The organism is Caballeronia sordidicola, from assembly GCF_001544455.2.
Classification (GTDB): domain Bacteria; phylum Pseudomonadota; class Gammaproteobacteria; order Burkholderiales; family Burkholderiaceae; genus Caballeronia; species Caballeronia sordidicola.
This window is the reverse complement of record NZ_FCOC02000014.1, coordinates 1-57,671: the sequence shown is the minus strand read 5'-3', so window position 1 is coordinate 57,671 and position 57,671 is coordinate 1. Positions and strand designations below refer to the sequence as shown.

At 58.9% G+C, this 57,671-nt stretch carries 52 protein-coding genes and 1 pseudogene (1 of these 53 running past the window's edge); 37 read left to right on the top strand and 16 right to left on the bottom strand.

Features of this window, described 5'->3' with window-relative positions:
- Both aspT and gad read left to right on the top strand, forming a co-directional pair.
- Positions 1-1,656 carry the 3' portion of an aspartate-alanine antiporter gene (gene aspT / locus AWB64_RS20720; RefSeq protein WP_060857305.1) on the top strand. It extends 90 nt beyond the left edge of the window, so only the last 1,656 of its 1,746 coding nucleotides appear in the window; the start codon falls outside the window, past its left edge; the stop codon is at positions 1,654-1,656.
- A gap of 199 nt (positions 1,657-1,855) precedes the next feature.
- Positions 1,856-3,235, top strand: a complete 1,380-nt coding sequence (gad, locus tag AWB64_RS20715) for a glutamate decarboxylase (protein WP_060857304.1) — start codon at positions 1,856-1,858, stop codon at positions 3,233-3,235.
- A 39-nt stretch (positions 3,236-3,274) separates the two neighbouring features.
- On the opposite strand, the gene AWB64_RS20710 is transcribed toward gad, so the two are convergent.
- The gene (locus AWB64_RS20710) at positions 3,275-4,117 is read right to left on the bottom strand and encodes an EamA family transporter (RefSeq protein WP_060857303.1); all 843 of its coding nucleotides are present in this window, start codon (positions 4,115-4,117) and stop codon (positions 3,275-3,277) included.
- A 101-nt stretch (positions 4,118-4,218) separates the two neighbouring features.
- Between AWB64_RS20710 and gcvA the strand changes: the two genes are divergently transcribed.
- Positions 4,219-5,127 (top strand): transcriptional regulator GcvA, encoded by a 909-nt coding sequence (gcvA, locus tag AWB64_RS20705; protein ID WP_060857302.1) that lies wholly within the window; start codon positions 4,219-4,221, stop codon positions 5,125-5,127.
- 79 nt (positions 5,128-5,206) lie between these two features.
- Positions 5,207-6,079: a glutathione-dependent disulfide-bond oxidoreductase gene (gene yghU / locus AWB64_RS20700; protein ID WP_060857301.1), complete on the top strand. Its 873-nt coding sequence runs from the start codon at positions 5,207-5,209 to the stop codon at positions 6,077-6,079.
- A 10-nt stretch (positions 6,080-6,089) separates the two neighbouring features.
- Here yghU and AWB64_RS20695 read toward each other — a convergent pair whose 3' ends face one another.
- Together AWB64_RS20695 and AWB64_RS20690 are read right to left on the bottom strand one after the other, a co-directional pair.
- On the bottom strand, positions 6,090-6,845 hold the full coding sequence (locus AWB64_RS20695; protein WP_060857300.1) for a hypothetical protein: 756 nt from the start codon (positions 6,843-6,845) through the stop codon (positions 6,090-6,092).
- Between the two features lie 917 nt (positions 6,846-7,762).
- Complete coding sequence (locus AWB64_RS20690) at positions 7,763-8,677, bottom strand: LysR substrate-binding domain-containing protein (RefSeq protein ID WP_060857299.1); 915 nt, start codon at positions 8,675-8,677, stop codon at positions 7,763-7,765.
- A 148-nt stretch (positions 8,678-8,825) separates the two neighbouring features.
- Here AWB64_RS20690 and AWB64_RS20685 point away from each other — a divergent pair, with 148 nt between their 5' ends.
- Both AWB64_RS20685 and AWB64_RS20680 read left to right on the top strand, forming a co-directional pair.
- The gene (locus AWB64_RS20685; protein WP_060857298.1) at positions 8,826-9,677 is read left to right on the top strand and encodes a class II aldolase/adducin family protein; all 852 of its coding nucleotides are present in this window, start codon (positions 8,826-8,828) and stop codon (positions 9,675-9,677) included.
- Positions 9,678-9,780: 103 nt separating this feature from the next.
- Positions 9,781-11,142, top strand: coding sequence for an MFS transporter (locus AWB64_RS20680; protein ID WP_060857297.1), 1,362 nt, complete (start codon positions 9,781-9,783; stop codon positions 11,140-11,142).
- A 20-nt stretch (positions 11,143-11,162) separates the two neighbouring features.
- Here the strand turns inward: AWB64_RS20680 and AWB64_RS20675 are convergent, their stop codons facing one another.
- Entirely contained in the window at positions 11,163-11,864 is a 702-nt protein-coding gene (locus AWB64_RS20675) for a GntR family transcriptional regulator (RefSeq protein WP_060857296.1), read from the bottom strand.
- 227 nt (positions 11,865-12,091) lie between these two features.
- Between AWB64_RS20675 and AWB64_RS20670 the strand changes: the two genes are divergently transcribed.
- Both AWB64_RS20670 and AWB64_RS20665 read left to right on the top strand, forming a co-directional pair.
- Complete coding sequence (locus AWB64_RS20670; protein ID WP_060857295.1) at positions 12,092-13,633, top strand: Rieske 2Fe-2S domain-containing protein; 1,542 nt, start codon at positions 12,092-12,094, stop codon at positions 13,631-13,633.
- A gap of 78 nt (positions 13,634-13,711) precedes the next feature.
- Entirely contained in the window at positions 13,712-14,701 is a 990-nt protein-coding gene (locus AWB64_RS20665; protein WP_060857294.1) for a PDR/VanB family oxidoreductase, read from the top strand.
- 141 nt (positions 14,702-14,842) lie between these two features.
- Here AWB64_RS20665 and ampC read toward each other — a convergent pair whose 3' ends face one another.
- Both ampC and AWB64_RS20655 read right to left on the bottom strand, forming a co-directional pair.
- Complete coding sequence (gene ampC, locus AWB64_RS20660; RefSeq protein WP_060857293.1) at positions 14,843-16,033, bottom strand: class C beta-lactamase; 1,191 nt, start codon at positions 16,031-16,033, stop codon at positions 14,843-14,845.
- 168 nt (positions 16,034-16,201) lie between these two features.
- Positions 16,202-17,083, bottom strand: a complete 882-nt coding sequence (locus tag AWB64_RS20655) for an aldo/keto reductase family oxidoreductase (protein WP_060857292.1) — start codon at positions 17,081-17,083, stop codon at positions 16,202-16,204.
- A gap of 101 nt (positions 17,084-17,184) precedes the next feature.
- Here AWB64_RS20655 and AWB64_RS20650 point away from each other — a divergent pair, with 101 nt between their 5' ends.
- The 7 genes from AWB64_RS20650 (at position 17,185) to AWB64_RS20620 (ending at position 23,060) form a co-directional block, all read left to right on the top strand.
- Positions 17,185-18,096: a LysR family transcriptional regulator gene (locus AWB64_RS20650; protein WP_060857291.1), complete on the top strand. Its 912-nt coding sequence runs from the start codon at positions 17,185-17,187 to the stop codon at positions 18,094-18,096.
- 119 nt (positions 18,097-18,215) lie between these two features.
- On the top strand, positions 18,216-18,626 hold the full coding sequence (locus AWB64_RS31400) for a helix-turn-helix transcriptional regulator (RefSeq protein ID WP_060857290.1): 411 nt from the start codon (positions 18,216-18,218) through the stop codon (positions 18,624-18,626).
- A 2-nt stretch (positions 18,627-18,628) separates the two neighbouring features.
- A complete protein-coding gene (locus AWB64_RS20640) occupies positions 18,629-19,963 on the top strand; it encodes a type II toxin-antitoxin system HipA family toxin (protein WP_060857289.1) in 1,335 nt (444 codons plus the stop codon).
- 271 nt (positions 19,964-20,234) lie between these two features.
- Positions 20,235-20,678 (top strand): DUF2231 domain-containing protein, encoded by a 444-nt coding sequence (locus tag AWB64_RS20635; protein WP_060857288.1) that lies wholly within the window; start codon positions 20,235-20,237, stop codon positions 20,676-20,678.
- Positions 20,671-21,990, top strand: coding sequence for a PQQ-dependent sugar dehydrogenase (locus AWB64_RS20630; protein ID WP_060857287.1), 1,320 nt, complete (start codon positions 20,671-20,673; stop codon positions 21,988-21,990). The genes AWB64_RS20635 and AWB64_RS20630 overlap by 8 nt, the downstream gene beginning before the upstream one ends.
- A 144-nt stretch (positions 21,991-22,134) precedes the next feature.
- Positions 22,135-22,620, top strand: coding sequence for a DUF421 domain-containing protein (locus tag AWB64_RS20625; RefSeq protein ID WP_060857286.1), 486 nt, complete (start codon positions 22,135-22,137; stop codon positions 22,618-22,620).
- Positions 22,621-22,667: 47 nt separating this feature from the next.
- The gene (locus AWB64_RS20620; RefSeq protein WP_060857285.1) at positions 22,668-23,060 is read left to right on the top strand and encodes a tautomerase family protein; all 393 of its coding nucleotides are present in this window, start codon (positions 22,668-22,670) and stop codon (positions 23,058-23,060) included.
- On the opposite strand, the gene AWB64_RS20615 is transcribed toward AWB64_RS20620, so the two are convergent.
- Positions 23,057-23,668 carry a ProQ/FinO family protein gene (locus tag AWB64_RS20615; RefSeq protein ID WP_060857284.1) on the bottom strand — a complete coding sequence of 204 codons (612 nt, stop codon included), beginning with the start codon at positions 23,666-23,668 and terminating at the stop codon, positions 23,057-23,059. The two genes, AWB64_RS20620 and AWB64_RS20615, sit on opposite strands and share 4 nt — an antisense overlap.
- A gap of 137 nt (positions 23,669-23,805) precedes the next feature.
- Here AWB64_RS20615 and AWB64_RS20610 point away from each other — a divergent pair, with 137 nt between their 5' ends.
- Complete coding sequence (locus AWB64_RS20610; protein ID WP_060857283.1) at positions 23,806-24,498, top strand: HAD family hydrolase; 693 nt, start codon at positions 23,806-23,808, stop codon at positions 24,496-24,498.
- A gap of 30 nt (positions 24,499-24,528) precedes the next feature.
- Here AWB64_RS20610 and AWB64_RS20605 read toward each other — a convergent pair whose 3' ends face one another.
- The 5 genes from AWB64_RS20605 to AWB64_RS20585 all read right to left on the bottom strand — a co-directional run bounded on the left by AWB64_RS20605 (position 24,529) and on the right by AWB64_RS20585 (position 28,184).
- Positions 24,529-25,476: a Dyp-type peroxidase gene (locus AWB64_RS20605; RefSeq protein WP_060857282.1), complete on the bottom strand. Its 948-nt coding sequence runs from the start codon at positions 25,474-25,476 to the stop codon at positions 24,529-24,531.
- Positions 25,477-25,638: 162 nt separating this feature from the next.
- Positions 25,639-26,124 carry a DoxX family protein gene (locus AWB64_RS20600; protein ID WP_244164131.1) on the bottom strand — a complete coding sequence of 162 codons (486 nt, stop codon included), beginning with the start codon at positions 26,122-26,124 and terminating at the stop codon, positions 25,639-25,641.
- 23 nt (positions 26,125-26,147) lie between these two features.
- Positions 26,148-26,927 (bottom strand): HvfC/BufC N-terminal domain-containing protein, encoded by a 780-nt coding sequence (locus tag AWB64_RS20595; protein ID WP_060857281.1) that lies wholly within the window; start codon positions 26,925-26,927, stop codon positions 26,148-26,150.
- Positions 26,917-27,771, bottom strand: coding sequence for an MNIO family bufferin maturase (gene bufB / locus AWB64_RS20590; RefSeq protein ID WP_060857401.1), 855 nt, complete (start codon positions 27,769-27,771; stop codon positions 26,917-26,919). The genes AWB64_RS20595 and bufB overlap by 11 nt, the downstream gene beginning before the upstream one ends.
- Before the next feature lie 101 nt (positions 27,772-27,872).
- On the bottom strand, positions 27,873-28,184 hold the full coding sequence (locus AWB64_RS20585; protein ID WP_060857280.1) for a BufA1 family periplasmic bufferin-type metallophore: 312 nt from the start codon (positions 28,182-28,184) through the stop codon (positions 27,873-27,875).
- 286 nt (positions 28,185-28,470) lie between these two features.
- On the opposite strand from AWB64_RS20585, the pseudogene proX reads away from it, so the two are divergent.
- Both proX and AWB64_RS20575 read left to right on the top strand, forming a co-directional pair.
- Positions 28,471-29,504, top strand: a pseudogene (proX, locus tag AWB64_RS20580) (glycine betaine/L-proline ABC transporter substrate-binding protein ProX).
- Between the two features lie 25 nt (positions 29,505-29,529).
- A complete protein-coding gene (locus AWB64_RS20575; protein WP_060857279.1) occupies positions 29,530-30,714 on the top strand; it encodes a M20 aminoacylase family protein in 1,185 nt (394 codons plus the stop codon).
- Between the two features lie 112 nt (positions 30,715-30,826).
- Here AWB64_RS20575 and katG read toward each other — a convergent pair whose 3' ends face one another.
- On the bottom strand, positions 30,827-33,088 hold the full coding sequence (gene katG / locus AWB64_RS20570) for a catalase/peroxidase HPI (protein ID WP_060857278.1): 2,262 nt from the start codon (positions 33,086-33,088) through the stop codon (positions 30,827-30,829).
- A 1,136-nt stretch (positions 33,089-34,224) separates the two neighbouring features.
- On the opposite strand from katG, the gene AWB64_RS20565 reads away from it, so the two are divergent.
- From AWB64_RS20565 to AWB64_RS20555, 4 genes are read left to right on the top strand one after another with little or no spacing between them, the layout of a single operon-like run.
- Positions 34,225-34,596 (top strand): GFA family protein, encoded by a 372-nt coding sequence (locus AWB64_RS20565; protein ID WP_060857277.1) that lies wholly within the window; start codon positions 34,225-34,227, stop codon positions 34,594-34,596.
- The gene (locus tag AWB64_RS32560) at positions 34,593-34,715 is read left to right on the top strand and encodes a hypothetical protein (RefSeq protein WP_279616269.1); all 123 of its coding nucleotides are present in this window, start codon (positions 34,593-34,595) and stop codon (positions 34,713-34,715) included. The genes AWB64_RS20565 and AWB64_RS32560 overlap by 4 nt, the downstream gene beginning before the upstream one ends.
- Before the next feature lie 7 nt (positions 34,716-34,722).
- Complete coding sequence (locus tag AWB64_RS20560) at positions 34,723-35,463, top strand: response regulator (RefSeq protein ID WP_060857276.1); 741 nt, start codon at positions 34,723-34,725, stop codon at positions 35,461-35,463.
- Positions 35,460-36,779, top strand: a complete 1,320-nt coding sequence (locus AWB64_RS20555; protein ID WP_060857275.1) for an ATP-binding protein — start codon at positions 35,460-35,462, stop codon at positions 36,777-36,779. Before AWB64_RS20560 ends, AWB64_RS20555 begins: the two co-directional genes overlap by 4 nt.
- A gap of 46 nt (positions 36,780-36,825) precedes the next feature.
- Here AWB64_RS20555 and AWB64_RS20550 read toward each other — a convergent pair whose 3' ends face one another.
- Complete coding sequence (locus AWB64_RS20550) at positions 36,826-37,995, bottom strand: branched-chain amino acid ABC transporter substrate-binding protein (RefSeq protein ID WP_060857274.1); 1,170 nt, start codon at positions 37,993-37,995, stop codon at positions 36,826-36,828.
- 91 nt (positions 37,996-38,086) lie between these two features.
- On the opposite strand from AWB64_RS20550, the gene AWB64_RS20545 reads away from it, so the two are divergent.
- The 6 genes from AWB64_RS20545 (at position 38,087) to AWB64_RS20520 (ending at position 45,491) form a co-directional block, all read left to right on the top strand.
- Complete coding sequence (locus AWB64_RS20545; RefSeq protein WP_060857273.1) at positions 38,087-40,159, top strand: GAF domain-containing sensor histidine kinase; 2,073 nt, start codon at positions 38,087-38,089, stop codon at positions 40,157-40,159.
- A gap of 257 nt (positions 40,160-40,416) precedes the next feature.
- Entirely contained in the window at positions 40,417-40,791 is a 375-nt protein-coding gene (locus AWB64_RS20540; protein ID WP_244164130.1) for a response regulator transcription factor, read from the top strand.
- A gap of 66 nt (positions 40,792-40,857) precedes the next feature.
- The gene (locus AWB64_RS20535; protein WP_060857399.1) at positions 40,858-41,487 is read left to right on the top strand and encodes a response regulator transcription factor; all 630 of its coding nucleotides are present in this window, start codon (positions 40,858-40,860) and stop codon (positions 41,485-41,487) included.
- 192 nt (positions 41,488-41,679) lie between these two features.
- Positions 41,680-42,789, top strand: coding sequence for a sensor histidine kinase (locus AWB64_RS20530; RefSeq protein ID WP_060857272.1), 1,110 nt, complete (start codon positions 41,680-41,682; stop codon positions 42,787-42,789).
- A 217-nt stretch (positions 42,790-43,006) separates the two neighbouring features.
- Positions 43,007-43,393 (top strand): BON domain-containing protein, encoded by a 387-nt coding sequence (locus AWB64_RS20525; RefSeq protein WP_060857271.1) that lies wholly within the window; start codon positions 43,007-43,009, stop codon positions 43,391-43,393.
- A 340-nt stretch (positions 43,394-43,733) separates the two neighbouring features.
- Positions 43,734-45,491 (top strand): cytochrome c biogenesis protein DipZ, encoded by a 1,758-nt coding sequence (locus tag AWB64_RS20520; protein WP_060857270.1) that lies wholly within the window; start codon positions 43,734-43,736, stop codon positions 45,489-45,491.
- Between the two features lie 203 nt (positions 45,492-45,694).
- Here the strand turns inward: AWB64_RS20520 and AWB64_RS20515 are convergent, their stop codons facing one another.
- Positions 45,695-46,966 (bottom strand): epoxide hydrolase family protein, encoded by a 1,272-nt coding sequence (locus AWB64_RS20515; protein ID WP_060857269.1) that lies wholly within the window; start codon positions 46,964-46,966, stop codon positions 45,695-45,697.
- Here AWB64_RS20515 and AWB64_RS31645 point away from each other — a divergent pair.
- The 8 genes from AWB64_RS31645 (at position 46,965) to AWB64_RS20475 (ending at position 55,378) form a co-directional block, all read left to right on the top strand.
- On the top strand, positions 46,965-47,309 hold the full coding sequence (locus tag AWB64_RS31645) for a hypothetical protein (RefSeq protein WP_060857268.1): 345 nt from the start codon (positions 46,965-46,967) through the stop codon (positions 47,307-47,309). The genes AWB64_RS20515 and AWB64_RS31645 overlap by 2 nt on opposite strands.
- Positions 47,310-47,681: 372 nt before the next feature.
- A complete protein-coding gene (locus tag AWB64_RS20505) occupies positions 47,682-48,950 on the top strand; it encodes a condensation domain-containing protein (RefSeq protein WP_060857267.1) in 1,269 nt (422 codons plus the stop codon).
- A gap of 245 nt (positions 48,951-49,195) precedes the next feature.
- Entirely contained in the window at positions 49,196-49,510 is a 315-nt protein-coding gene (locus tag AWB64_RS20500; RefSeq protein ID WP_060857266.1) for a DUF4148 domain-containing protein, read from the top strand.
- A 164-nt stretch (positions 49,511-49,674) separates the two neighbouring features.
- Entirely contained in the window at positions 49,675-50,715 is a 1,041-nt protein-coding gene (locus AWB64_RS20495; protein ID WP_060857265.1) for an alpha/beta fold hydrolase, read from the top strand.
- A 17-nt stretch (positions 50,716-50,732) separates the two neighbouring features.
- Positions 50,733-51,242, top strand: a complete 510-nt coding sequence (locus tag AWB64_RS20490) for a cytochrome P460 family protein (protein WP_060857264.1) — start codon at positions 50,733-50,735, stop codon at positions 51,240-51,242.
- 173 nt (positions 51,243-51,415) lie between these two features.
- On the top strand, positions 51,416-52,129 hold the full coding sequence (locus AWB64_RS20485; protein ID WP_060857263.1) for a (2Fe-2S)-binding protein: 714 nt from the start codon (positions 51,416-51,418) through the stop codon (positions 52,127-52,129).
- Positions 52,129-53,145, top strand: coding sequence for an FAD binding domain-containing protein (locus tag AWB64_RS20480; protein WP_060857262.1), 1,017 nt, complete (start codon positions 52,129-52,131; stop codon positions 53,143-53,145). The genes AWB64_RS20485 and AWB64_RS20480 overlap by 1 nt, the downstream gene beginning before the upstream one ends.
- 1 nt (position 53,146) lies before the next feature.
- Complete coding sequence (locus AWB64_RS20475; RefSeq protein WP_060857261.1) at positions 53,147-55,378, top strand: xanthine dehydrogenase family protein molybdopterin-binding subunit; 2,232 nt, start codon at positions 53,147-53,149, stop codon at positions 55,376-55,378.
- Between the two features lie 98 nt (positions 55,379-55,476).
- Here the strand turns inward: AWB64_RS20475 and AWB64_RS20470 are convergent, their stop codons facing one another.
- Complete coding sequence (locus AWB64_RS20470) at positions 55,477-56,439, bottom strand: LysR family transcriptional regulator (RefSeq protein WP_082850570.1); 963 nt, start codon at positions 56,437-56,439, stop codon at positions 55,477-55,479.
- A 143-nt stretch (positions 56,440-56,582) separates the two neighbouring features.
- On the opposite strand from AWB64_RS20470, the gene AWB64_RS20465 reads away from it, so the two are divergent.
- Positions 56,583-57,530 (top strand): LysR family transcriptional regulator, encoded by a 948-nt coding sequence (locus AWB64_RS20465; protein ID WP_060857398.1) that lies wholly within the window; start codon positions 56,583-56,585, stop codon positions 57,528-57,530.
- Positions 57,531-57,671: the final 141 nt, after the last annotated feature.

The window sequence follows — 57,671 nt, the reverse complement described above, 5'->3', positions numbered from 1 at the left end:
GTGAAGGGCTTTAGTCTCGGCGCAGTGACGGCGACCTTGCTCGCGGCCATCGCAATCGGGCAGCTTCATATTTCTATTTCACCGAACGTCAAGTCAGTGTTCTTCCTGATGTTCCTGTTTGCCGTGGGCTACGGAGTCGGGCCGCAGTTCGTACGCGGAATCGCGAAGGATGGTTTGCCGCAAGCTCTGTTTGCTGTCGTTCAATGCGTGCTGTGTCTCGCCGCGCCGGTCATCGCCGCGAAACTGGCGGGCTACAGCGTGGGGTCGGCGGCCGGGCTGTTTGCCGGCTCGCAAACCATATCGGCGTCGATGGGACTCGCCACGGACGCCATCAACCGGCTCGGTCTTCCGGCCAGCCAGGCAAAGGCGCTACTGGATGAGATGCCGACCGCCTATGCCGTGTCGTATATCTTCGGGACTGTCGGCTCCGCATTGATCCTTGCAACGTTGGGCCCGAAGCTGTTGCGCATTGATCTGGTTGCCGCCTGCAAGGAGTACGAGGTGAACCTGGGCGGCGCGCAGGAACTTGGGGTTGCGGGCCAGGCATGGCACCGGCACGAACTGCGCGCCTACAGGATCGCTCCGGACAGCCCGATCGCAGGCAAGACGGTGAGCCAGGTGGAAGCGCTCGAACCGGAAGGGACGCGGCTTTTCATCGAGCGGGTCAGACGCGCTGGCGTGATCGAAGAGGCGACGCTCAGTTTTGTCCTGCAATCCGGCGACGTGGTGGCAGTGGCGGGTCCTCGCGATCAACTCATTGCGTTACTGGCTGCAAGAGACCGGGACGCAAGCCATGACGGGGACCATGCGGTTGCAGTGCGCGCAGCGCGGGGCATCGAGGTGGACGACCCTGAGTTGCTTGCCGTTCCGGCGGAGGGCGTGGATGTCTACGTGACCAGCAAGGCCGTGGACGGTAAAACATTGCAGGAACTCTCGAGACTACCCGCCGCGCGCGGCGTCTATCTGCGCAAGATCAAACGCGGCCCGACAGAAACGCAAATCCCGGTTTTGCCCAACACCGTGCTGCATCGGGGCGACGTGGTGACCATCGTCGGCCGAACGCAGGACACGACCGCCGCTGCGAAAGCGCTTGGTGTGCTGGACCGGCCGACCAATGTGACCGACGTGGCCTTCGTGACGCTGGCCATTACCCTTGGGGCGCTCCTGGGCGCGATTGTCATCAAGGTGGGATCGATTCCGATCACGCTTTCGACCGCAGGCGGCGCGTTGATAGCCGGCATCGTCTTCGGCTGGTTGCGCGCAATTCATCCAACCTTCGGCCGTATTCCCGAACCGACAGTGTGGTTCATGAACTCGGTCGGTCTGAATGTCTTTATCGCTGTTGTTGGCATCACGGCGGGTCCCGGTTTCGTTGCCGGTTTGCAGCACCTGGGGATCAGTCTCTTTCTCTGGGGCATCTTCGCCACGGCGCTGCCGCTGATTCTGGGAATGCTGATCGCCAAGTACGTGTTCCGTTTCCATCCCGCGATCCTGCTTGGTGTATGCGCCGGCGCCCGAACCACGACAGCCGCGCTGGGGATGGTCTGCGATGCGGCGAAGAGTCAGATTCCCGGTCTTGGTTACACCGTGACCTACGCGGTGGGCAATACGCTGCTGACCATCTGGGGCATGGTGATCGTGATGCTGATGACCTGAACGGGTTGACAGCAATGCGGTTGACGGGTTGGACGCAGGCATTTCAATGAGCCTTCTCACGGCGCTCAACCCGACGATGGATAAGAAGTTCGGCTACTGCAGTGCTTCGCCAAGTCCGGGCTGGTCCCATGGCAGGTCAATGGCTCGTGCCTTGACCTGTGCAGCCGGCTCTTCCTCTTCCTGACTGAAGGAGTTTCACATGAATACGCCGGTCGAAAAGATCACACCGTACGATGAGTTCAACTACCCGGTGCCAGAGGACGAGTTTCCGAAACAGGGGATGTCGGCGCGTGCGGCGGAGGCGCTGGTGATCAGCGACGAATGGACGGATACCAATCCGATGCTGAACATGTCGTCCTTCGTCACCACTTATGGCGAGCCGGAAGCGGTCGAGACGGCAAAGCGCAACATGTACAAGAACTACATCGACCACGACATGTATCCGCAACTCTTCGCAATGGAAACGCGGATGGTCAGGTGGCTGCATCAGCTATGGAACGGTCCGAAGGGCGTCGAACCGTACGGCACCGCCACGGTAGGATCGTCCGAAGCATGCATGCTGGCGGGACTCGCGCACAAGTGGAACTGGCGGCAGGCTCGCGAGAAAGCGGGCAAGGACGCGACCCGGCCCAACATGGTCACGGGCGGCAATGTCCAGATCGTGTGGAAGAAATTCCTGCGCTACTTCGACGTGGAGCCGCGAATCGTGCCGCTCAAGCCTGGCAATTATCGGCTTACTGCCGAACACCTCGAGCAGTACGTCGACGAAAACACTATTGCAGTTGTGGCAATTGCCGGACAAACGTTCACCGGTGAGGACGACGACATTCAAGGGATACACGACTGGCTGGACACTTACGAAAAAAGAACCGGCATTTCGATTCCAATGCACATCGATGGCGCGTCGGGCGGTTTCGTCAATCCGTTTCTCTATCCGGAATACGAATGGGATTTCCGCTTTCCGCGCGTGCTGTCCATCAACGCGTCCGGACATAAATATGGGCTCACGCCACCGGGACTCGGCTGGGTCATTTTCCGCGAGCGCAAGGTATTCAACGAGGACCTCGTGTTCTATGTGAACTACCTGGGCGGCGAAATGCCGACCGCCACGCTGAACTTCAGCCGCAATGGTTTTCAGATTGCTGTGCAGTACTACCAGTTCCTGCGTCTTGGATTCGACGGTTACAAGCGCATCATGCAGCACACGCTCGATAACGCGATTGCGCTGCGCGAGACGCTTTTGAAGAGCGGCTATTTCACGGTGATGAACGAAACGCAGCGCATTCCCGTCGTGGCCGTGACGCTTGCCAAGCGGATCAAGAATTTCAATGAGTTCGACGTCTCGAACAAGGTGCGGGAGAAAGGCTGGGTATTGTCCGCGTATTCCATGCCGCCCGACGCGGAAGAAGTGATGAGCCTGCGCGTGGTCATCAGGCCGCATATCAATCACAACGTCGCGCAACTGCTGGGGCGCGACATCATCAGCGCGTGCAAGTATCTCGAGGAACGGGGCGGCAATGCCACGCCTCCGAAGCTGCATGCACATGCGAAGGAAAAGTCTTCCCAGGCAAAGTGTTGAAACCGGGCAGTCCGGCGCACAACCCAGGTTGCGCCCGCGTCAAAGCCCCAGGCAAACCGCCCCGGCTGCCACGATCACGCATGCGAGCCAGCGCCTGGCTGTCACGGCCTCGCGCAGGAAGATCCGTCCAATCAGCACCGCGAAGACCACGCTGGTCTCGCGCAACGCCGATACCGCGCCCATCGCGCCGGTCTGCATCGCCCAGATCACGATGCCATACGCCGCGATCGACACCAGGCCGCCCGCAAGCGACGACCCGACCGCCAACGGCCCGTCCCGCAACGGCGCCCACAGTGCTGTGAGCCCGCGCATCGCGACGAAAAGTACCGGCATCAGCCAATAGAAGAGGAATATCCACGCGGTATAGGTGAGCGCCTGTCCATTGGACAAGCGCACGCCAATGCCATCGGTCACGGTATATAGCGCGATCGTCGCGCCGGTCGTGAGCGCGGCAAGCGCACTTGCACGCGACACGTTCCCACCCTGCAGCGCAAGCGCGATGATGCCGCCCGATATCATCACAATCCCCAGCACGTGCAACAGGCCGATCGCTTCATGGGCGAATAACGCCGCGCCGAGCGTGACGAGCAGCGGCGACGAGCCGCGCGCGATCGGATACGCCTGCGCCAGGTCGCTGCGCCGGTACGATCGAACAAGGCTCACGTTGTAGGCGATATGCAGGAGCCCCGACGCGACGATATACGGCCACGCTGCGTCTGCCGGCCACGGCATGAACAAAACAGCAAGCGTTGCCACCACCGCGATGGCGATGCTCATCCACGTCATGGACAGGAACCGGTCGCGATTGCCGTGCAGCATCGCGTTCCAGGTTGCGTGAAGCACGGCTGCAAGGAGGACGAGACCCCCTGTGTAACTGATCATGCAAGTTCCGGATCTGAAAGGCATGGCAAGCAGGATATCTATCTTGCCGCGGCCCAACAAACCAGATAAATTGGCCAGTCACATTAGATAAACTATCTTGAATGAAACGTATCTTGCCTCCGCTCAATGCGTTGCGCGCCTTCGAGGCTGCAGGCCGGCTCGGCAGTTTCAAGGAAGCTGCGGCGGAATTGCACGTGACCCACGGTGCGGTGAGCCAGCATGTGCGCCTGCTTGAAGACTGGCTTGGCGCACCGCTTTTCGAACGGCATAACCGGCGTGTCGTGCTTACTGTGACCGCGAAGGCTTACCTTAAGCAAATCGGTCCGTTATTCGAGCAGCTATCGCAAGCAACGGCGAGATATGGCATTCCCGAAACGGTTTCCCGGACACTGTCCGTAAGTGCGCCCGCGACATTCACGCTGCGCTGGCTGGTGCCGCGACTCGCGAAGTTCAACGCGGAACATCTCGACGTGGACGTCAAGGTGGAGACTTCGAACGAGTCGGTGGAGAGCCTGAAAGACATTCATGACGTGGTGATCCGGGGTGGACCGGACACGTTCTATGGCTACTCGATGCAACCGTTCTTGACCGAGGAGCGGCTTCCGGTGTGCAGTCCGGCACTGCTGCAACGGGTGCCGCTTCGGACGCCGCAGGACCTGCGGCAACACACATTGCTGCACACGGCAAGCCTCCCGCGTCTTTGGCCGGACTGGCTGGCAAAGGCTCAGGTCCCTGCGCTGCGGCCGGCCGCGGCCGTGAGCTTCGACCACTTCTATCTGACTTTGCAGGCTGCCATCGACGCAATGGGTATTGCGATGGGACCGACCGCGCTCGTGTCCGACGATCTTGCCACAGGCAGGCTCGTCGCGCCGTTTGCCGGTCTTCGTCTGCCGTCACGAAGCTATTGCACCTACATTCCGGATGCGAAATCAGGCGATGAACTGGTCCTGGCTTTTCGCGCGTGGCTCGAGCACGAAGGGATGGTTTCAAGTGGGCAGACGCCATCCTGAGCGGTCCCGGCAACATTTCCGCCAGTTTGTTATTCTCGCTTCGAGCCAAATATCCCAAAATCCGCATGGAGCCTTGAGCATGAGCGATTCTTCCGATTACGTGCCGCCGAAAGTCTGGACCTGGAACAAAGGCGATGGTGGCCGCTTCGCGAACATCAACCGTCCGGTCTCCGGGCCAACGCACGACAAGGATCTGCCCATCGGCAAGCATCCTCTGCAGCTTTACTCGCTGGGCACGCCGAATGGCGTGAAGGTCACTGTGATGCTGGAGGAACTGCTGGCGCTCGGTCACAGCGGCGCGGAATACGACGCGTGGCTGATCAGGATCGGCGACGGCGACCAGTTCGGCAGCGGCTTTGTCGCCGCCAATCCCAATTCCAAGATCCCCGCGCTGGTGGATCACAGCGGCGCCAAGCCGATCCGGGTCTTCGAGTCAGGCGCGATCCTTCTGTACCTCGCTGAAAAATTCGAGGCGTTCCTCCCGACAGAAGCCGCAGCGCGGGCCGAGTGCATGTCCTGGCTTTTCTGGCAGATGGGAAGCGCACCCTATCTGGGTGGCGGCTTTGGGCATTTCTATGCATACGCCCCGACGAAGATCGAGTATGCGATCAACCGTTTTGCGATGGAGACGAAACGTCTGCTCGACGTGCTCGACAAGCAGCTCGCGAATAACGAATACGTGGCAGGCAGCGAGTACACGATCGCCGACATGGCGATCTGGCCCTGGTACGGCGGCCTTGCCAAGGGCTGGCTGTATGAGTCGGCCGAGTTTTTATCGGTGCAGGACTACAAGCATGTTCAACGCTGGGCCGACATGATTGGCGAACGCCCGGCTGTGCGGCGCGGGCGAATGGTCAATCGCGTGTCTGGCGAGCCGGCAAGTCAATTGCACGAGCGTCATAGCGCCTCTGACTTCGAAACCAGCACACAGGACAAGCTCGCGGCAAAATAGCCGCGTGTGTCTATGCCGGCGCGCAAGAGGCGGGACACCATCGGCCGGAGTCGGGACATACAATGGCCCGCGCTCCGTTCAGCCAGACTTGCTCTTCTTCCAGTTGCAGCGAACTCGAAGGGGCGACGTCGAAGTCGACCTTGAGCGCGTGCGCAACACCTGCATCTTCGATGGGAAGCTCCCACGTCAGGAAGAGTTGAGTCAAGTCGCGGCCGTCGGGGAAGTCGGCTGCATCGAAACCACGGCTGCTGCGTTCAATGACACCGTGTGGCTGGCAGGTATCGAATATCACGGCCGTTCCCCGGGTCAGCGGGATTCGAAGATCCATCGACGGAAAATGCAGGTCCAGGCCCTTGTCTTCGCTCATGAAGAGATTACAGAAGGCTGCACTGCCGTATTGCTCTCCGTCGTGGTGGTATCGTGCGCCGCGGCAGACCATGAGCGCCACATCGCTTGACGCAAGCACGTCAGGCAGTCCTAGCGCGCGTGTCCAGCTGGACACTGCCTGCACGCATCGCTTGTAGTCAGGCCAACGCATCAGCGCTCTCGCCAGGGGCATCGCTTCCACGTCCCCGGGTTCCAGGACCAGGCGCGACGCTATTTCCCTGTCCCAATCTGCAAGCAGACGCGCGGGGGGAGCAGGCACATCGACCACGCCTGTCAGCACGATTTCGCTCACGCGCCGGCTGCGAATGGCTTCGCCGCTCCAGAAACAGGATGTGAGGAGTGCTCGTACCGAATTTTGTTGTTGGGAAAGCGGATTCATCCGGGCATTGTAAATCGATAGCTCGCCTTCGAGCGTTCCCGGGAATCGTTCAATACTCTGATAACGACGCCACTGTGATCTTGATCGACTTGGGACAGATGATCGGCGGCATTGCTTTCTTCCGAAAGGTGGATGCGCGGCCAGTCCTTGAATTTCTTCCAGGGCAATCTCCGGAAAAGATATCAGTAGGGGTTCGAACTATTAATTAAGCAGCTCTTGAGACATGAGGTATTTATACGCGTCGTCCACTTCGGGTCTTTCGCGTGACATTACAGAATCGCCTGTATTTTTTTTCATTCAGGTTCTATTCTTTTCACAACAAGAGCGATCCGTAACCGAAGACCCGGAAGAACATGCGCCTTCATTTGCGTGATCTTGTTCGGAGCATCGGACAGGACACCTGTCCGAATTGCCAGCCGAGTCCCGGATTAGCTTTAAAGACGCCGCAGCGCGAATTGCGGTGCGGATATTCACGTGTGTTCCGATTTCGAAAAGCATCGAACAACGCGCTCGCTGTGCGCTGTGCCATCACGCGGCTCACGTTTCACACCAGTCTGTCGTAACTTGCAGCAGCCTGCATCAGCTTGCTGGCGTGGCATGCCTTCATTCGCGAAAAGGTGGACACCATGGTCGGACTTGCTACGCGCATTGTGATTGCGCAACGTACCGCAGCCGAACTCAAGTTGTCGGGCGCACCGGAGTCGGCGATTATTGAAGCGAATGAGCGCTGGTATTACTTTGGTGCATTGGGACCGGCGATTGGCGATTATGTTCCTTTTTTGTGGCAAGAGCGGGACGTGACAACACGCCAAATGAAACGGGCGAGGGTGCTTTTGAGGCTGACAATAACGTCCTCCAAACACAATATCCGCAAGCGCGACCCGGGTCAGATCATCACGCGTTCGAATTGCGATTCTTCACGAAGCCTTTGCGTCCCATTTCCCATTCATCCCGGCTTTTTCCGCCAGCCACGCCCGGAACGCCTTGACCTTCTCGACGTTCCGGTCGCTGGTCCGAAACGATACGAAGTGCGTTTCGCGCATGAACGGCTTGAAGTATCCAGCGCCGAATTCCACCAGCTCGCCGCGCGCGAACTCGCGTTCCGCAAGACGCGTGGTTTCCAGCGCCATGCCCATGCCGTCGACTGCCGCCGAGATCGCCAGCGCACCACGATCGAACGACGGCCGCGGCTTGCCCGAAAATTCCACGCCATTGAGCACGAACCAGTCGCGCCATGTCACGCGGCTCAATTGCGAATCGATCAGCGTAAAGGCCTTTGCCTGTTCCTCGAGTGAAATATCCGCGCGCACCATTGCGGGCGGGCACATTGGAACAATCCGCTCTGTACCCAGCGCATCGACCTGCAGTCCCGGACGTTCGATAGCCGCGCCGTAGGAGATCGCGACATCGACTTCGTGCAGGCGCGTGAGATCCACGGGCTCCGCACCCGACGACAGCCGGATCGTAATGTCCGGGTGCGCTTGCATAAACATGGGCAGGCGCGGCCCCAGCCACTTCACGGCAAGGCTCGGTGCGCAATGCACGGCGAGCACTTGTGCCTGGGGCGCGAGCGCGACCTCGCTGCACGCGTTTTCGATTACATCGAATACGCGGCCGAGACTGTCGAACAGACGCCGTCCTTCCGCCGTGGTTTCCACGCGGCGATTGCGCCGGTGAAACAGCGGCACGCCGAAATACGCTTCCAGTTCCTTCACTTGATGACTGATGGCCGACTGCGTGAGATGCAGTTCTTCCGCCGCAAGCGTGAAGCTTTCAAGCCGCGCCGCCGCCTCGAAGGCGCGCAGCAACACGAAATTGGGGATGCGCCGCATGCGTTTTTTGTCTCCGGTTTTCTAATGGTTTTCATTGATGCATGAATACGGTTCATCTTTGTATGAACAGCCATCGTTTGTCAATAACCATTGCAAAGCCGACAGTAGGGACCTGCGGAACACACCAGCGTTTAAACAGGAGAAAGCAATGGCGGCAGTCATGGAAGCAGGGTCGGAGATTGTGGAAAAGATCGTCAGGGACGGGAAGGTGTCGATTTATCAGCCGGAGCAGGAAGGGCTGATCTTTCCGGAATTGCCGGTGTTTTCGGACCCGGCGGCGCATCGGCAGCATCTCAAGGAACGCCTCGTGGGCGCATGCCGGGCGTTCGCGCTGCAGGGTTTCGACTATGGATTCGCGGGTCATCTAACGGTGCGCGACCCGGAAAATCCCGGCTTGTACTGGACCAACCCGATGGCCGTCCACTTCTCGCAAGTGAAGGTCTCCAACCTGATTTGCGCCGATCACGAGGGCCGCGTGGTCGCGGGCAATCATGCGATCAATCGTGCGGGCTTCGTGCTGCACGCGGCGGTGCACGAGATGCATCAGGACATCGTGGCCATGTGCCACGCGCATACGGTCTACGGCACCGCTTACGCCGCGCTCGGCAAGAAGCTCGAGCCGATCACGCAGGACGCGGCCGCTTTCTTTGAAGACCACGTCGTGATTGGCGATGAAGCCGGACAGGTGGCCGTGGAAGTGAAGGCCGGCCACAAGGTGGCGAACGCGTTCAAGGGCGTGAAAGCGGCGATTCACCAGAATCACGGCTTGCTCACGGCGAGCCGGCACAGCATCGAGTCGGCGGCGTTCTGGTTTATCGCGCTGGAACGCTGCTGCCAGCAACAGCTTCTCATCGATGCAACCGGCGTCACGCCCAAGCTCGTCACGCCGGAGCGGGCGCGTTATAGCCGCGAGCACGTGGGCAGCGAGTACATCGGCTGGCTGCATTTCCAGACCATCTGGAACGACCTTGTCGCGACTCAGCCCGACATGTTCGACTGAAGTACGGCTAGCTTTCGACTGACCACAGCACAGCATGCGCAGGACGATACGGCCGCCCAGAACGGCTGGCGTCCCGCTCCAATCCGTCCCCAGGAGACACAGCATGAATCCCGCCAGTCCGGCAGCACTCAGCAAGCGCGACGAAGCCGCCACGTTCGCAAAGATCACGTGGCGACTATTGCCATTCCTCTTTCTTTGTTATCTCTGCGCGTATCTCGACCGCATCAACGTGGCGTTTGCCAAGCTGCAGATGCTCAAGGACCTGAATTTCAGCGACGCGGTCTATGGCGCCGGTGCCGGCGTTTTCTTCGTGGGCTACCTGCTGTTCGAGGTACCGAGCAACCTTCTCTTGCTGCGAGTTGGCGCGCGGCGATGGATCGCGCGCATCATGATCACGTGGGGCATCATTTCGGCGGGCATGATGTTCGTCACCACGCCCATGAGTTTCTACATCATGCGTTTTCTGCTCGGCGTGGCCGAAGCAGGCTTCATTCCGGCCATCCTGTTCTATCTGACCTACTGGTTTCCCGCATCGCGGCGCAGCAAGGTGACCGCGCTCTTCATGACGGGTATTCCGATGTCCGGTGTTGTAGGCGGTCCGCTCTCGGGCTGGATCATGAGTCACATGGGCGGCATGCACGGCCTTGCGGGTTGGCAATGGCTGTTTGTTCTCGAAGGCATTCCCACGGCGGTGCTGGGTCTTGTCGCGCTCTTTTATCTCAACGATAAAGTCAGCGACGCCCGCTGGCTGAGCGCACCGCAACGCGCTTTTCTCGAGCGCGCGCTCGACGAAGAACGCTCGCCGGATCTTCTGCATTCGGTCAAGGACGGCCTCATGCATCCTAAGGTGCTGCTGCTGAGCCTGATCTATTTCTTCTTCACGATGGGCCTCTATGGCGTGAGCTTCTGGCTGCCCACATTGATCAAGGCAAGCGGCGTGTCGGATACGCTGGATATCGGCTTGTTGAGCGCCATTCCCTATGCGGCGGCGGCCATTGCGATGGTGCTCGTCAGTCACTCGTCCGACCTGCGCGGCGAGCGGCGCTGGCACCTGGCGCTGCCGGGAATCATCGGTGCGGCGGGGCTTTACTTCAGCGTCTCCTATGCGCATTCAACGCCCATCGCAATGATCGCGCTGACTATTGGCACCATGGGCGTCATGACGACAATTTCGCAGTTCTGGGTCTTGCCGCCGGCCATCCTGGGCGGCGCGGCAGCGGCGGCGGGGCTTGCGCTTGCGAATTCGGTCGGCAGCATTTCGGGCATTGTCAGCCCATATGTGATCGGGCTGATCCAGACTGCAACCGGATCGACTGGCAACGGTGTGTTGGGACTCGCGGTTAGCCTCGTGATAGGCAGCGCGCTCGTGTTCACGGTGCCCGCGAGGCTTGTCAATATTCATCGGCGGGAAACGCCGGCAAGCGTTCGGCCCGTACTCGAGGCGGGTCCTCAAACCCGCGCTTGAGCGCGGGACGTCATCCGGTATCAGTTTGCGTGGGCGTTGCTGGCGTCGTCGGCCAGCACTTCGCCCAGGCGTTTCACGAGGTTTTCACGGGCGCGATGCGTGTGCAGATTGGTCAGCTCAACGGCAGCCGCGACGTCGCCTGAAATGATGGCGTCGAAGATCGCGGCGTGTTCGTCCCAAATGGATTTGCGTTGCGCCGACGACTGCAACACCGCGCCCATCACGCGGCGCAGATGCACCCAGTGAAGATGCGCGGTCTGTTCGATCAGCGGATTGCCCGAGGCGCGGTAGATCGCGGAATGAAAAGCCCAGTCGGCGTCGATCATGGCCTTGACGTCGTCACCCTTGGACGCACGCCGGCCTTTCGATATCAGCGATTTGTCGAGCGTGGCGCTCCCTTCCGCGTAAAGCCTGGCGGCCAGGCTTGCGGCGAGCGAATCGAGCGCGCCGCGGATCTCGTAGAGATGCGCGATCCAGGTCGGGTCGAGCGGCGCGACGAGCAGGCCGCGGCCGGGCGCATCCTGCACGAGGCCATCCTTTTTCAGCAGGCGCAGTGCCTGCAGGACCGGTGAACGCGACACCGCCAGTTGCTCGGCGATCTCTTCCTGCGTGATGCGTGCGCCGGGCGCGAGCGAGCCTTCGCTGATGGCGTCGAGCAGCACTTTATAGACTTCATCGACATAGTCGGTGCGTGCCTGAAGTTTGAGAAGTTTGGCGGCCATGAATCACTCTTGAAAGTCTGGATACTGAGTTCAAGAGCCTACAGGCAGTGCGCGGTGCGTGCAAACGAAACCAGAACGGCGCAACGGACACGGTACAAATTTGGCCCTTATCGCGTTTACCTGTAGAGACATGGCCGCATTGCAAACTTAATCTCTGTATACAGAGTTCGGAGTTCAGAAGACAAAAATTGCGGTCCCCCTTATCGATACATCCAGCAGAGGCTTACATGAACATCAAGTCAGAAAAGGCAGAAGGGCAGAAAAGCAGTGGCGGCGGCGTGGTCCAGAAAAAGCTCGTGCCCTTCGGCGGCTATTACACGAACAAGGTTCCGGGTCACGATCCCGAACTCACCGAAACCGGTCCGGGCACACCGATGGGCGAATACATGCGCGCGTTCTGGCATCCCGTGTGCATGGCGGTCGAGCTGACCGACACCCCGCGCTTTCTTAAGATCCTCGGCGAAGAACTGGTTGCGTTTCGCGATGGCAGCGGGGCTGTCGGCGTACTGCACGCGCATTGCGTGCATCGCGGCGCATCGCTTGAATACGGCGCGATCCAGGAGCATGGAATCAAGTGCTGCTACCACGGCATGGTGTTCGACGTCGACGGCACCTGCCTTCACGTGCCGTTTCCAAGCGGCGAAGAGAAGGAAGCCGAGAAGTACGCATGTTCGATCCAGCAGGGCGCGTACAAGGCCGTCGAGCGTCACGGGCTTGTATTCGCCTACATGGGGCCGCCCGACAAGGAGCCGCCATTTCCCGAATGGGAAGGCGATTTCACCGTAGCCCCGACCGACGAACTCGTGCCCTACAGCAACTTCCAGCATTGCAACTGGCTGCAGGTGCAGGACAACGCGGCCGACAACTATCATCCGACGGCACTTCACGCGGGCAAGAACGTGGTCAACGGCAAGTACCAAGGAACCACGTTCGACGAAGTCGGCGCGAAGTCCATGGAAGTAGCCCCCGACATGCATTTCGTGCCCGTGCAGCAGGGACGCAGCCTGGCATGCGCGGGGGCGCGCCGCGTCGACAAGGACCGGCTCTTCGTGCGTGTCCAGCATCAGGTATTGCCGAACTTGAGCCTGCACGCCTACACATCGGAAGACGGCGCGAAGAAAAAGCTCTTCAGCCGCTTCCACATCATTCGCTGGACCGTTCCCGTGGACGATGAAAACTCGAAGATGATCGGCTGGCGCGTAATGGGTCCGGGAATCGATACGCGCGGTATCGGCGATAAATCGCTGGTGGGTTACGAGTCCATCGACTTTCTGGAAGGGCAGGTTGCCATGCGGCGTCCCGAGCGCTTCGGCAAATACAAACTCGATGATCTGCCGCCGATCCCGGCGAATCATCGCGAGCGCGAGAACTACAAGGACGCGCAGTACGCGCCGGGCGACTACGAAGCCATCATCAGCCAGCGCCCGATCGCTGTGCATTCGCTTGAGAATCCGACCAAGTTCGACGCGGGTCTTTTCCTTTTCCGCAAGATGCTGCGCGACGCGGTGCGCGGCACGAACCCGGCGGCGTCGGCGGAAAACTTCGCGGAGTGGTTCCGGGCGAATGCCGGCGCGCCCAACAGCTACTGTTCAGGCAACGTGTTCGATCTTCCCGAAGCCGAAACTGTCGAGCAGGAAGTCGTCAATCGCCGTGCAATGACGAAGAAGCTGGTCGCGATCCTCACGGAAAGCGAGGCGCTCAAGGGCGAGGAGCGTGCGCAGTTCGTACGTGAAAAGTTCGAGTCGCTTGAGGCGTCGCTCAAAAGCTGAAGGACAGATGGCGAACGACGGCGCGTGCTGCGGCCACGCAGTACACGCCGCTGTTTCAAGGAACCAACAGGAAAGACCATGGCAAGCCCAGACAATACGGCGGACGGGCGCACGCTCGATTTGATGGTGCGCCAGATCCGCTTCGAAGGAAAAGGCATCAATTCGTATGAACTCGTCGATCCGCAGGGCGAGGCCTTGCCTCCGTTCACGGCGGGTGCGCATATCGATATCCATCTCAAAGGCGGTACGGTGCGCCAGTATTCGCTCAGCAATTCCCCGAGCGAGCGGCATCGCTATGTGATCGCCGTGTTGCGCGACGAGGCCGGGCGCGGCGGATCGAAAGCCGTGCATGACACGTTGCGCGTGCAGGATCGTGTGAAGGTGAGCGCGCCGCGCAACAACTTTGAACTCGCCGCCAACGCAAGGAAGGTCGTGCTGCTCGCCGGGGGAATTGGCGTGACGCCGCTGAAAGCAATGGCGCATCGGCTGGAGGAAGCGGGCATCGACTATGAAATGCATTACTGCGCCAGGGACGCGCGCTGCACGGCATTTGCCGACGAGCTTGCAAGCATCGAAACGTCGGGTCGCCTGCATTTTCATTTCGATGGCGGCGATCCATCGGCGGGATTGAATATTGGTGAACTGCTGCACGAGCCCGCCCACGATACCCACGTTTATTACTGCGGCCCGGCGGGTTTCATGAAGGCGTGCGCAGCCGCGGCTCAGCACTGGCCTTCAGGCACGGTTCACTTCGAGCACTTCAAGGCGCCGGAACGCGACTTGAGCCAGCAGGTTGCGGGCGCGGTCGGCGAGTTTATCGTCAAGATCGCGAGCACTGGGCAAATGATTCCGGTCACGCCGGATCAGAGCATCGCCGACGCGCTGGACGAAGCCGGCGTGCCGATAGAAACATCCTGTCGCGCTGGCCTCTGCGGGACGTGCAAGGTGCGTTATCTGTCGGGTGAAGTGGAGCACAACGACTGCATCCTGGGCGACGACGAAAAGCGCGAATACCTGACCGCGTGTGTATCGCGGGCGACGAGCCGCGAACTTGTGCTCGACCTGTAAAAACAGTTTCGCCGCGGCGGAGGCATCATGTTCGTACGCTGGATCCGCCGCGCGATAAAACGAATGTCCTGCACGTCAACTACGCTGATCGGTGATTCCGGCTGGTCGCTGATTAATCAGGATGACGACGTAAAAAGCCGGTCACGGTGAAGTCGCGCGTGTCTGCTTTTGGTTCGCCAATGACTCGATGATCTGGTACGCCGCGCTTACCCGTGCGTCGTTGGGAAAGTTCTTGTTTGCGAGGATCACAATGCCCAACTGCTTTTGCGGCACGAACGCCACATAAGCGCCGAAACCGTTGGTCGAGCCGGTCTTGTTGATCCAGACATCGTTGGAGGGCGGTTGCGCCGGCTTGATCTCGGTGACTGGCGTTGCGTTCAACACCATGTCCGGCGAATTGCCTTTCAACAGCGCGTCCAGAGGAACAGGATACGGATACTGTTCCCATATCAGATCCTGCGTCATCGGGCCAGCCTGGAAATAGCCCGTATGCGTGTCCACTATCGCGCGCTGCAGCTTCGGGTCCAGCGCGACCATCTTCATGTTGGCCTGGAGAAAACGCAGCATGTCGGCAGCCGTGGTCTTGATGCCGTAGGCCTCGGACGAAAGTACGCCCGGCTTCATCCTGATGGGCGTGTTGTCTTTGGTGTAGCCCTGCGCGTAGTCCTTCATTCTCGCGGGCGGCACGGTGAGGTAACTGTTGCGCATGCCGAGCGCCGGGAACAGATGCTGGGTCATCAGCGCATCGAAATCCTGATTCATGCTTTTTGCGGTAATCAGGCCAAGCATTCCGATGCCAGGATTGGCATACGTCCGGTACGTTCCCGCCGCATACGCGGGCCGCCATTGCCTGAAGTACTGCAGCAATTGATCGATGTTGTTGACGTTATCGGGCACTTGCAAGGGAAGGCCGCCGGGCGTGTGCGTTCCCAGGTTGAGAAGGCTCACATTGCCGAACGGCGTGTTTTGCAGGGACGGAAGATATTTGCTCGTGTGGTCGGATAACGAGAGGTCGCCGTCGATTTGCGCCTCGGCGGCAAGCGTCGCGGTGAATGTCTTGCTCACCGATCCAAGCTCGAACAACGTGTCGCGCGTGACCGGTTTTCCTGTTTGCACCGATGCCACACCATAGTTGAACACGTGGGTCTTACCGTCGGCAATGATCCCTACCGCCATGCCAGCGATTGCGTATTGTTTCATCAACGGCTGTATTGCGGCGTCCACTTCTTCCTGAATGCTGCCGCGCTGAGGCGTACCCGCCGCGTGGCTCATGGCTGCCGCCGCGCATGAAAAAACGAATGCCGCGATAAAACGTCCTGCTCTCAGTTTCATGTCTCTGGTCCTTGCGGGTTGGAGTTGAGTCAAGGCGAACTACTGAGGCAGGAGTATCCGTGGTTTCCAATGCATCGACTATCGACGATAAGTTATTCGAGGCAATAGAAAATCTATCGCGCCATGATGTCGCAAGGCATCTCAGCGCGTTGTTTTCCTATGCTGCGATCAATGCCCGGGCTGTGCTTCACCCAGCGTATCGAGTTCGGTGAGGACCGCGCCGCTCAACTGAAGTTGCGCCGCTTGCAGGTTCTCGCGCAGATGCGTGAGCGACGAGGTGCCGGGGATCAACAGAATGTTCGGCGAGCGATGCAAAAGCCACGCAAGCGCCACCTGCATGGGCGTGGCGCCCAGCTTTCCGGCAATGCCCAGGAGCGCGGACGATTGAATCGGCGTGAAGCCGCCAAGCGGGAAGAAGGGCACATAGGCGATTCCCTGCGCCGCGAGTTCGTCGACCAGTGCGTCGTCGCTTCTCTGAATCAGGTTGTAGTGGTTTTGCACGCAGACAATCTCCGCTATGCCCTGCGCCTCGGCGACCTGCTTCGAGGTCACGTTGCTCAGCCCGATGTGACGTACGAGCCCCTGGCGCTGAAGCCCGGCGAGCGCCTCGACCTGCTTCGCAATCGAGCCTTCAGCGGGAGCGTGAATGTTGCCCATGCTGCGCATGTTCACGACGTCGAGCGCGTCGAGCCCGAGGTTACGAAGGTTATCGTGGACGCCGCGCGCGATGTCTTCGGGCTCGAACGCCGGTATCCATGAGCCGTCCGCACCGCGATCAGCGCCGACCTTCGTGACGATCACGAGGTCGTCCGGATACGGATGAAGCGCCTCGCGGATGATCTGATTAGTGACATGCGGGCCGTAGAAATCGCTTGTATCGATGTGATTGACGCCCGAATCCACTGCTTCGCGAAGCACGGCGAGCGCCGCGTCCCGGTCCTTCGGCGGCCCGAATACGCCGGGTCCGGCCAGTTGCATGGCGCCGTAGCCCAGGCGGCGCACCGTGCGCCCGCCAAGTGAAAAGGTTTCGCCGGAATTTAAGTTCGGCATGGTGATCTCCTGGAAAGTGTAACCACCAGTATCCAGCCATTTGCGTTGTTCGATAATCCCATCTAAATTGAACGGGTCGTTATAAATATTGAACAATGAATATGGAATTCAACGATCTGGCCGCTTTTGTATCGGTGGCGCGCGCGGGCGGCTTTCGGGATGCGGCGCGCATCAGCGGGGTATCGGCCTCGAGCCTCAGCATCGCGGTGCAGCGGCTCGAGTCGAAACTCGGTTTGCGTTTGCTCAACCGCACCACACGCAGCGTGGCGCCAACGGAAGCGGGGGAGCGTCTTATCGGCAAGCTCACGCCCTTGTTTGGCGAAATGGAAGCCGCGCTGGACGTGCTGAACGGTTTCCGCGACACCCCAACGGGCACGCTCAAGCTGAACGTACCGTCGAGCGCCGCGCGGATTGTTCTGCCAACGGTCATCGCGCCATTTCTCAAGGCTTATCCCGACATACGCGTGGAGGTCGTGGTCGAAGATGGTTTCGTCGACGTGCTTTCGATTGGCTGCGACGCGGGCATTCGCTACGACGAACGTCTCGAGCAGGACATGATTGCCATCCCGATAGGGCCGCGAGTCCAGCGTTTCGCGACCGCCGCGGCGCCCGAGTATCTGGATACACATGGAAGGCCCACGCACCCGCGTGAACTGCTCACGCACGCATGCCTGCGCGGCCAGTTTGCCGGCGGCGCAATGCCAACGTGGAATTTCGAGCGGGACGGCGAGGTGGTGCGGCTGGATCCGCCGGGACCGCTTCTCGTGAGGCCGGGCGCGGCTGTGGACCTTGCCATCAGTACCGCCGTGGCGGGCGTGGGCGTCATCCATCTGTTCGAGGCAATGCTGCGCCCGCACCTGGATAGCGGCGCGCTGGAGCCGATTTTGGAGCCGTGGTGGCAGCGTTTCCCGGGGCCGTTCTTGTACTATCCGGGGCGCAGGCATCTGCCTGCGCCGCTGCGCGTTTTCATTGAATTCGTGAAAGCCAGGCCGACGGAAATGCTGGAGTTTTGATCTGCAACGGGTGTCCCAATTTACAAGCTATCGCTTGTAAATCGTAAATACAGGCTATAGACTGTTATTCAACAATACAGCCTATAACCTGTATTCTGTTCGACCACCGGAGATTTCGCGTGAACCACCCTGTCAAAACGCTGAGCCAGTTGCGGCCTATCCTGCTGGGATTTCGCAAGGCTGCGGGACTCACGCAGGCAATGGTGGCCAGTCATCTCGGTGTCACCCAGCAGACATACGCCCAACTGGAGGCCAATCCCGAAGCAGTCAGCGTCGAGCGCTTTTTCAAGGTTTTGCGCGTACTGAGCGTCGATCTGATGCTGACTCAGTCCGATCAACCACAATCAAAGGTCGTCGAGAATCAAAAAGGCGTCGCGCGCTCCGCAAAAAAACCGGCGTCAGCGGGCAAATCCCGTGACAAAGACGGCAAACCGGTCACCGGGCCCGCGACCAAAACCATCGCGCGAAAGGCCGCCCTTTCAGCCTTGAGTTCCGGTCGGGCCGCCGCCAAGAAAAGAGAGAACTGGTAAGCATGGCACGCCGCTCTGAACCAAGCCGGCTCGACCTGTGGATGAACGGTTTGCCCGTCGGTTCCTGGGAGACCACGCCATCCGGCGAGCGGCTCGTGTATCGGGACGATTGGCTCGAGGATCCCCAGGGACGTCCTCTGTCGCTGTCGCTGCCATTTACGCCCGGCAACCAGCCTTATAGAGGGCAGGTGGTGGCAGACTATTTCGACAACCTGCTTCCCGACAGTGAACCCATCCGGCGTCGCATTGCCGCTCGCTATAAAACAGGCGGCACGGCGCCGTTCCAACTGCTTGCCAAGCTGGGGCGCGACTGCGTGGGCGCGGTCCAGATTCTGCTGCCCGGCGAAAGCCCGGTCGATCTTGAAACCATCAGGGGGCGCCCGCTCAGCACGAAGGAGATCTCGCAGCTGCTGCGGGACACCACGTCCACACCGAACATGGGGCAGCACGAACCGCTTGATGATCTGCGGCTGTCCATAGCGGGCGCGCAGGAAAAAACCGCTCTTTTGTGGCATAAAGGCCGATGGATCCTGCCCGAGGGCAGCACGCCCACCACGCACATCTTCAAGCTGCCGCTCGGACTCGTCGGCAACATGCGCGCCGACATGCGCACGTCGGTGGAAAACGAATGGCTTTGTTCAAAAATCGTTGCCGCATATGGACTGCCCATCGCCCGTTGCGAGATGGCGGCGTTCGAGGATCAGAAGGTGCTTGTGGTCGAGCGCTTCGATCGCAGAATGTCGAGCGACACGTCCTGGATCCTGCGTTTGCCGCAAGAGGACATGTGCCAGGCGACGGGCACGCCGGCGCTCAACAAATATCAGTCCGACGGCGGCCCGGGTATTGAGCCGATCATGGACGTGCTCTACGGGTCCGAGCGCGCGCTACAGGATCGCCGCAACTTTTTCCTGGCGCAGATGGTCTTTTGGCTGCTTGCCGCAACCGACGGTCACGCGAAGAATTTCAGCATCGCGCATCTGCCGGGCAACCGGTACGAAGCAACACCCCTTTATGACGTGCTTTCGGCTCATCCGATTATCGGCACGGGTCCGAACAAGCTGGCGGCGCAGCGGGCAAGACTCGCCATGGCGGTACGCAGCAAGAACGTCCACTACCTGATAAACGACATACAACGCCGCAATTGGATCGAACAGGGACAACGCACGGGACTGTCGATACCCGCTGTCGAGCAGATGATCGATGCGCTGACGGACCTTACCGCGAAGGTGATCGACGAGGTGGCGGCGCTGTTACCCCGATCGTTTCCAATGGATCTTGCCGAATCGGTTTTCAAAGGCATGAACCGGTTGAACCGGAAACTGGCCAGGCGCGAATAGGACCGCGGCGCTGCCGGGCACGTGACGTGCGATAGGCAGGTGGCTCAGCCGCCTGGAAAACGCTGCTCGCACTGCTTGCAAAATCCTTTCGTAGATGCGTTGCGTGGTCTTGAAAGACAGCAATGCCGTGTGAGATTGCGCTGCATGACCCGAGGTCCAGGCGGCACGAGCCGGAAAGACGATGCAGCGCGGAAAGTCTCGATATTGCATCTGGGCAGCCATGACCGGGGCATCGTTTGTCGCATCTTTACCTTCAGTAAAGGACTTATCCATGACTCCAACTAGCTCGAGATATCGGTCAAGACTGGCCACCTCGCTTTTCGATCTCTTGAATCCCATCCCGTTCGGACTCTTCGTCGGCGCACTCATTTTCGACATCATCTACGCGATCACAGCCAATGTGTTCTGGGGGAAAGGCGCGGCGTGGCTCGTCACCACGGGACTGTTTTTCGCGATCATTCCACGCCTGATCAATCTCGGCCACGTCTGGTTCGGAGCGCGATATACGGTGAGGAATAACGAGAAACCCGATTTCTGGCTGAACCTGCTCGGGATCATCGTGGCGATCGTGAATGCTTTTGTTCATAGCCGCGATGCTTATGCAATGGTCCCGCTGAACGTCATTCTCTCGGTGATTACCGTGGTCTTGCTAAGCCTCGGACACATCATGCTCGCGTTCGACAAGTTCGGTTTCAAGGAGACGACTCGTGAATAGATCCATCTTGACCAGCGTCATCGCGATCGCCGTCGCAGCCTCGATCAGCGGATGTAACGAGCGCGCCAAGTACGACTCCGAGCATCAGGCCGGCGCGAATCCGCCGTTGCCGAGCGCACAGAATTTCTTCACGCCTCCCATGCAGGTGCCGAAGCACGTTGGCTGGCAGAATAACGAAACACCGAAGGTGCTGGACGGCCTGAAGATCGAAAAGATTGCGTCCGGGCTCCAACATCCGCGGCAGGTCTACGGCCTGCCTAACGGCGACATCCTGGTGGCGGAATCGAGCAGCCCGGATGCCGAGCCCGTTACCACGCCGAAGCAGTTGATCGCCGGCATGGTCCAGAGCCGTTCGGGCAAGGAGGCAAAGGGCGGAAACCGCATTACGCTGCTGCGAAAGCGCGCCGATGGCAGTGGTGAATGGGACAAGCACGTGTTCATCGATCACCTGCATTCGCCGTTTGGCATGCAACTGGTCGGCGACACGCTCTATGTTGCCGATACCGATGCGATCCTGAAATTTCCGTACACCTCCGGCGCAACGGAAATCTCAACGCCTGGAGTCGAACTCGCCGACCTTCCGGACAGGGTCAATCATCACTGGACCAAGGCGCTGCTCGCGAGCCCCGACGGCAAGAAGCTGTATGTCGGCGTCGGCTCGAACAGCAATGTCAGCGAGAACGGGCTTGATGTGGAGTACCGCCGTGCAAACGTGCTGGAAGTCGATATCACGACGGGCGCGAGCCGGATCTTTGCTGCCGGGATCCGCAATCCGACCGGGCTGCAATGGGAACCGGCAACGGGGCGGCTCTGGACGGTCGCGAATGAGCGCGATGAAATCGGCGCGGATCTCGTGCCCGACTATCTGACATCTGTGCAGGACGGCGGCTTTTATGGCTGGCCGTATAGCTATTATGGTCAGAATGTCGATCGGCGGGTCCAGCCGCAGCGTCCGGATCTGGTCGCGAAGGCGATCAAGCCGGATTATGCGATCGGCTCCCACGTCGCACCGCTTGGACTGCTGTTCTATACGGGCAACAACCTGCCGGCGCAGTACAAGGGCGGCGCGTTTATCGGCGAACATGGCAGTTGGGACCGTTCGCCGCTGAGCGGTTATGCGGTCGCCTACGTGGCGTTCGAAAATGGCAAGCCGGTCGGCACGCCGAAGCCTGTGGTCACCGGCTTCGTTTCCGCCGATGAAAAGCAGCTATATGGCGCGCCGGTCGGCCTTGCCCAGGACAAGGACGGTGCGCTCGTCATTGCCGACGACGCCGGTAACACCGTGTGGCGTGTGACAAAGGCGGGAGGCTAGACGCGTGGCTTAGCGACACGGAGATGTCACTCTGTCTGCGAACTCCGGCATGTCCGATCGATCTTCGGAGACGCCGGGGTCGCAGCACGCCAGTTGCATGGGATCGTGTTGGCGGGACACAGGAGCGAAAAAGGAGGCGGCACAATGATCGAAGCCCTGTTTGGCAGCGGACGGGATCTGGACGAGTACCAGATGGCCGCGAGAGGCGTCGCCGTGTTCATATTGGCCCTCGCGTTGATCCGAATCTCGGGTCGCCGGTCGTTTGGCCAGCGCTCGCCGTTCGATTACGTCGTCGCGATCCTGCTGGGAGCGACTCTTTCGCGGGTCATCGTGGGCGCTTCCCCTGCAATCCCGACCGCGGTCGCATCGCTTGTTATCGTGGTGATGCATCGCATGCTTGCATGGGGTTGCGTCCATTCCCGGTGGCTGGAGAAGCTCGTAGGCGGTGTGGAACGCGAGTTGTATCGGGAAGGGCGCTTCAACGAGCGGCAGATGGCGGCTGCACTGGTGACTGCGGCCGACGTACTGGAAAGCAATCGCCGTCAATCAGGAACGCTGGATCTTGCAGGCGTACGATATGTTTTTCTCGAGCGCAATGGAGAAATCAGTATTATCCGCGATCGAAAGTGAGAAACAATTCAATCGATGCAGGCACTGAACCACATTTAGGAGCCGATATGCCGCTGGTCAGAATCAATATCTCGAAAGAGGCCTCTGCCGAAAGCGTTCAAACCATCAGCACCGTTATATACGACGCCATGGTTACCGTCGCGAATGTTCCGGCGCACGACAAGTTTCAGATCATCACTCGCCATGAATCCGACGAACTCGTGTACCCGTCCGAAGGATATCTGGGCATTGATTACTCGCCCGGTATCGTTTTCATTCAAGTGACGTGGAACGCGGGGCGCACAGTCGAGGTGAAGAAGGCCTTTTACAAAGCGGTCGCAGAAGGCATTCATCAAAAGGCGGGACTGCGAATCGAGGACGTATGGATCAGTCTTATTGACGTCCAACGCGAAAACTGGTCGTTCGGGAACGGCGAAATGCAGTACGCGCCCGGCGTCTAGGACGCGCTTGGATCAGGAGGCACCACAGCCGTAGCCGTCGCAGTCGCAGTCGTCGCGGGGGGAGCAGATGCCTTGGCTGCCACCCTGGCTAGCCGCGATTCCTCGAGTTTTTGCGCGCGAACCGCATCTTCAGCCGAAACGCGACCCGCCTCCGCACCGGAGAGATCCACGCGGACGGCATTTTCGACAAGCGCCGTCCAGTAGCGGCTTCCGCGGCACCAGATCTTTATGGCGTCGCGCAGTTCTGCCTGACTCACCTTGAGCTCCGCAATATGTGGGAGCAGGTCTTCAAAAATGCCGATCTTGAGCGCCACCTTGGGCGCGGGATTTTTGGGGAAAGCCGCCGGGAAACGCTTTTGCAACCGCCCGATATGCACCACTACCGGATCCACGGGCTTGGCATTGGGTTTGACGTCCGCCGCCGGTTTCGCCTTCGATACCGCATGGGCGGGTCTGGCGTTCGGTTTGGCATTGGGTTTTGCATTCGCCGCCGGCTTCGCCTTCGAAACGGGAGGCTTTGCCCGAGTACGGTCTGCGCGCGCGGGAGCCTTCGTTCCAGCCGATTTTGAAAGTTGTTCCTTGAGTGCTGCTAGCTGTTCGAATCCCATCACGTCCATCCGGGCAAAAAGAACCTGAATTGTAGCAGTCCCGCGACCTGCAAGCGTTTGCGCGCGGCGAGCGGGGAATTTTCGCCTGCCGTGCGGTATCCTTGCCCGTTGCGCGAACCCATTACGTTCATTTTTCAATGCCCAAGCTTCTTTTCGATGCCGTGCTTTTCGACTGCGACGGCGTGCTCGTCGATTCGGAACCCATCACCAATCGTGTACTGACCGCCATGCTGGCCGAACTCGGATGGCATCTGAGCATCGAGGAGACGATGCGGATCTTCGTCGGCAAGGCCGTGAAAGACGAGGCGCCGCTCATTGAAGCGCAGACGGGCGTGAAAATCACGGAGCAATGGCTTTCGCAGTTTCGGGAGCGGCGCAATGCCGCGCTCGATCGCGAACTGATCGCCATTGCCGGGGCGCTGCGGGCTGTGCAGCACGTGCACCGCGAATTCGACGGGCGCATTGCGGTGGCGTCAGGGGCCGATCGCCTCAAGGTCGAGATGCAGCTCTCGAAGGTCGGCATGATCGACTACTTTCATGGCCGCATATTCAGCGGCCATGAAATGGCGCACAGCAAACCGTACCCGGACGTTTATCTGGCCGCGGCCAAAGCGCTGAATGTCGATCCCGCGCGCTGCGCTATCGTGGAAGATACGGTCACGGGCGCGACCGCGGGCATTGCCGCGGGCGCTACTGTGTTTGGATACAGCCCGCACGCGGAAGGCCATAGCGGGCCGGAAGCACTTCGCCAGGCGGGCGTGGTGCAGGTCTTTCAGAATATGGCCGAATTGCCCGCCTTACTTGCGCAATGGCAGAGCCGGGCCGCCTGATACTTTCCGCTGGCTTTCACTGGTAGCGCGTTATGGCTTGCGATCCGCGAGTTCCTCGAGCAAGGTTGCCGACGGAACAAAGAACAGTCCGCCCGTGACCGCGCGGCTGTAATCGAGAAGCCGGTCGTAGTTGCCGGGCGGCCGTCCGACGAACATGTTCTCGAGCATCTGCTCGACAGGTTCCGGCGAACTGGCATAACCAATGAAATAGGTTCCGAACTCGCCTGCGCCCGGGCGGCCGAAGGCCATGTTGTGACGCAGGATCTTCACTTCCTGGCCGTCCTTTTCAATCGTGGTCAGTGAGCTGTGCGAGGAACTTGGTTTGATCGCCTCGTCGAGTTCGACATCGGACAATTTCTTGCGTCCGATGATCCGCTCCTGCGCCTCGACCGGAAGCGATTCCCACGCGGCCATGTCGTGCAGGTATTTCTGCACGATCACGTAGCTGCCACCGGCGAAGTCACGATCCTGATCGCGAATCAGGGCAAAGTCGACCGCTTCACGGCCGCGCGGATTCTCGGTGCCATCGACGAAACCGACCATGTCGCGCAGATCGAAATAGCGAAAACCGTGCACTTCATCCACGACCGATACCGCATTGCCCAGGCGTGTCATCAGTTGGGTCGCGAGTTCGAAGCAAAGATCCATGTGGTCGGCGCGAATATGCAGCAGCAGGTCGCCCGGCGTGCCGATGGCGTGGCGCTTGCCCTCGCCGAACTCGCGGAACGCGTGCAGGTTCGCGGGGCGGGGCGCGCCAAAAAGCGTATCCCAGACGCCCGCGCCAAAACCGCAGACGCACGACAACTCGCCCGTGGGCGCGCGCGTGCCGACCGCACGGACGAGCGCTGCTACGTCACCGCAGATCGAGCGCACTGCGGCGGCGTTGTCCGGACCGGGATTGAGCGTGGCGACAATGAAGATCGCACTGCGAGTAATGGCGTTGCATACGGCTTGCGGTTCTGGAATGTCGGTCGGCATTGGATGATTTGTCCCGGCGCGTCAGGATTGTCGGCAAACTCGAACAAGCGTGGCCGCCGGAAATCCTGTGATTGAAAGAATCGGTTAGTTTCTGTTGTCCTGCCAAGATTAACGAATTCCTTCAATCGGCGCGAGCGGCCATCGCGACAATAAACGCGTCGCTCAGGACCTGAACGCCTTGTCACCCAGCAGATAGTCGATGGAAATCCGCCCCGGTCCCCATGCCGCGATTCCGAGCGCCATCGCCAGCCAGGTCAGGTGGATCGGCCAGCCTTCCGGCACCGTCAGCTCGATGATGCAGGTCATCAGTATCAAACCGGCTGCGGCGAAGCGGGTGCCAAATCCAAGGACCAGCAACACCGGGAACATCACCTCGCCGCAGCCCGACAGAAATGCGAATATGGCGGGGTGAGGAAACGCATACGGCCCTCCGGGAAGGTGCAGCTTGAACTCCTCTGTGAACAGGTCGATTGCCGTATCGTTCAGTTGAAGGAATCCGTGCCATTTGAGAATGCCCGACTTGTAGAACGGCACGGCAAGCGCCACGCGCAGCACGAGTTGAACGAGCCACGGTTGGGCGAGCCGCTGGACTTGCCGCCTCGCCGCGCCAATCGCCGATATGGCTGCGCCGGGAAAAGAAAGGCTCATAACTTGTCTGTCCGGCATCTTGATCATTCTCCAGGTTGAATTGCAGTGAACACGCCGGCTGAGATCATTCCGGCCAGATTGGCGTGGAGATCGAAGGCAGGGGCGTCTTCAAATGCAGCAGCGATTGCGTCGCCGAGCGATGCGTTATCGAGTAGATGAGCGAGGAATACCGCGCCGCCAGCCGGCAGGCGCGAGACGATCACTTCATGACCGGGCCGCGTCACGAGAGCGTCCTCCGGTTCGCTTGAGCAGAGTGGCGAAACGGGACCATCGGTCCGGTTCATTGCGAAGATCGCGACGGCGGGATAGCTTGAGCGCACGATCCGCGTGGCCGGATGCGGCGTGAAACGTATTTCGGCCAGCAACGCAGGGTCGATGGACCCAAGCGCTTCCGCCGCAAGCGCGGGAAGGTCGGCGGCGTGATAAGCATCCAGCCAGGCGCGCTCGATACGCGCCGTATCGGCTAGCCAGGGCATGTTGCGGGCATGGTCATAGGACGCAATGAACGCGGGGAAATCGCGTCCGTACTCGAACAGCAACGGCGACACCGGCGGTGTTTCGCGAACATGAAATCGGGCCATCGCCCTGAAGAAATCGATGCCGGTAATGCGCTGTATCGCGGGATAGATTGCGGCGAGTGCATCGATCAGGCTCACCGTGACGTTGTTTCGATAAACGTTGTAGCGCCTGATCACCCCTTTGCCCACGGGAGCGACGACATCTTCCGGCGCAGCAGCCGCCGGGTTTGTCAAACCCGGCGCGAATGCCGTGGCGAAATCGTGCAGGGGAATTTCAGGCCTCACGATCGTTCTCCCCACTAAGCGCCATAGCGTTTTCTTCCATGATGGCGCGAGCCATCAGCGCCTGGGCGCGCAATACGGGCCAGTCGGGAAGCTTGCTGTCCCACTCGATCAATGTGGGCCTAGGTCCGATTCGCGAGACGACATCCGTATAGAGCTTCCAGACTGGATCGGAGACGGCGCGGTCGTGGCTGTCGATGAGAAGCCGTTCGTTCTCGTCGTCCTCTTGTTCGTCATGTCCGGCAAGGTGTATTTCACCAACGTGTTCAAGTGGAAATTCAGCCAGGTATGCCGAGGCCGAAAAGCCGTGGTTGTTCGCTGAGACAAATACGTTGTTGATGTCGAGCAAGAGACCGCAGCCGGTGCGTTGCGCGACTGCTCGAAGGAACCCGGTCTCGCTCATTGTCGATGAAGCGAAGGCGACATATGTCGACGGATTTTCCAGCAATATAGGATGCCTGATTGCTTCCTGAACTTGCGTGACGTGTTCGCATACCCTGTCGAGCGTTGGCCTTGTATACGGCAAGGGCAGCAGGTCGTTGAAGAACGTTCCGCTGTGGGACGACCACGCCAGATGTTCCGATACCAGCTCGGGTTCGTAACGCAACACCACGTCCCGGAAGCGCGCGAGATGAACCGGATCCAGTGCGCCGGGTCCGCCAACGGACATGCACACGCCGTGAACGGATAGCGGATAGTCGCCACGAATGGCCGCAAGCGCCCGGTGTGGCGGGCCGCCCGCACCCATATAGTTTTCCGCGTGGACCTCGAAGAATCCATCGGCGGGTCCGTCCGCGAGAATCGCAGGCAGGTGATCGTGCTTGAAACTGGTCCCTGCAAGTGTCATGGCGCCGGAGCCCGCACGAATGGAGCGGCTCGGGCCACGCACTGCAGTTGGCTTCGTGGAATTGTCCATGGCCGCTCGCATTCGTTTTATCGTTCGCTGGATCAGGACTTGAGCGGCGTCAGCGAGCCATGGCCGCCGCCCGGCACCTGGATATTCGTGCAGGTGCCCCCTTGAACGAACTTCCACGAATTGCCCTGAAAATCCATCGCGGACGTGCCCTGACATGTCGTGCCGGGGCCTGCCGCGCAGTCGTTTTGTCCCTTCAGGGCAACGCCATAGCACTTCTCCTTGTGCGCCGCCATGGCTGCGCTTTCTTCGCCCTTTGTGAGCGGCGCCGCTTGAGCAACCGATGCAAGCAGGCTCGCTACAACGCCAGCGAGAAGGGAGGCACTAACAGTGGTCTTTGCGGACATTGAATCTCTCCAGTAGTTGAATTAGACGGTACCCGTCGCGGGTACGTTATCTATTTCGCCGCCTGCCGATGTCCGGTTACAGAGATTCAAATTTTTTTTCTTTACGAGCCGATGCAGACCGGATTTTTGCTGTGCACAGCTTCACCCGAACCGGAGAAAATCGCGCGGCGGTATTCACCGTGTACATAGGAAGATCAGATGCCGGCTGTCATCTAGCATGTGACGTGATCGAGAGAACTCCGGACGCCGGGCAACGGCGAACATGCGCGAACCAACGGGAGCGCCAATGAAGACCTTGAAGTGCGGCGGGGCGGCGGCTGTTCTGGCGGCGCTCCTGTTCCCGGCAGTCAGTGCGTCTGCAATCGCCGATACGCTGCCCGGCACGGGAAAGACCGTCCGTTATGTGCAGGCCGACAGCCTTGGCGCAAATTACGTCGCGGACCAGATCGTGGCAAAGGCCATGCAGTCGCTTGGTTACGACGTGAAGCTCAGCACCATGAACATCACGCTGTTCTTTGCGGCGGTGGCGCAAGGAGACGTGGATCTCTCAACCGATGTGAACCTTCCCCAGCGCGAGCCGGAGTTTCGGGCTGTGGAGAAGCAGGCTGAAATCATCGGCACCGGGTTTATCGCCGGGGCGGGGTGAACGGCTACATGATAGACAAGAAGACAGCCGATGCTCACCACATCACGAGCCTCGAGCAGATGAAAGATCCGGATGTCGCCGGGCTGTTTGGTGAAGGCGGGAAGGCCGAGCTGATCAGTTGCGATCCCGGCTGGAGCTGTGCGGACGTGGTGAACTATCAGGTCAAGAAATTTGGACTCACGCAAAACGTCCACGTCGTGAGCGGCAAGTATGAAGCGTTGATGACCGACGTGGTCTCGCGCATCAAGTCCGGCTCGCCCGCATTTTTCTATGCGTGGAGCCCGTCATGGGTCACAAGCGGTCTTGTCCCGGGCAAGGACGTTGTGTGGCTCCCGGTTCCCGCGGATGCCTTGCCGCCCAGGATGCCCAACAGCGGGTCGGCGCTTGTCAAGGGCGTGGTCGGCTGTGCCGGAGGCGCCGATCCATGCCACATGGCAATGGCGTCCTGGAACGCGGGTTCGGTGGCGAACAGGACGTTCGCTTCCGCCAATCCGGGTATCAAGGCGCTGATCCAGCAGATCAAGTTTCCGCCCACGGTCTGGGCTGACTGGGAGTCCGCGATCAGCAAGGAACATAACTCGACCGGACTGTATTCCCGTCTCGCCGATCAATGGCTGGCCGCGAACCGCACGCTGTTCACCCAATGGGTCGGTGCGGCACGCGCCGCGCAATGATTCAACCCGCATTCAAGGAGAACCCATGACGGACGTACTCGCGCGCATTCTCGACATGAGCGAAGAATTCGTCGCCTTGCGCCATCGCATTCACGCTCGCCCTGAACTCTCGCTCGAGGAGCATGAAACCAGCAATCTCGTCGCGGAACGTCTTCATGCATGGGGTTATGAAGTGCATCGGGGGCTTGCGAAAACGGGCGTGGTCGGCACGCTGAAAGTGGGCTCCGGCTCGCGCCGTCTTGGCCTGCGCGCGGACATGGACGCACTTCCGATTATGGAGTCGACGGGCCTTCCTTATGCGAGCCAGCGAGAAGGCGTGATGCACGCTTGCGGCCACGATGGCCACACGGCAATCCTGCTTGGCGCGGCGCGCTATCTAGCGGAAACCCGCCGGTTTTCCGGCACCCTGAACCTGATCTTTCAACCCGCTGAAGAACGCTATTGCGGCGCGAAGATCATGGTCGACGAAGGGCTGTTCGACAAATTCCCCTGCGACATGGTGTTCGGTTTGCATAACCGGCCGGGCGAACCTGTCGGCAAGTTCGGTTTTCTGCCTGGCAGTTTCATGGCTTCGTCCGACACTGTCTATATCAGCATCCAGGGAAAGGGTGGCCATGGCGGACGGCCGCATCTCACATCCGACCCGATTGTCGCCGCGGCGCATGTGGTGATCGCGCTGCAGACCATCGTCTCACGCAATATGGACCCGCTCGATACCGCCGTGATCAGTATCGGCGAGATTCATGGCGGGACCGTCTCCAATGTCATTCCAGACGTTGTAAAGATGACGCTTTCGGTTCGCGCGCTGCGGCCCGAGGTGCAACGATTGGTGCATGACCGGCTTATCGAACTTGTAGAGACTCAGGCATCGGCGTTGGGGTGTACGGCGAAGGTGGATTATCAATGGGGATGTCCGGCCGTTGTCAACGACCCCGCTGCCACGGAATTCGCCCGCCAGGTCGCGTACGATTGGCTAGGGGAAGACGGGCTGATACCCGACATGCGTCCCACGGCGGGCGCGGAAGATTTCTCGTTCATGCTGCAGGCGGTTCCCGGTTGCTACTTCATAGTGGGCAACGGTACGGGCCCGGCACATAACACGGGTGGCTGCATGCTGCACAACGCCGGCTACGACTTCAACGATGCGGCCTTGCCGACCGCCGCGACGTATTGGGTAAAACTCGCCGAGCGCTTTCTCGCCGAGCGGTAAGACAGCGTGCAATGCGCCGCGTACGGGGGCGCATTGCACGTTCGAGGCGTAATAGCGCGATTGAAATGGAAGGCTCCGTCAGGACGACCGCCTGACGGAGCGAGGCGACGTGTCAGGCAAGGTCGAAACGGTCGAGGTTCATCACCTTCACCCATGCTGCGACGAAGTCGCGGACGAACTTTTCCTGCGCGTCTTCTGCTGCATAGACTTCACTGAGCGCCCGAAGCTGGGAATGTGCGCCGAAAATCAGATCGACGGGAGTGCCGGTCCATTTTCTTTCACCAGTCTTCCGGTCCCGTCCTTCGAACAAGTCCCTGGCCGACGAGAGCGCTTGCCACTCCGTGCTCATGTCGAGCAGGTTGCGGAAGAAGTCGTTGGTCAGTGCTTCCGGTTTGTCGGTGAAGACGCCATGCGGGTTCTTACCGGCATTGACGTTCAGCACACGCAAGCCGCCGATGAGCGCCGTCATTTCCGGAGCGGTCAAGCTCAGCAATTGCGCCTTGTCGATCAATAACGCTTCCGCTGGAACCTTGTACTTGCCCTTCAGATAATTGCGGAAACCATCGGCGACCGGTTCCAGCGCGGAAACGGATTCCACGTCGGTCTGTTCCTGCGAGGCGTCCATTCGGCCCGCCGTAAAGGGCACGCTCACCTGATGCCCGGCATTTTTCGCCGCCTGCTCAATGCCGGCGCCGCCCGCCAGAACAATCAAGTCGGCCAGTGAAATCTTCTTGCCGCCGGCTTGCGCGCCGTTGAACTCGCTCTGGATGCCTTCGAGGACCTTCAGTACCTTCGACAACTGCTCGGGCTGGTTGACGGCCCAGTCCTTCTGCGGCGCGAGGCGGATGCGTGCGCCGTTGGCGCCGCCGCGTTTGTCGGAGCCACGGAATGTGGACGCCGACGCCCAGGCCGTCGATACCAGTTCAGAGACAGATAGTCCCGACGCCAGGATCTTCTGCTTGAGTGCGGCGACGTCCGCTTCCTCGACCAGCGCATGGTCCAGCTTCGGAATCGGGTCCTGCCAAAGCAACTCTTCGCTTGGTACTTCCGGTCCAAGATAGCGTGCGCGCGGTCCCATGTCGCGATGCGTCAACTTGAACCACGCGCGGGCGAATGCGTCGGCCAACTCATCGGGATGTTCCCAAAAATGCCGAGAGATTTTCTCGTAGGCGGGATCGAAGCGCAGGGAGAGATCGGTGGTCAGCATCGTCGGAAGCAGTTTCTTCGACGGATCGTGAGCGTGTGGAATAATTGCGCTGGCGCCTTTGGCGACCCACTGATTGGCGCCAGCGGGACTCTTGGTCAGTTCCCACTCGTGACCAAACAGGTTTTCAAAGAAACCGTTGCTCCATTGCGTTGGCGTGCTGCTCCAGGTGACCTCCAGGCCACTGGTGATGGTGTCGCCGCCCTTGCCGCTGCCAAAGCTGTTCTTCCATCCAAGCCCCTGGTTCTCGAGATCGGCGGACTCGGGTTCGGGACCTACGTTCTCGGCAGGACCCGCGCCGTGCGTCTTGCCAAACGTATGGCCGCCTGCGATCAGCGCGACAGTTTCCTCGTCGTTCATTGCCATGCGCGCGAAGGTTTCACGGATATCGTGCGCTGCGGCAACTGGATCCGGATTACCGTCGGGACCTTCCGGATTGACATAGATGAGGCCCATCTGCACGGCGCCCAGTGGATTTTCCAGGTTGCGTCCGTTATCGGTACGGCTGGTTTCTTCACCGTGCTTTTCTTCGTCGGCGACAATAACGCCTCCGTCTTCGTTATTGCCTGCAGCTCCCTTGCCATAACGCACGTCGCCGCCCAGCCAGGTCTTCTCGTTGCCCCAGTAGACGTCCTGATCCGGTTCCCACGTGTCCTCACGCCCACCCGCGAAACCAAAGGTCTTGAATCCCATGGTCTCGAGCGCGACGTTGCCCGTGAGAATCAACAGGTCGGCCCACGAGATCTTCTGACCATATTTCTGTTTGATCGGCCAGAGCAGGCGGCGGGCTTTATCCAGACTGACATTGTCCGGCCAACTGTTGAGCGGTGCGAAACGCTGCTGGCCGCGCCCGGCACCGCCGCGACCATCGCCGATACGGTACGTGCCTGCGCTGTGCCAGGCCATGCGGATAAATAGCGGGCCGTAGTGGCCAAAGTCCGCGGGCCACCAATCTTGCGAATCGGTCATCAGCGCTGCAAGGTCCTTCTTGACTGCAGCCAGATCAAGGCTCTTGAAGGCCTCGGCGTAGTTGAAGCTGTTGTCCAGGGGATTGGACTTGCTGGAGTGCTGGCTGAGCAAGTCTACCCGCAGTTGTTTCGGCCACCAGTCACGGTTCGTCGTGCCGCCGCCCGCGGCGTGATTGAACGGGCACTTTGCTTCATTTGACATGCGTTATCTCCTTGAGAGGGACCTATCCACCGATTGTTTTTTTAAGGATGCACGTTTTCATAGTGCATCGCATCAATGAGCCTGGCGCGTAGCGCGCTTGGAAGATTGAAGAATACTCAGGCGAAAACTACTACTGCGGCACCTAATGTTTGACGTTGCTGAACAGGCGCCATTCGTTCTGACGAGCCTACTCCAATCAAATATAAACGCGTGTGACGGTCCACAGAAGTAGATTAGTGCAATGCCCTTGATAGGTCACGGCTATATCGCGGGATTCTTGATGGCGGTCGATGTACACAAGCAAATCATGGCGCCTTCTAGCAGGCCTTTTGAAATTGCGTACCTAACTGAAGTTGCTTTCATCCGTTTGACACAATGCAGCAACAGCGGATCACCAAGTCTTGATCTGCTGCCACCAATGAGCGCTGCATATCACAGGGTTAACCACATCATGATGGGACTCGATTGGAAACTTTCGCTGCGCGGACTAATTTACGGATAGCACAAAGGCGTCGATAGCAAGCATTGCAGATGCAAAGGCCATGTTGTGCGTGCTATCCCGGCGCCAAACGATGAGAAGTAAAAGACCATCGCTTTACAAACAATAGAACCCCGGAGGCCACGCACATGGTCAAGGTAGTGGGCAAACTTCTTACCGTGTTCCAACGAGATGGCGAAACAGTCGTGCGAGCGCTCGAACGCTCGGAATATCCTTCGGCAATCAAGGACATTGTTCGGTCTTCCCGTTGTGGCTTGTGCAATGTATGGTGCGTACTCGAATCGGGCAACGTTGCTGAAGCAATATTCGGATGTCAGAGCGACGATTGCGCCGACGACTGTGTCCTGACAAAGCATGTGATCGGTGACGAAACCTATTGGGCATGCCAGTGCGTCGCTAAAAAACCCCCGGAGAATATTATTCCGTTGCGCCGGCCTGCTAATCATTTACCGAGTTGCAGAAAACCACGCTATTAAGGATCGCAAGCTTGCATAAGATTGCTCCTGTCCGGTTTGGCTGTTGCCGGCTGACTGCATGGTGCAATTTTTTGTATCAGACAACCGGGCGGATACACTACGATACAAACACCTATTCAAGTCGCGCTATAAAGTAGCCATACCTCATCACCGGGATCTTTATGAGCGACGATGGCCTGAAAGGCTCGTGCCACTGCGGAGCCGTCAAATTCGAGGTTCATGCACCTGTAACCCCGGCGGCGCGCTGCAATTGCAGCTTGTGCCGGCGCAAAGGCGCGCTGATGACTCCGCCGTTCGCCGCGAATCAATTGGCGATACTGCAAGGGGAGGACGCGCTCTCGCAGTATCAGTTCAACACGCGGACAGCTAAGCACTTTTTCTGCAGGCATTGTGGTATTTATCCGTTTCATCAAACGCGCACGAATCCGCAGCTTTGGCGCGCCAATATCGGCTGCCTCGAGAGCATTGATCCGTATGCGCTAGAGGCGGCTATCTCGAATGGAGCAAGCCTCTCCGTAATGGAGGACGCATGAAACGCCTGTTTGCGATTCTTGCCTTCGTGGCCGGCGGTTTGGCCGCCGAGCTGGCGCATCCGGTCCAGTGTTCGTTGATCCACGCAAGCAAGGTGCAGACGAAACGTCGAAAGAGTTGATGCACGGATGAATACGATCGACCACATACTGATTGTCGACGACGACCGGGGTATTCGCGAACTGATCGCGGGCTACCTCGATAAAAGCGGCATGCGCGTTTCGCTCGCCGCTAACGGACGCCAGATGTACAGCGTCCTGGAAAACGGCGCGCCCGACTTGATCGTCCTCGATCTGATGATGCCCGGCGAAGACGGCCTGGTGATCTGCCGCGAACTGCGGGCTGGCAAGTTCCGCTCGGTGCCAGTGCTGATGCTGACCGCGAGAGACGAAGAAGCCGACCGGATTCTCGGCCTGGAAATGGGCGCCGACGACTACTTGCCCAAGCCGTTTGCGGTGCGCGAACTGCTTGCGCGTATTCGCGCGGTGCTGCGCCGCGCGCGCATGCTGCCGCCCGGCATGCAACTAAGCGAATCGGCGCAAATGCTCGGGTTCGGCGATTGGCGGCTCGATACGATTGCGCGTCACCTCCTCGATCAGGAAGGCACGATGGTCGCGCTTAGCGGAGCCGAATATCGTCTGCTGCGCGTGTTTCTCGATCATCCCCAACGCGTGCTGACCCGCGATCAGTTACTCAACCTGACCCAGGGACGTCAGGCCGACACGTTCGACCGCTCGATCGACCTGATGGTGAGCCGCCTGCGTCAGCGGCTGAGGGACGTCGCCCGCGAACCTCGCTACATCAAGACGCTGCGCAGTGAAGGTTATGTGTTCTCTTCGGCGGTGAGTGTGATCGAGGAACCGCAATGAACGTGCGCTCATGGCTGCATTGGCCGCGCACGTTGTTCGCGAGGTTGACGGTGATCCTGTTCATTGGTCTGGCTTCAGCGCAGGCGTTGTCGTTCTGGCTCACCATGACCGAGCGCGACCAGAGCATGACCAATGTGATGATGGGCTACATCGAGCGCGAAGTTGTCAGTTCCGTGGCGCTTCTCGATCATTTGCCGGCCAGCGAACGCGCTCAATGGCTGCCGCGCCTTGCGCGCCGCAGCTACGATTTCATTCTTGGACCGGGGGTAAGCGGTGGCACGCTCGACGCCCAACTGTCGGCGCGCGTGGCGCAATCCATTTCCGAAGGCATCGGAACTCGCTATCCGCTCACCGTGAACGCCGTGCCGGGTGATCGCGAGCGTCTTCAGGTACACCTCCGGCTCTCCGACGGCAGCCCCCTGACAATAGACCTGCGTCCCATGCCGAGCACCCCATTGTCGCGTTGGCTGCCCTTGGGGCTGATCCTGCAACTGGTCGTGCTGCTCGCGTGCTGCTGGCTGGCAGTGCGGGTTGCCACGCGCCCCCTGCACGAGTTGGCGGCGGCAGCCGACGGACTCGGCCCGGACCTCAAGGCATTCCGGCTGCCGACAGATGGACCATCGGAAGTGGCGCGTGCGGCGCGCGCGTTCAACTCGATGCAGGACAGGATTTCAATGTACATGACGGAACGCATGCAGATTCTGGCAGCGATTTCACATGACTTGCAAACGCCGATTACCCGCATGCGTCTTCGGGTTGAAGTCATGGATGACGAAGCCGAAAGTGTCAAGCTGCGGCAGGATTTGCAGGAAATCGAGGCATTGGTGAAGGAGGGCGTGACTTACGCGCGAACGCTGCACGGCGCAACCGAAGTGCCGTGCCGGATCGATCCCGATGCGTTGTTCGACAGCCTGGTCTGCGACTACGTCGATGCGGGTCAAGACGTGTGTCTGCAAGGGCGATTCGGCATGCCGCTCACGACGCGTCCACAGGCTTTGCGCCGCATTGTTGGTAACCTGGTGGACAACGCGCTGAAGTTCAGCGGCGTTGCGGAGATCAATGTGGCGGCATCGTCCGACGGAAAGGCGACCGTCACGGTGCTGGATCGCGGACCGGGGATCCCCGAGCAGTCGCTGGAGGCGGTTTTTCAACCGTTCTACCGGATCGAAACGTCGCGTAATCGCAATACGGGCGGTACGGGTCTTGGCCTCGCCATCGCGCGCCAGCTCGCACTCGCGATGGATGCGACGCTCTCGCTTCACAATCGTGCGGGTGGTGGCCTGGAAGCGAGGTTGATGTTGAAAACAATGCATTAGTGATCATGGAAAGTGCTGACGTGTAGGGTCATATCGATCAGGTTTCCTATCTTCTGATTTCCCGGAGCGTCACCTTCTTGCGGTCTTTGAATGTCGAGATAGTCGCGGCCGGCACGCGCAGATCCCCCGCGTCGTCAAAAGAAATCTGGCCGGTAACACCTTGGAAATCGACATTGCGAAGTGCGTCGACGATTTTTCCCGATTCCGCCGATTGCGCCTGGACTACCGCGTGATACACCGCCATGGTCGCGTCGTAAGCGTAGGGCGCGTAGAGTTGCACGTGCTCCCGGAATTTCGCATGGAACTTCTTTTCGAAGGCGAGACCGCCCGGCATGGAAGAAAGGCTCAGTCCGCCGTCGGCGCAATACAGATTGCCGGCGAACGCCTCGCCCGCCAATCTTGGCAGCTCCCGGGTGCACATGCCGTCGCCTCCGAGCAATGGCGCGGTGACGCCAAGCCGCTTCATCTGGCGCAGCATGGGCCCGGCTTGCGCATCGACACCTCCAAAAAAAATGGCGTCTGGCCGTTTTTGCTTGAAGAGCGTAAGCGACGCGTTGAAGTCCACCGCTTTATCGCTTGTATATTCGCGCGCCACGATCGTGCCGCCCGCACTACGCGTTGCGTCAACGAATACATCGGCCACGCCTTGACCATAAGCGGTGCGGTCATCGATCACTGCAACGCGGCGAGCGTGCATGGTGTCGATTACATAACGGCTCATGACGGTCCCGAGGAAGTTGTCGTTCGCAAGCACCCGGAACGTCGTGCGATAGCCAAGTCTGGTGAACTGGGGATTCGTGGCGGAAGGCGTAATCTCGGCAATGTTGGCTGCGGCGTAAAGCCTCGCGACCGCGATCGATGTTCCTGAACTCTGATGCCCGACGATCGCGTTCACGCCGTTATCAATGAAACGCTGCGCAATCAATGTCGCAATTCGCGGGTCTCCGGCATCGTCCTGGGCGTCGAGCTTGAAGCCGGTCGGAGTGCCTGCGATTACCGGATGGGAAGCATTGATCTCATCAATAGCAAGCCGGATGCCTTGCTCGATATCTTTGCCAAGATGTGCCTGAGGTCCCGTCAATGCGCCCGCATAACCGATCACCACCACATTGTCCGCCCGGGCTGCCGAGAGGCTCGCCACGACCAGCGCAATGGGGAAGAGCGCCCTTGGCGAATGGTAAGATCTCCACGGCAACCAGCGGAATCGACAAGACATTGTCACCTGTATTTCCATGAAGAGCGCACTGCGGCAATGCATGTTCAAGAAGGCGTAAATCTAATGGTTTGTGTCAGCTGGAGTCAATAGCATGTGCCCGGATAAGCAACTGACTTTCCAACCCATTGCCGGAATGGAAAACGAACTCCTTCAAGTAATCGATGCACTGCCAGGCTTGGTGTGGACCGCGCTCCCCAGCGGCCAAGTCGATTTTCTAAACCGGCGCTGGCGTGAATACACCGGCATGAGTGCGGAAACTATTCTGCAGTGCTGGCAGGATGCCATTCATCCGGACGACTTGCCGGAACTGCTCAAACGCTGGAGCGCCAACCTGAGTTCGGGCGAACCCCAGGAGATGGATGCACGCCTGCGCCGGTTCGACGGAGAATACCGCTGGTTCCTGATTCGAACGCGGCCAGTCCTGGATGCATCCGGGCAATTAGTGAAGTGGTGCGGACTGAATACGGAAATTGAAGACCGGCGGAGGATCGAAGCACTGCTCGCCGGCGAAACAGAACTGCTTGAACTGGTTGCTGCCGGTCGCCCCATGGCGGTCATTCTTGAATGGTTTTGCCGTCTTGTTGAAAGTGTTGCGCCCGGCTGCTATTGCAGCATCGCGTTGCTGCAGCCAGCGGGTACGCATCTTGAGCACGGCGCCGCACCGAGCCTTCCTCGTGAATTCATCGATTCGATTATCGATGGGCCTGCCGAAAGCAACCCATGCGCAAGCGCGGCCCTGTCGAACGAGCAGATCATTGTCTCCGACCTTCTTTCGGACCCCCGGTGGGCGCTCTGTTCCTGGCGGCAAATGGCGCTTCATCATGGAATTCACGCGTGCTGGTCAATGCCCATTGTCGCGGCCAGCGGCAAGGTCACGGGAGTGTGTTCGATACATTACGATGGCCGTCGAAGATCTGCACCGCTCGATCAGGCACTGATAGGGCAGATAGCGCGTATTGCAAGCATTGCGGTTGAGCGGACACAGCACGACGCGACGCTTAAACGAAGCGAAGCGTTTCTCGCGGAGACTCGACGCCTGAGTTCGACCGGGGGCTTTTCCAAGCGTGTGTCGACCGGAGAGATCACGTGGTCGGAAGAGGTGTACCGGATGTTCGAATTCGATGCGGCCAGGCCGGTCACACTCGAATTGATCCGCTCGCGTGTGCATCCCGAGGACCGCGTGTCATTCGACGATATGCTCGAGCGCCAGCAACGCGGTATCGATTACGAGCACGAGTACCGGTTGTTGATGCCCGACCAGTCGGTCAAATACATGCACGTGGTTGCACACGCAATCAGGGACGCAAGCGGGCAGTGTGAGTACATGGCGGCCATTCAGGACGTGACAGAGCGACGCCGGTCCGAAGCGGCATTGATAGAAGCGCGATCGGAACTTGCGAGAGTGGCGAGGGCATCGAGCTTCGGAGTATTGACTGCGTCGATTGCTCATGAAGTGAACCAGCCGCTCTCCGGCATTATCACGAATGCCAGCACGTGCCTGCGCATGTTGGGCGCCGAGCCCCCCAACCTGGAGGGAGCGCGGGAAACTGCGCGGCGTACCATTCGTGACGGCAACCGGGCGTCGGAAGTAATCAAGCGATTACGTGCGCTTTTCTGCAAGACGGACACCACAATCGAAAACGTCGATCTGAACGAGTCCATCGGTGAGATCGTTACGCTTTTCCGTAGCGAACTGCATCGTAGCGGGGTGACAGTGCAGATCGATCTTGCCGGCAATCTGCCCTGCGTTTCGGGCGATCGCGTTCAACTTCAGCAAGTGATTCTTAACCTTTTACTGAATGCGCTGGAGGCGATGAACGGCATTGATGATCGTCCGAGGCGCTTGCTCGTCGTCACTGAACTTGACGCGAACGACATTGTGCGCGTGTCCGTGGCGGATACAGGTGCAGGGTTTGGCATTCACGAGCCGGCGCGACTGTTCGACGCTTTCTATACGACCAAGCCCGGCGGGATGGGCATTGGGTTGTCGGTAAGCAAATCGATTATCGATAATCACGGAGGTCAATTGTGGGCCATCGGAAATGAGAGCGGCGGCGCCACGTTTTCGTTCTCCATTCCTAAGCAATCAAAGCTGCGGAAAGATGGGAACGGCGGGAGTGCGCACTGGATCGCGGGCGTAACGGACAGGCAGCAATCGCCATGAAGAACCTCTCGTTTGCACCGCACAACTTGACTCATCCGGTTCCATCAATTCCATGGCCGCGAATCATTGGTGTCGAAAAGAGCGGCTTTGCATATTGCCGTCTCTGAGTCGATACCAAAGTATCATATCCCTGTCCCCCTACAAAGGTGCATGCTTCATGCTGGCGCGCGTCCGGCCTCGGGGAGCAGTCGGACATCTGACGGCGATCTTTTTGCGGGGGCGCTGGTACTGAATAACCAGCATGTCATGGGGAATCTATGATGGTGTTGCGGTCGCTCGTGTCGGTTGTGGACGATGACGAATCCGTGCGTGAGTCGCTGCCCGATTTGCTGAACGAATTAGGTTTCGCCGCGCAGACGTATGCATCGGCAGAGGCCTTTCTCGCTTCGGACAAGGTTGACGTGACGGGTTGCCTGATTCTCGATATAGCAATGCCAGGAATGTCTGGCCCGGAGTTGGTGCACGAACTTAATCACCTGAAGAAGCGGGTTCCCGTTATATTCATCACCGCGCACGGAGATGGAAAAACCGGTTCGGAATTAATAGGGGCGGGGGTCGTAGCATGTCTGTTGAAACCTTTCAGTGAGAGCGCCTTGCTTGAAGCACTGCATGCGGCGTTCGGGGAGCATTGAATGCACGACGTCGCCGAGCGCATACTTGTTTCTGCTAGTAACCTGTGCATATCGAGCTCGCAGATCATGGAGAAGCCCGTTCCAGTTATATTTATAGTCGACGACGATATCTCCGTTCGCGAGTCTCTGGAATTGCTTGTTTCCAGCGTCGGGTGGCAGCCGAGAACCTTCGCTTCTGCGCAGACGTTTCTCGACCATCCGCTTGTTTGCGTGCCAAACTGCCTGGTGCTCGACGTGTCCTTGCCCGACCTGAATGGTCTGGATCTACAGAGACTAATCAGTGGAAAACGCGCCGGTACGCCCATTATTTTTATAACCGGCAACGGCGATGTGCCCATGACGGTCCAGGCCATGAAAGCCGGAGCAGTCGACTTCCTGACCAAGCCGTTCAGCGACGAGGCTTTAATAAACGCTATCACCCACGCTATTGAATGCAGTGCGATGGCGCTTGCAGACGAAGCGCAATTGTGTGAGCTACGCGAAGGCTACGAGTCGCTCACCCCGCGAGAGCGCGAAGTCATGGCATTTGTCGTTGCGGGCCGATTGAACAAGCAAGTGGGTGGCGAACTGGGCATCAGCGAAATTACCGTAAAAGCTCATCGCGGCAACGTCATGCGAAAGATGAAAGCCGCGTCGCTGCCGGAGCTGGTCATCATGGCCGCGAAGCTACATCTGCCGGTCGAGTCAAAGCGCTGAGACTTGATTTGTCCATCGGCTCATTCGAGCATGCGGGTCATAGCCGCGAGACAAAAGCGGTGCGAGCTCCGACCAATACTTAAGTATCGACCGACACCATCGTCCAATAGAAGGCATTTCTTTATCGCGCTCTAATTTGCGGCGTCGACTATGTGCATTTTGTCGCGTCCTGCTTTTCAAATGGAGCTGCCGATGCTGAATACATTGCCTTTTGCGAGATTGCTATTTTACGTGCTGTCGGCTATCGCGGTGCTGGGTCAGGCGTGTGCGATGGTTGCAATGTCGTTGCTGCCAGACATTCCCGCAGTCGTCTGGATGGCTTTGGCTACGGTTCTTCAGTTGATGGTTATCGGCCTGTTCGCTTCCTATATTGACGGACTAATTGGCCGTTCAATTGCATGTCTCACCGAAGCTGCCGGTCATCCGGTTACTGACCACGCTGTCCGGGACTTGCCGGAGAAAGGCCCCAGAGAAATGGTGCAGGCGATTCGGGCTTTCAAGACCCTCAATGAACGGCTAGTCCGCGGTACGGCCGAGCGCATCGAGGTCCTCGCCGCAATTTCGCATGATCTGCAGACGCCGATCACCCGAATGCGCCTGCGTGCCGAAATGCTGGAAAGCAAGCAGGAAAGCACCAGGCTTTTACAGGACCTGGACACCATGCACGCGCTGGTCAAGGAGGGCGTGACCTATGCACGCACGCTTCATGGCACCACGGAGCCGCCGTCTCGCATTGACTTGCGCGCTCTGCTTGAAAGCATTGTTTCAGATTATGAGGACTCCGGAGATCATGTCTCACTGGAGTCGCGCATTGAAGAACCGGTCATTACGCTACCTAACGCGTTTCGCAGGATACTGGCAAACCTCGTCGATAACGCGTTGAAGTTCGGCAGCGCGGTGCGCATTCACGCGCGCAAGGGGTCATCCGGGCTTGTGATTTCGGTGTTGGACAACGGTCCGGGGATTCGGCCGGATCAACTGGAAAACGTGTTCAGGCCTTTCTATCGCGGTGAGTTGCGCGGAGACCGGGACGTTGTGGGATCAGGTCTTGGGCTTGCAATTGCTCGCCAGCTTGCGATAGCCATGAATGCGGATTTGCGGCTATATAACCGCAATGAAGGAGGGCTCGAAGCGCGGCTGACCATGAACTACTCACCCGGTGTTGAGGGATCAGTTGCGCTATCTCATGTTACTGACGGATACCGGGCTGGAGGATTTTGCCCGGGACGTGCGGTTTCCGCGATGGGTAGTAGTCAAGGCGCAGCTGACCTCACGGGCCTCCTGCTGTCGTCCAGACGGTAATAAAAGATATGCGCGGGACGAATGAGCAGATGCGGAGCCGTCAGACGGTACATTTCGATACGTTGCGGACATACCCAGGATACATCCTATGTTTCTAATTGCTATACGGCGTCGAGCAGGTTCACGCCCGACGTAGTGCTCGCTCGCGAAAATAGCAGCGACAGTATGGTTTCCATCGATCACGCGATTTTTTTCAGACTAAGCCAAGGATCAAATCATGAAACTTCGACAACTCGTTGTGAGCAGCGGCTTTACCATCGCTGTTGCGGCTTTTGCATATGCGCCTGCATTCGCGGCGGACTCGGCGGCTGGCGGGTCGGACAGTACCTCAGCGGTCAGCGCGCAGGAAACCCCGACCAGGAAATCAGTTCGGGTAGCTAATCGTGCATTTTCAAAGACCGTTCAAAAAGCCATTTTCAAGACCAGGGGCCTCGAGCAAGCAACGATTTCCGTCTTCGGCAATGCGAAGACGGGACACGTGACGCTGGCTGGCCAGATCACAAGCGAGGACCAGGATGGTCTGGCTGTCGATGCAGCGAAGCAGGTTCCGGGCGTAACGTCGGTGAACAGCAAGCTGACGCTGCGCGAGCAAGGCGGAAGCTAAAGCGGTGCGCCGGCCGGTTTGCGGCAATGCCACCGCTGTATTGAAACGGACAGACGTAGTGTGGCTTATGTCTGCTTCCTGGCGGGGATGCCCTTCCTGTCGCAACCGGCTCAGATACGTTCGGATACGGAGCATGCGTGTGGACGCCGGACAAGCGACGTGGTGGTTTGTATCGTATATGTCGCGGACCGCAATGGATACATTGGATTGCGCAATGACCGGCTACTGAAATCTACCCGATACACGAGAGTGCCGGAATACGGCACATGACTTGACGCATCGTTGTGCGTGACGTTCGATGCCGGTCTGACCAACCGTCTACTGTGTGGATACTGATCTCATGCTACTGATCATCATTGCGTTTGCGGGCGGTGTGTTCACTGTCCTGAGCCCGTGCATTCTGCCTGTCGTCCCGTTCGTATTCGCACGCTCCGACAAGCCATTCGCGACGGGCCGCTTGCCGTTTCTTCTCGGCCTTGCAGGCACGTTTGCGCTTGTGACAGGCCTCGGCACAGCCGGTCTGAGCGGGGCTGCGCAATTCAGCGAGTATGGGCGCTGGATTGCGCTGGCACTGTTTACGGTGTTCGGCGTGTCACTGTTGTTTCCCGAGAGTACGGCGAATCTGTCACGCCCATTGTCAGACCTTGCCGAGCGCTTCGTTTCGCGCTCGCAGAACGATGGCGCGACACGCCGGATCGGTTCCGCTATCTCGCTTGGCGCCGCGACCGGCCTGCTATGGGCGCCCTGTGCCGGACCCATTCTCGGACTGATCCTGACCAGTGCGGCTTTGCATGGTGCAACCTGGCAGACCGCGGTGGCGCTTGTTGCCTATGCCGGAGGCGCAGCCTGCTCGCTGGCAGTGGTGTCCGGGCTTGGCAAGCGTTCGCTGGATATGCTCAAGCGTTCTTTCGGCTTCGGCGAGGGTCTGCGCCGTGCAATGGGCGCGTTGGTGCTGCTCGCCGTTGGCGCGATCTCATTGGGCGTCGACACACGGATTCTCGCGTATATTCCATCCGGGTCAACGACTGTCATCGAGGCGAGGTTGGTCAGCCTCGTCGAAACGAGAAAGCTGGCAGGCAAAGGGCCGCAAGCGGCCCGGATGATGCGGGTGTCAATGGACGCCGCGCTGCCGGTTCAGGGACACCTGCCATCGCTTGACGGCGCGGCGACGTGGCTTAACAGCACACCGCTTTCGACCGACGCATTGCGCGGCAAGGTCATCGTAATCAACTTCTGGACGTACTCGTGCATCAATTGCCTGCGCACCTTGCCATATCTGAAGACGTGGGCGCAGCGCTACCGCGACGACGGCCTGGTGGTGATCGGCGTACATACTCCGGAGTTTGGTTTCGAGCACGATACCGGCAATGTCAAACGTGCGCTGGCCGATCTGAACATTCATTATCCGGTGGCCATCGACAACGACTACACCATCTGGCGTGCGTTCAACAACCAGTACTGGCCAGCCTTCTATATTGCCGACGCGCAGGGCCGCATCAGGTATCACCATTTCGGCGAAGGCGACTACAGCGAAGCGGAAGACGCACTCCGGCAACTTCTGGCCGAAAACGGGAGGCGGATGCGCGGTGACGGCCCTCAGCCGCCGGTGCAGGCGACGGGCGCGCAAGCCGCCGCCAATCCGACGGACGTTGGCTCGGGCGAGACCTACGTCGGCTACCGGGAGGCGCAAGGCTTCGCGTCGCCACAGCGCGTTAAGCCCGATACCGAGACCGCTTACACGTTACCCGCGCAACTGCCGCTCAACAACTGGGCGCTCGCTGGGCAGTGGAATATCGGTGCGGAATCTGCCGTGCCAGGCGCGCTGAACGGGCGCATCGCCTACCGCTTTCATGCGCGCGATCTGCACCTGGTGCTGGGGCCGGCTGCGCAAGGCAAGCCGGTGCGCTTTCGCATTACTGTGGACGGTGCATCTCCGGGCGAAGCGCACGGTGCTGACGTTACGAGCGAGGGCGCAGGTGTTGTGACGAGCGCGCGTCTGTATCAACTCGTGCGCCAACCGGGCCCGGTGCACGACCGTACGTTCGAGATCGAATTTCTCGATCCGGGCGTGCACGTGTTCAGCTTTACATTTGGTTGATCGCGAGCGATCGGACTCCCGCTGCCGATGCTTATCCGCAAACAGCAAATGGCATGGATCAACTTAGGCCAACGCTTCGCTGGATCGGTGACTCAGTGCGTCGGCCATACTCGCCGCGGCCGCACTCACCGCACTCACTTACGGCGACGATATGAAAACGCCGCGGCGATCCTGGCGTTCGATCGCCGCGACCACCCGATCGCCTAACGCAACGGGCGCATTGCCGCGCGGACCTCGGTCGCGAATAACTGCGGCTCTTCCCACGCAGCAAAATGACCGCCCTTGTCGACTTCGTTGAAATAGATCAGATTGTGATACGCACGCTCGGTCCAGCTCCGCGGCGCCTGATAAATCTCTCCGGGGAAGATCGTCACGGCAGCCGGCAAGGATATGTCGACAGCATTGAAGTTGTTGGAATGATCTTCCCAGTAGATTTGCGCGGCTGACGTGGCGCTGTTGGTCAGCCAGTAGAGCGATATGTCGTCGAGAATTTCGTCGCGCGTGAGCGAGCGTTCAGGTACACCGCCGCTATAGGTCCACTGGGAGATCTTGTCATACATCCATGCGGCTTGACCCACGGGTGAATCGGCAAGCGCATACCCGACGGTCTGCGGTCGCGTCACCATCATGGCGGAGTAGCCGCAATTATCCCGATAGAAAACGTTCAGTGAATCATATGCGGCTTTCTCTTTCGGCGACAAGCTTGCCGGCGCGGGTTCCCCAAGAGCGAGCAGTGTCGCGATATCCGGCGGGACGGTTGCAGGCATGTTGACGTGAATGCCAATCAGGCCTTTCACTTTCTGCATTGCCATGCGATGCGAAATCACCGATCCGCAGTCGCCGCCTTGCGATACGAAACGCGTATAGCCAAGCCGGACCATCAACTCGCCCCATGCGCGCGCGATGCGATTCGAGTCCCATCCGGCGGTCTTCGGCTGTTCCGAGAAACCGAAGCCGGGCAGGGAAGGAACGACAATGTGGAACGCGTCGCCGGCGCTTGCGCCATATGCCGTGGGATCGGTAAGCGGAGCGATGACCTTGATGAGTTCGAAGATGGAGCCCGGCCAGCCATGGGTCATGATCAGTGGCAAAGCCTTGTCGTGGCGTGAGCGCACATGAATGAACTGAATATCCAGTCCGTCGATTTCGGTCGTGAACATCGGTAGCGCGTTCAGCTTCGCTTCGCCTTTGCGCCAGTCGTAATCGGTACCCCAGTATTTCACGAGCGCCTGCATTCTCGCGAGCCGCACACCTTGCGACTCGTCGTTGACCGTCTCTTTGCCGGGCCAGCGCGTGCTCGCGATACGCCGGCGCAAATCGTCGAGATCGGATTGCGGCACCTTGGCCTTGAACGGGTGGATCGTGATGTCGCCGGTAGCAGCGAACACGGATCCGGGAATCAGCCCCATGGCACTTGCGGCGGCTGAAGCGGCAAGGAGATGGCGGCGGCCGGGAGAAAACGGTGTTGATGGCATGGTTGATATCCAGGAGCGAGGGAAAGCTGGCGCGTTAATGACGGCGCGCCAGAAGATGTATGGGGAGGACGTGCTGCGACTAACGACGAGAGGTATCGTTCGTGCTGATCGTCTGGTCGGCCTGTTCAGCGCGAAGAGTCTGGACGCTCTGGCCACGTTGAGAAGACGGCGCGCCGATGAGCGGGTTGTAGCGAGGCGCTGGGCCGTAGCCGCTGTCCGCGAAAGCAGGCGACACGACAGCGGCGCTGGCGCAGAGGAGTGCGGCGATCAGGAAATTCTTGAACATAACGAATCCTCCAAATATATCGGTTTCCTAAATAAAACACCAAATTCGCCGGAATAGCCGGAACACGACTGCGTATGGTGAGGAACGCTCAAGTATTTCGATCCAGATTCCGTCGCTGGATGCATTAGGCCCGGATGAGGTATCTGGCTTATGTCACAGGAACCCGCTATTGCAATGCTCTGTACCGGTTAGATCGTTGTACACATTGAGAGACACATTCGTCAGCGCGTTTCGCAATGTATTGGGTTGGTGAGTGGATACATAGCGTTTCAAAAACACCTGTTGCCCGACATGAGGGATATACGCACCGCACCTGTAATACCGGCCTGGGCCGTACCACCAACACGTCCGCGGCGCCGGTGTTCATCAATATCAGACGTCGGCCCAGCGTAGGTGCATCGGAGCACATAACCTATCGGGAGTCAGAGAGTGAAAGACCAACAGAAGGACATCGAGGACATTCAGTCGAGCAAACACACGCGCATGCGTAGTCTCGGGAGTACGGAACATCTGTTCTGGTTGCTCGATCAGAATCGGCCGACGCATTTCGCCATGGTCGCCGAAGTCGATCGAAGCTTTCCGCCGCAAGCATGGCATGCGGCTTTCCGCTCTGTGCAACGACGGCATCCATTGCTTTCGACTTTCATCGGCGTGGATGCGCAGGGAAATACGGGCTTCCATGGCGCGACCGACGCAACGGTTCCGTTGCGCGTGATCGAGCGTGAGCCGGATACATGGCGGCGGGAAGTTGCCCGCGAAATTGCTACGCCGTTCGACTGGTCGGTTGCGCCGTTGTGGCGCGCGACCTTGTTGCAAGGCGCGCATGCGTCAACACTGATTCTTGTCGTGCATCATTCAGTGCTCGACGGCATGGGAAGTGCCTATCTGATTCAAGATCTGCTGCTCGCGCTCTCGGGAGAAGCTCTGGCGCCGCTGGGACTAGTGGAGTCGCTCGAAACCTTGCTGGAAAGCCAAATGAACTCAGCGGCGGTTCTGCCCGCCGCGGCACCAGCGCTATCGCCGAGATCATTTCGTCCGGGCGCGGAAGATGTACCGCAAATCGACGCGCTTGCGTTTCCCGCAGAGTTCACTCGCCGGCTCATCGCGCGCGCACGTGCCGAGCAAACCACCGTGCACGGCGCCATTGCCGCTGCTGTCCACGAAGCTGGCCGCCGTCTGTCGCGCGAGTGGCGCTCGCGTCCACTTCGTACCGTAACGCCAGTTGATGTGCGTCATCTTGCGAGCGAAGTCGGCACATCCAGTGGGGTCTACATCACTCAAACGATCACCGTCGACGATCACCCGCCCGGTGCACCCTTGTGGATTGCCGCGCGCAAAATCAAGCGAGATCTTGTGCCTGCGCAAACGCCCACCCAGGCAGCGGCGGAACTAAAGGCTCTCGATGCGGCCATGTCAGTCAAGCCGAGTGTTCAGCACGCGGCAAGCTTTCTGTCGACTGTGCTGGCTTTCGACGTGTTGCTGTCGAACCTGGGAAATCAACCGGTTGCATCCGCCTACGGCGATATCACGCTTGAGGCGTTATGGGGGCCGTTCGTGACCTCCGGTTTCGCCGATGACCAGGTTATCGGCGTATGCACAACCGGGGGCGTCCTGCGTCTGACTCATACAAGCTATGCCGCCATACCCGGACTGCTAAGCGAAATCCGGACAATTATCGAGGCGGCCGTCAACGCGTGATGCTGGTCGTACTGCTGCGGCAGTTGTTCATAGCGACCGCACTCAGATTAAGCCGTCGTTCTCGGGGCATCTTCGTATCCCAATGTGTCCATGTCGCCGGGCGTTACATAAGGTTGCAACGATGCGCATTGCAGACATAAGCCAGATACGTCATTCCTGTCCAATACGCTCACGCCAACTGTTCTGGCATCTAACCCAAACGCAAACGGGCGTTTGTGGAATGATATTTTCTCGAGGTGGATATCATGAAAGCTATTCAATCGCTTGTTGTTGCCGCTGCTGTTGCATTGCCCGCAATTTCCTTCGCTCAGTCGAACCAGGCGCTTACCCGCGCGGACGCCCACGCACAGTTGGTTGAGTTGCAGCAAGCCGGATACAACCCCGCCAGCGACCAGACACGATACCCCGAGAACATCGAAGCCGCCCAGGTGCGTGTGGACGCTCAGAAGGGCTGGGCGTCCTCATACGGATCATCGACTGCCGGCACGTCCGCGTCCGGTTCTGCGCGCCGGGGTGAAACGGACATAATCGGTCTGGGCCCGATCTACGCCAATCCGTGACTGGAACGTTCGGTTCAAGCGTGGATGCGGAGTCGGCGAATTCTCCTTTGCGCCTGCATCGCTCGACCGAGAGCAGATTCCAGGATTTCTGGCGTCGAGGACAGGTCATGTTTTTCCTCGCGCCTGCAGCCGTTTCAAAGCCTCTTAAATAAGGAAAGCTAAACATGTCCGATGAGATCAATATGCGGCGACGTCGTTTGCTCGGTACGACGGTTGCCGGTATCAGCCTGACGGAATTGGGGTTGGGCGGCTTCGCGCATGCCGAGTCGAGTGCTGTTGCGTCCGGATCAAGCACTGCCTCGTTCGAAAACCTGCGGCAGATCAATGCGGGCACGCTCAACGTGGGCTTCGCGCAAGCCGGGCCGCAAAACGGGCCTGTCGTGATCCTGCTACATGGCTGGCCCTACGATATTCATAGCTACGCCGAAGTCGCACCGTTACTTGTTGCGGCTGGGTATCGCGTCATCGTGCCGTATCTCAGGGGCTACGGGTCCACACGATTCCTGTCCACAGACACGCCCCGAAACGGCCAGCAAGCGGTTATCGCGGTAGACGTAATCAACCTGATGGATGCGCTCAAGGTCGATCAAGCGATCTTCGGCGGCTTTGACTGGGGTGCGCGCACGGCGAATATCATTGCCGCGTTGTGGCCAGAGCGATGCAAGGCTTTGGTGTCGGTGAGCGGTTATCTGATCGGCAGCCAGGACGCCAATAAAGCGCCGCTGCCGCCTAAGGCGGAGCTCGCATGGTGGTATCAGTTTTATTTTGCCACGGATCGCGGCCACGCCGGCTACGACGCGAACCGCCACGATTTCAACAAGCTGATCTGGCATACGGCGTCTCCCAAATGGAATTTCGACGATGCGACCTACGAGCGCTCGGCTGCATCGTTCAATAATCCTGACCATGTCGCGATCGTGATTCACAACTACCGGTGGCGTCTGGGACTTGTCACGGGCGAAGCGAAATACGACGAGTTGGAAAAGCGGCTGGCGTTGGCGCCGCCCATTACGGTTCCGACCATCACGGTGGAAGGCGACGCCAACGGCGCACCGCATCCTGAGCCGTCGGCATATGCCAAAAAATTTACGGGCAAGTATGCGCACCGGAACATCAGCGGCGGTATTGGCCATAACCTGCCGCAGGAAGCGCCGAAGGCATTCGCAGACGCGATTATCGATGTTGCGCGTTTCCAATCCAGCTAACCGGGAACACGAAAGAAATGCAAAGGATCAGGACTGTATGTGTCATGCTTTCTGGGGCTCTTTTGCTGGGCACGCTGGCCGATCACGCTTCGGCGCAGGCTGCGAAATCGGCTCCGTCTCCGATTTACGGGGTCACCATTCCGGATGGTTATCGAGGGTGGCAAATGATCGCGCCGGCAGAGGAAGCTGCGCCGCTCGACGAACTGCGCGTTGTATTGGGCAACCCAGTCGCCATCAAGGCTATCGAGAACTCGACGCTGCCATATCCTGACGGAACCATCTTGGTCAAGCTCGCATACAAGCGCAAGCAGTCGCCGGAGTTTCAATCGGCAACGATTCCCGGCACGCCCACGACGGTGCAGGTGATGGTGAAGGACTCACGCCGCTACGCGTCGACGGGCGGTTGGGGCTACGGCCGTTTTATCGATGGACAGCCGGTCGATGCGGCGCAACATCAGACCTGCTTTGCCTGCCATGCAGCCAAGGTAAAGGACCGCGACTATGTTTTCACGCGTTTTGCGCCGTAATGCTGAGGCCGCGGTTCTATTGAGGGCGCGGTTGTAGTCGTCACGACCGATCGTGGTCGACAGTTTTGCTTAAAACGGTATTAACCGCCGGGCGTTGGTTGCGGGTATCTGGCACGGGTACATTAGGTGAACCCGGCTTACTGTGAGCCGGGGTATCGACCATCGGCGAACTCATGGCCCATCAGAAACACGATTCCGTGCCTCATTCCAACCAGAAGGAGCCGGATCAACCGCAAAGTCCGGCCGAGAGCGTCGCAGAAAATCAGCAACCAATTGCGTCGAGACGGCGCTTTCTGCAGTCTGTTGGCGCATCCGGGGTTGCGGTAGCGGGTAACCGTTGGGCGGTCGCGGACGCAGCGGCGCAGTCGCCAACTACGCCGATAATGGAAGCGCAGCCTGCGCCCTCATCGAATGAAACCGTTCAACTAATAGTCAATGGTGTGCGGCGGCGCCTGAGCGTCGCGCCGAATGCGATTTTGCTCGACGTCCTGCGCGATCAATTGCAATTGACAGGCACGAAGAAGGGCTGCGACCACGGTCAGTGCGGCGCATGCACCGTCCACGTCAATGGAATAGCCGTGAACTCGTGCCTGTCCCTTGCCATGATGCACGATGGAGACGAAGTCTTCACCGTAGAGGGCCTTGAGAAGAACGGCCGTCTGCATCCCGTACAGCAGGCCTTCTGGGAACACGACGCCTATCAGTGCGGCTATTGCACTGCCGGCCAGATGATGAGTGCAATTGCAGTACTTCGCGACGCGCGAATTCCTTCTGACGACCATTCCGTGCGCGATGCGATGAGCGGCAATATTTGTCGCTGTGGCGCGTATCAAAACATTCTTGCAGCAATCCAGTGGGCCCGAACGAAAAGCGGGGGGACTGCCTGATGCGCACCTTCGACTATTTTCGCGCCGACTCTGTCGAGCGTGCACTTCTGGCCCGCACGCAAACGGATGCCGTCTACCTCGCCGGCGGCACGACGCTTCTCGATCTCATGAAGCTGGACGTGATGCGTCCAGCGCGCGTGGTCGACATTCACAAGCTGCGCCTGGATCGCATCGAGCGGCTAAACGATGGACGCGTTCGCGTGGGCGCGATGGTGACGAACACGAATCTTGCGCGCGATGACGTCATCCGCGCCGCATACCCGGTGCTTTTGGAAGCGCTGTTGTCCGGCGCCAGCACGCAATTGCGTAACAAGGCAACCACCGCCGGCAATATCATGCAACGCGTACGCTGCGGCTATTTCCGTGACGGCATCTCGCCTTGTAACAAGCGCTCCCCAGGGGCGGGGTGCGCTGCCGTCGGCGGTCAAAACCGCAACGTGCATGCAGTTCTCGGTGGTAGTGAAAACTGTTTCGCGGCGCATCCGTCCGACATGTGCGTTGCAATGGCCGCCATCGGCGCCACCATCCACGTGCAGGGCGTTCGAGGGGTCCGTGAAATCGACTTTCTTGATTTTCACCTCCTTCCTGGCAATACGCCATGGAAAGAACACGCGCTCGCCGAAGGCGAAATGATCACGCATGTCACGCTCGATGCACCCATTGCAGGCAGCCGCTCCGCCTATCTCAAGCTGCGTGATCGGGCGTCGTATCAATTCGCGCTGGCATCTTGCGCGGCGATCCTGACCTTCGAAGGCCAAACAATCACCAACGCCCGTCTTGCCCTTGGCGGTGTCGGGACACGGCCCTGGCGGGCGCTCGCCGCCGAACGTTTGCTCATCGGCCAGAGAGCCAGCACCGACGTCTTCACTCAAGCGGCCGCTACTGCACTTGACGGAGCGCGCTCCTTCGGTCAGAACGGGTTCAAGATCGCTTTGGGCCAGCAAGCGGTTGTCCGCAATCTGACAACCATTGCGGCCAGACCACATGCTGACATCGACGAGAACGGGAGGGCCTGACGTGAGCCAGCAAGTTATAGGTCAATCGGTAAAGCGAGTCGATGGAAGGCTCAAAGTCACCGGGGCGGCTCGTTACACCGCTGATCAAAGCATGCCCGGACTGGTCTACGCGTACGGTGTTTTCAGCACCATTGCAAGCGGACGCGTCCTGCGCATTGACACTGCCGCAGCTCGACGCGTATCTGGTGTCATCGATGTTCTTCACCATGACAATTTTCCAATGCTGTATCGGCCGCCCCGCAGCGCTATCGCGCCCGCCACAATCCTGACTTCAACGATCACCGACGAAAGCAGGACGCCGTTCGAGGACGCGACCGTCAACTATGCGGGCCAGTTCGTTGCGCTTGTAATCGCCGACACGTTCGAACATGCGCGTGAAGCGGCATATAAAGTCAACGTGACATACGCGACCAACAAGGCTGCAGCGACGCTGGACCAGGGCGTCGAAATGAATGGTACGCGAGATGGCGGTCGCGGGCACAGCCGCGGCACGCCCGAGGCCGCGTTCGACAATGCATTGCATAAGATCGATGTCACCTACAGGACACCTGTCGAAACACACAACCCCATGGAGATGCACGCAACGGTGGCGCACTGGGACGGTGACCACCTCTTTATTTATGAGGCGTCGCAGGGCGTAACGGTGCATCGCAATACGATTGCGTCGGTTTTTGGCCTCACGCCCGAGCGGGTAACCGTCGAAGCGCCATTTATTGGTTCGGGCTTTGGCAGCAAGCTTTTCATGTGGCCAAACTCTGTCGCCGCGAGTGCCGCCGCGCGCGTTGTGGGACGTCCAGTCAAACTGATCGTGCCACGCGCGCAGATGTTCACAACAACGGGCCATCGGCCGGAGACGCTTCAGCGCCTGAGATTGTCCGCCGACGCGAACGGAAAACTTACATCGCTTCGCCACGAGTCGATCAACACCACCTCGATGACGGATGCTTTCACTGAGAACTGCGGGGGAGTCTCCCGCAATCTCTATTCATGTCCGAACGTGCTCGTCAGCCATCACATCACGCAAGTCAACCGGGGCTCCCCGACCTCCATGCGTGCGCCCGGCGCAGCACCAGGCTTATTCGCACTGGAATCGGCGATCGATGAACTGGCTCTTGCATCGAACATCGATCCAATGGAGTTTCGTCTGCAAAATATCTCGGCGGTCGATGAAGTTGCTAATCTCCCGTGGTCGAGCAATCACTTGCATGAAGCAATCGTGACGGCATCCGAGCGCTTTGGCTGGGCTAAGCGAAATCCTGCCATCGGGTCCATGCGCGATAGTCACGAGATCATTGGTTACGGTATGGCGGCATGCAATTGGGATGCTTATCGCACAGCCGCGGAGGCGCGAGTGCAACTACGCAACGACGGCACGGTGCTCGTGACGTGCGCCATCCAGGATATTGGAACGGGAACATACACCATTGCGGCGCAAGTAGTTGCAAACATAACAGGTGTGCCATTCGAACGTATTCAGGTCCGGCTTGGCGACTCGTCGTTTCCCGCCGCTCCAATGTCCGGCGGTTCGTGGGCAACCGCAAGCGTGACGCCTGCTATCGCCGAGGCGACCCGTAATGCCATTGCCCGGCTGAAATCGTTCGCGGTAGCCGACAAGGCCTTTTTTGCGGGAGCGAAAACAGATGATCTGCGCTTTGAGGAAGGGCGTCTGACCGACGGCAAGCGTTCCCTGGATTTTGCTGCGGTTCTCAAAGGCCAGCGCTTGGCGAATGCGGAAGGTTTTGCGAGAACGTCGGCAGCATCCGTTGGAAAAGTGTCGTTCAAGTCTTTTGGCGTGCATTTCGTGGAGATCCGCTGGGATCCGGGTATCTCTCGACTTCGGGTGGCGCGGGTCGTCAGCGCGCTCGACGTGGGCCGTGTCATCAATCCTTTGACAGCACGCAATCAGGTGGAGGGCGCAATTGTGATGGGCATTGGCATGGCTTTGTTTGAAGCTACGGAATACGACACGCGCACCGGGGTTCCGGCGAATAACAATTACGCCGAGTACGCCGTGCCCGTGCATGCGGATCAACCAGACATTGACATCATCCTGCTCGATTACCCCGACCTGCAGCTCAACGAACTCGGCGCGCGAGGCATCGGCGAAATCGGGACGACGGGATTAGCCGCGGCAGTCGCGAACGGTGTGTACCATGCAACCGGCAAGCGAATCCGCGAACTCCCGATTCTGAAAGAGAAGCTGATGGACACCGCTTTTCCAATTTCCGGTTGAGCAGAGAATGCTAACGCTTTTGCGTCCAACGATCGAAAGTCAAACGCATGTGCTCACCAACGCATTTACATCTATCGTAATTGAACGACAAAGTTGACTTATACCTCGACAATCGCCTTGGGAATCCGCAACACATCCTCACCAGGACAATTCGAAGTTGAATTGAAGAATGACGACATGTCCTCACGTGCTACAAAATCAATGAACCGGCGTACCCTTGCAGGCAGGCGCTCCCGCTGTGGATAAAACATAAAGATGCCCATGCGGCTAGACGAGTATCCGGGCAATAAGCTGATCAACTCACCCGAGCGAATGTGCTCGGAGACGAGGTAGGTCGGCAGCTGTCCAATTCCCATGCCTGCACGTACCGCGCTCACCTCAACATCCACATCGTTAAACGTGGCAATCGCCGAAACATGCCGCGATAGCACTTGCGAGCCAACGGTAAATTCCCATGGCACGGTTCGGCCACTGTTAGGCTGACGAAATCCAGTGCAGCGATGCTTGTCAAGTTCGTCGATACTCGTGGGAGCACCATACCGTTCTACATAGCGGCGCGACGCGCAGGTCAACAGTTCCAGCGGTGCTAGCGGCCTTGAGATAAGCACGCCGTCGGGCTGGGATCCAGCGCGAAAACCGATGTCGATTTTCTGCCCGACCAAGTCCGTGAAGCAGTCTTCCAGTACAGTATCGAACCCCACGTTCGGATGATTTTCCTGGAACTTCAGCATGAGTGGGACAAGAAGATGGCTGCCGATTGAACGGGGTGCAGCTATGCGGATAGAGCCTCGCAACGCGTCCTTCGCGTACATTGTCCTGTCCATCGCATCGTCGAGCAGTTGCAGTCCCTTCTCGGCAAGTTCATACAACCGCTCGCCTTCAGCAGTAAGACTGACTCTGCGCGTCGTTCGATGAAACAGGCGCAGGCCAAGATGCTTTTCAAGCTGGGCGACTGCACGACTGATCGCAGGCGTCGACGTTCCTGTTTCTATGGCTGCACGACTAAAATTTCGTGCTCTGGCCACGCTCAGAAAAATATTCAGCGCCCTGGTCGTATCCATGTCGGCCACCTTGTCCCAATGCTCGCTAGAGCGCAATCAATGAGACTATTACTCCATATCGATACTGGTAACATGCCTCGACACGATGTGCTATGAAGAGCCACTTCAAAGTGGACTCTAAATTTGCGAAGAAGGGAGCATCAATGCAACAAAGTCAACTCGACGGGATCATGACATTCATTGCTGTGGCCCAAGAGAAAAGCTTTTCGACTGCGGCTGTTCGATTAGGTGTCTCGCCTTCGGCAGTGAGCCAAACCGTACGAAATCTCGAGCGCAGGATAGGCATGGCTTTGTTTAACAGGAATACGCGAGGCGTCGGATTAACGGAGGCGGGACAACAGTATTTCGAACAAGTATTGCCGGCGATCAACATGTTGTCGCTTGCTACGGACGAGCTTGGCGCGCTTTCGGGAAAACCAATGGGAATGCTGAGGCTTAACGTTGCTCGTGCCGGCTACATGACAATACTTCAACCGGTGCTACGGCGCTTTCTTGACCAGTTCCCCGACATAAGGGTGGAAATTTTTATTGATGGATCGCTCGCGGACATAATAGGGCGAGGAATTGATGCCGGAATTCGATTTGGCAATCTGGTTCAGAAAGACATGGTCGCCGTGCATGTCGGTCCAGCAATCTCCGCTTACATCGTGGCGTCACCTGAATATCTATTGAGGAAAGGTGTTCCGACTCATCCTCGAGAATTGATTGACCATGACTGTATTGGCTTCAGGCAAATCACATCGGGTCAAGTCGAACGATGGTCGTTCACCCGCAATGGGGAAACCATTGAGATTGCGCCAAACAGTAAGTTGGTCGTGAATGACTCGGCAATGCTTGTCCAATGTGCGCTGGATGGGATCGGCATTGCTTATATGATCAATGGGTATATTGAAGGCCTCCTTGAGGCTGGACGGCTCGTACGCATCATTCCGGAGTGGAGTCCAACGCTGCCTGGCTTTACGCTTTATTATCCCGACCGTCGTTCGGTCGCACCGAAACTTCGGGCTTTCATTGACTTTTTGCGTAGCCAGGCAGACGTTGAAGATCGTCGGAACCAAGAGTGGCTGGTGGAGGTCCGGAAGTCTTCTTGATGCACGATGCTGGTTAAGCTTAAGCCGGCCGAAAGCGGACATTACAACTTAGCTGCTACATAGTAATGTCGAGGCTAAGTTCAGATGTCGGGGTTCAAACTTTTTAGAGATGTCGGGTTTTGACTTTATCAATCTCTGTTT

Bases quoted from the DNA above. Each gene is read 5' to 3' on its own strand.
- gad (WP_060857304.1), top strand. From the start codon at position 1,856: ATGAATACGCCGGTCGAAAAGATCACACCGTACGATGAGTTCAACTAC.
- AWB64_RS20710 (WP_060857303.1), bottom strand. From the start codon at position 4,117: ATGATCAGTTACACAGGGGGTCTCGTCCTCCTTGCAGCCGTGCTTCAC.
- gcvA (WP_060857302.1), top strand. From the start codon at position 4,219: ATGAAACGTATCTTGCCTCCGCTCAATGCGTTGCGCGCCTTCGAGGCT.
- yghU (WP_060857301.1), top strand. From the start codon at position 5,207: ATGAGCGATTCTTCCGATTACGTGCCGCCGAAAGTCTGGACCTGGAAC.
- AWB64_RS20695 (WP_060857300.1), bottom strand. From the start codon at position 6,845: ATGAATCCGCTTTCCCAACAACAAAATTCGGTACGAGCACTCCTCACA.
- AWB64_RS20690 (WP_060857299.1), bottom strand. From the start codon at position 8,677: ATGCGGCGCATCCCCAATTTCGTGTTGCTGCGCGCCTTCGAGGCGGCG.
- AWB64_RS20685 (WP_060857298.1), top strand. From the start codon at position 8,826: ATGGCGGCAGTCATGGAAGCAGGGTCGGAGATTGTGGAAAAGATCGTC.
- AWB64_RS20680 (WP_060857297.1), top strand. From the start codon at position 9,781: ATGAATCCCGCCAGTCCGGCAGCACTCAGCAAGCGCGACGAAGCCGCC.
- AWB64_RS20675 (WP_060857296.1), bottom strand. From the start codon at position 11,864: ATGGCCGCCAAACTTCTCAAACTTCAGGCACGCACCGACTATGTCGAT.
- AWB64_RS20670 (WP_060857295.1), top strand. From the start codon at position 12,092: ATGAACATCAAGTCAGAAAAGGCAGAAGGGCAGAAAAGCAGTGGCGGC.
- AWB64_RS20665 (WP_060857294.1), top strand. From the start codon at position 13,712: ATGGCAAGCCCAGACAATACGGCGGACGGGCGCACGCTCGATTTGATG.
- ampC (WP_060857293.1), bottom strand. From the start codon at position 16,033: ATGAAACTGAGAGCAGGACGTTTTATCGCGGCATTCGTTTTTTCATGC.
- AWB64_RS20655 (WP_060857292.1), bottom strand. From the start codon at position 17,083: ATGCCGAACTTAAATTCCGGCGAAACCTTTTCACTTGGCGGGCGCACG.
- AWB64_RS20650 (WP_060857291.1), top strand. From the start codon at position 17,185: ATGGAATTCAACGATCTGGCCGCTTTTGTATCGGTGGCGCGCGCGGGC.
- AWB64_RS20640 (WP_060857289.1), top strand. From the start codon at position 18,629: ATGGCACGCCGCTCTGAACCAAGCCGGCTCGACCTGTGGATGAACGGT.
- AWB64_RS20635 (WP_060857288.1), top strand. From the start codon at position 20,235: ATGACTCCAACTAGCTCGAGATATCGGTCAAGACTGGCCACCTCGCTT.
- AWB64_RS20625 (WP_060857286.1), top strand. From the start codon at position 22,135: ATGATCGAAGCCCTGTTTGGCAGCGGACGGGATCTGGACGAGTACCAG.
- AWB64_RS20620 (WP_060857285.1), top strand. From the start codon at position 22,668: ATGCCGCTGGTCAGAATCAATATCTCGAAAGAGGCCTCTGCCGAAAGC.
- AWB64_RS20615 (WP_060857284.1), bottom strand. From the start codon at position 23,668: ATGGGATTCGAACAGCTAGCAGCACTCAAGGAACAACTTTCAAAATCG.
- AWB64_RS20610 (WP_060857283.1), top strand. From the start codon at position 23,806: ATGCCCAAGCTTCTTTTCGATGCCGTGCTTTTCGACTGCGACGGCGTG.
- AWB64_RS20605 (WP_060857282.1), bottom strand. From the start codon at position 25,476: ATGCCGACCGACATTCCAGAACCGCAAGCCGTATGCAACGCCATTACT.
- AWB64_RS20600 (WP_244164131.1), bottom strand. From the start codon at position 26,124: ATGAGCCTTTCTTTTCCCGGCGCAGCCATATCGGCGATTGGCGCGGCG.
- bufB (WP_060857401.1), bottom strand. From the start codon at position 27,771: ATGACACTTGCAGGGACCAGTTTCAAGCACGATCACCTGCCTGCGATT.
- AWB64_RS20585 (WP_060857280.1), bottom strand. From the start codon at position 28,184: ATGTCCGCAAAGACCACTGTTAGTGCCTCCCTTCTCGCTGGCGTTGTA.
- AWB64_RS20575 (WP_060857279.1), top strand. From the start codon at position 29,530: ATGACGGACGTACTCGCGCGCATTCTCGACATGAGCGAAGAATTCGTC.
- katG (WP_060857278.1), bottom strand. From the start codon at position 33,088: ATGTCAAATGAAGCAAAGTGCCCGTTCAATCACGCCGCGGGCGGCGGC.
- AWB64_RS20565 (WP_060857277.1), top strand. From the start codon at position 34,225: ATGAGCGACGATGGCCTGAAAGGCTCGTGCCACTGCGGAGCCGTCAAA.
- AWB64_RS32560 (WP_279616269.1), top strand. From the start codon at position 34,593: ATGAAACGCCTGTTTGCGATTCTTGCCTTCGTGGCCGGCGGTTTGGCC.
- AWB64_RS20560 (WP_060857276.1), top strand. From the start codon at position 34,723: ATGAATACGATCGACCACATACTGATTGTCGACGACGACCGGGGTATT.
- AWB64_RS20555 (WP_060857275.1), top strand. From the start codon at position 35,460: ATGAACGTGCGCTCATGGCTGCATTGGCCGCGCACGTTGTTCGCGAGG.
- AWB64_RS20550 (WP_060857274.1), bottom strand. From the start codon at position 37,995: ATGTCTTGTCGATTCCGCTGGTTGCCGTGGAGATCTTACCATTCGCCA.
- AWB64_RS20545 (WP_060857273.1), top strand. From the start codon at position 38,087: ATGTGCCCGGATAAGCAACTGACTTTCCAACCCATTGCCGGAATGGAA.
- AWB64_RS20540 (WP_244164130.1), top strand. From the start codon at position 40,417: ATGATGGTGTTGCGGTCGCTCGTGTCGGTTGTGGACGATGACGAATCC.
- AWB64_RS20535 (WP_060857399.1), top strand. From the start codon at position 40,858: ATGGAGAAGCCCGTTCCAGTTATATTTATAGTCGACGACGATATCTCC.
- AWB64_RS20530 (WP_060857272.1), top strand. From the start codon at position 41,680: ATGCTGAATACATTGCCTTTTGCGAGATTGCTATTTTACGTGCTGTCG.
- AWB64_RS20525 (WP_060857271.1), top strand. From the start codon at position 43,007: ATGAAACTTCGACAACTCGTTGTGAGCAGCGGCTTTACCATCGCTGTT.
- AWB64_RS20520 (WP_060857270.1), top strand. From the start codon at position 43,734: ATGCTACTGATCATCATTGCGTTTGCGGGCGGTGTGTTCACTGTCCTG.
- AWB64_RS31645 (WP_060857268.1), top strand. From the start codon at position 46,965: ATGGTTGATATCCAGGAGCGAGGGAAAGCTGGCGCGTTAATGACGGCG.
- AWB64_RS20515 (WP_060857269.1), bottom strand. From the start codon at position 46,966: ATGCCATCAACACCGTTTTCTCCCGGCCGCCGCCATCTCCTTGCCGCT.
- AWB64_RS20500 (WP_060857266.1), top strand. From the start codon at position 49,196: ATGAAAGCTATTCAATCGCTTGTTGTTGCCGCTGCTGTTGCATTGCCC.
- AWB64_RS20495 (WP_060857265.1), top strand. From the start codon at position 49,675: ATGTCCGATGAGATCAATATGCGGCGACGTCGTTTGCTCGGTACGACG.
- AWB64_RS20490 (WP_060857264.1), top strand. From the start codon at position 50,733: ATGCAAAGGATCAGGACTGTATGTGTCATGCTTTCTGGGGCTCTTTTG.
- AWB64_RS20485 (WP_060857263.1), top strand. From the start codon at position 51,416: ATGGCCCATCAGAAACACGATTCCGTGCCTCATTCCAACCAGAAGGAG.
- AWB64_RS20480 (WP_060857262.1), top strand. From the start codon at position 52,129: ATGCGCACCTTCGACTATTTTCGCGCCGACTCTGTCGAGCGTGCACTT.
- AWB64_RS20470 (WP_082850570.1), bottom strand. From the start codon at position 56,439: ATGGATACGACCAGGGCGCTGAATATTTTTCTGAGCGTGGCCAGAGCA.
- AWB64_RS20465 (WP_060857398.1), top strand. From the start codon at position 56,583: ATGCAACAAAGTCAACTCGACGGGATCATGACATTCATTGCTGTGGCC.